The sequence below is a fragment of the Nonomuraea sp. NPDC049637 genome, from assembly GCF_040675235.1.
Taxonomy (GTDB): Bacteria; Actinomycetota; Actinomycetes; order Streptosporangiales; family Streptosporangiaceae; genus Nonomuraea.
Window position 1 is genome coordinate 1 of record NZ_JBFAOM010000028.1, and the last position, 55,642, is coordinate 55,642.

The 55,642-nt window shown below is 74.4% G+C and carries 51 protein-coding genes and 1 pseudogene (1 of these 52 cut by a window edge); 28 read left to right on the forward strand and 24 right to left on the reverse strand.

From position 1 onward, the window contains the following. Positions 1-1,861: phosphoketolase family protein (locus AB0J71_RS31890; RefSeq protein ID WP_364417454.1), on the forward strand; the 1,861-nt coding region annotated here is incomplete at its 5' end. Between the two features lie 134 nt (positions 1,862-1,995). After that, on the forward strand, positions 1,996-2,715 hold the full coding sequence (locus tag AB0J71_RS31895; RefSeq protein WP_352323733.1) for a universal stress protein: 720 nt from the start codon (positions 1,996-1,998) through the stop codon (positions 2,713-2,715). An 11-nt stretch (positions 2,716-2,726) separates the two neighbouring features. Here AB0J71_RS31895 and AB0J71_RS31900 read toward each other — a convergent pair whose 3' ends face one another. Continuing rightward, positions 2,727-3,638, reverse strand: coding sequence for a universal stress protein (locus AB0J71_RS31900; protein WP_364417456.1), 912 nt, complete (start codon positions 3,636-3,638; stop codon positions 2,727-2,729). Positions 3,639-3,860: 222 nt separating this feature from the next. Between AB0J71_RS31900 and AB0J71_RS31905 the strand changes: the two genes are divergently transcribed. From AB0J71_RS31905 to AB0J71_RS31915, 3 genes are read left to right on the forward strand one after another with little or no spacing between them, the layout of a single operon-like run. Beyond that, positions 3,861-4,700 (forward strand): universal stress protein, encoded by an 840-nt coding sequence (locus AB0J71_RS31905; RefSeq protein WP_352323731.1) that lies wholly within the window; start codon positions 3,861-3,863, stop codon positions 4,698-4,700. A 40-nt stretch (positions 4,701-4,740) separates the two neighbouring features. Continuing rightward, on the forward strand, positions 4,741-5,586 hold the full coding sequence (locus AB0J71_RS31910; RefSeq protein WP_364417458.1) for a universal stress protein: 846 nt from the start codon (positions 4,741-4,743) through the stop codon (positions 5,584-5,586). A gap of 46 nt (positions 5,587-5,632) precedes the next feature. Then, positions 5,633-6,757 (forward strand): M50 family metallopeptidase, encoded by a 1,125-nt coding sequence (locus AB0J71_RS31915; RefSeq protein WP_352323729.1) that lies wholly within the window; start codon positions 5,633-5,635, stop codon positions 6,755-6,757. A gap of 24 nt (positions 6,758-6,781) precedes the next feature. Here the strand turns inward: AB0J71_RS31915 and AB0J71_RS31920 are convergent, their stop codons facing one another. After that, positions 6,782-9,688 carry a pyridoxamine 5'-phosphate oxidase family protein gene (locus AB0J71_RS31920; RefSeq protein ID WP_364417460.1) on the reverse strand — a complete coding sequence of 969 codons (2,907 nt, stop codon included), beginning with the start codon at positions 9,686-9,688 and terminating at the stop codon, positions 6,782-6,784. Positions 9,689-9,815: 127 nt separating this feature from the next. On the opposite strand from AB0J71_RS31920, the gene pta reads away from it, so the two are divergent. Continuing rightward, the gene (gene pta / locus AB0J71_RS31925; RefSeq protein WP_364417462.1) at positions 9,816-11,876 is read left to right on the forward strand and encodes a phosphate acetyltransferase; all 2,061 of its coding nucleotides are present in this window, start codon (positions 9,816-9,818) and stop codon (positions 11,874-11,876) included. Here the strand turns inward: pta and AB0J71_RS31930 are convergent. The 3 genes from AB0J71_RS31930 to AB0J71_RS31940 form a co-directional block, all read right to left on the reverse strand. Beyond that, entirely contained in the window at positions 11,862-12,203 is a 342-nt protein-coding gene (locus AB0J71_RS31930; protein ID WP_364417464.1) for a TSUP family transporter, read from the reverse strand. The two genes, pta and AB0J71_RS31930, sit on opposite strands and share 15 nt — an antisense overlap. 135 nt (positions 12,204-12,338) lie before the next feature. Then, on the reverse strand, positions 12,339-12,911 hold the full coding sequence (locus AB0J71_RS31935; protein WP_364417466.1) for a rhodanese-like domain-containing protein: 573 nt from the start codon (positions 12,909-12,911) through the stop codon (positions 12,339-12,341). 74 nt (positions 12,912-12,985) lie between these two features. Next, the gene (locus AB0J71_RS31940) at positions 12,986-14,140 is read right to left on the reverse strand and encodes an MBL fold metallo-hydrolase (RefSeq protein WP_364417468.1); all 1,155 of its coding nucleotides are present in this window, start codon (positions 14,138-14,140) and stop codon (positions 12,986-12,988) included. 169 nt (positions 14,141-14,309) lie between these two features. On the opposite strand from AB0J71_RS31940, the gene AB0J71_RS31945 reads away from it, so the two are divergent. The 3 genes from AB0J71_RS31945 (at position 14,310) to AB0J71_RS31955 (ending at position 18,411) form a co-directional block, all read left to right on the forward strand. Further along, positions 14,310-15,572 carry an MFS transporter gene (locus tag AB0J71_RS31945; protein ID WP_364417470.1) on the forward strand — a complete coding sequence of 421 codons (1,263 nt, stop codon included), beginning with the start codon at positions 14,310-14,312 and terminating at the stop codon, positions 15,570-15,572. Between the two features lie 162 nt (positions 15,573-15,734). Then, a complete protein-coding gene (locus AB0J71_RS31950; RefSeq protein ID WP_364417471.1) occupies positions 15,735-17,606 on the forward strand; it encodes a vWA domain-containing protein in 1,872 nt (623 codons plus the stop codon). Positions 17,607-17,661: 55 nt separating this feature from the next. Next, a complete protein-coding gene (locus AB0J71_RS31955) occupies positions 17,662-18,411 on the forward strand; it encodes a hemerythrin domain-containing protein (protein WP_364417473.1) in 750 nt (249 codons plus the stop codon). Between the two features lie 26 nt (positions 18,412-18,437). On the opposite strand, the gene AB0J71_RS31960 is transcribed toward AB0J71_RS31955, so the two are convergent. Together AB0J71_RS31960 and AB0J71_RS31965 are read right to left on the reverse strand one after the other, a co-directional pair. Continuing rightward, positions 18,438-19,127 (reverse strand): ABC transporter ATP-binding protein, encoded by a 690-nt coding sequence (locus AB0J71_RS31960; protein ID WP_364417476.1) that lies wholly within the window; start codon positions 19,125-19,127, stop codon positions 18,438-18,440. Beyond that, entirely contained in the window at positions 19,124-20,212 is a 1,089-nt protein-coding gene (locus AB0J71_RS31965) for an ABC transporter permease (RefSeq protein WP_352323736.1), read from the reverse strand. The genes AB0J71_RS31960 and AB0J71_RS31965 overlap by 4 nt, the downstream gene beginning before the upstream one ends. A gap of 148 nt (positions 20,213-20,360) precedes the next feature. Here AB0J71_RS31965 and AB0J71_RS31970 point away from each other — a divergent pair, with 148 nt between their 5' ends. Both AB0J71_RS31970 and AB0J71_RS31975 read left to right on the forward strand, forming a co-directional pair. Continuing rightward, the gene (locus AB0J71_RS31970; RefSeq protein ID WP_352323719.1) at positions 20,361-21,545 is read left to right on the forward strand and encodes a sensor histidine kinase; all 1,185 of its coding nucleotides are present in this window, start codon (positions 20,361-20,363) and stop codon (positions 21,543-21,545) included. Then, positions 21,542-22,165 carry a response regulator transcription factor gene (locus AB0J71_RS31975; protein ID WP_352323735.1) on the forward strand — a complete coding sequence of 208 codons (624 nt, stop codon included), beginning with the start codon at positions 21,542-21,544 and terminating at the stop codon, positions 22,163-22,165. The genes AB0J71_RS31970 and AB0J71_RS31975 overlap by 4 nt, the downstream gene beginning before the upstream one ends. Before the next feature lie 24 nt (positions 22,166-22,189). Here the strand turns inward: AB0J71_RS31975 and AB0J71_RS31980 are convergent. Beyond that, positions 22,190-23,420, reverse strand: a pseudogene (locus tag AB0J71_RS31980) (alkyl sulfatase dimerization domain-containing protein); the annotation flags it as partial. 100 nt (positions 23,421-23,520) lie between these two features. On the opposite strand from AB0J71_RS31980, the gene AB0J71_RS31985 reads away from it, so the two are divergent. Beyond that, the gene (locus AB0J71_RS31985) at positions 23,521-24,018 is read left to right on the forward strand and encodes a potassium channel family protein (RefSeq protein WP_352323718.1); all 498 of its coding nucleotides are present in this window, start codon (positions 23,521-23,523) and stop codon (positions 24,016-24,018) included. On the opposite strand, the gene AB0J71_RS31990 is transcribed toward AB0J71_RS31985, so the two are convergent. Further along, complete coding sequence (locus tag AB0J71_RS31990; RefSeq protein ID WP_364417478.1) at positions 24,013-26,148, reverse strand: NACHT domain-containing protein; 2,136 nt, start codon at positions 26,146-26,148, stop codon at positions 24,013-24,015. The two genes, AB0J71_RS31985 and AB0J71_RS31990, sit on opposite strands and share 6 nt — an antisense overlap. Before the next feature lie 121 nt (positions 26,149-26,269). Here AB0J71_RS31990 and AB0J71_RS31995 point away from each other — a divergent pair, with 121 nt between their 5' ends. The 3 genes from AB0J71_RS31995 to AB0J71_RS32005 are packed head-to-tail and all read left to right on the forward strand — an operon-like array spanning position 26,270 to position 29,663. Continuing rightward, on the forward strand, positions 26,270-27,076 hold the full coding sequence (locus AB0J71_RS31995; RefSeq protein WP_364417481.1) for a carotenoid biosynthesis protein: 807 nt from the start codon (positions 26,270-26,272) through the stop codon (positions 27,074-27,076). Then, positions 27,064-28,503: a phytoene desaturase family protein gene (crtI, locus tag AB0J71_RS32000; RefSeq protein ID WP_352323714.1), complete on the forward strand. Its 1,440-nt coding sequence runs from the start codon at positions 27,064-27,066 to the stop codon at positions 28,501-28,503. The genes AB0J71_RS31995 and crtI (AB0J71_RS32000) overlap by 13 nt, the downstream gene beginning before the upstream one ends. Beyond that, positions 28,500-29,663 carry a glycosyltransferase family 2 protein gene (locus AB0J71_RS32005; RefSeq protein WP_364417484.1) on the forward strand — a complete coding sequence of 388 codons (1,164 nt, stop codon included), beginning with the start codon at positions 28,500-28,502 and terminating at the stop codon, positions 29,661-29,663. The genes crtI (AB0J71_RS32000) and AB0J71_RS32005 overlap by 4 nt, the downstream gene beginning before the upstream one ends. Here the strand turns inward: AB0J71_RS32005 and AB0J71_RS32010 are convergent. Further along, positions 29,602-30,210 carry a glycerol-3-phosphate acyltransferase gene (locus tag AB0J71_RS32010; protein ID WP_352323712.1) on the reverse strand — a complete coding sequence of 203 codons (609 nt, stop codon included), beginning with the start codon at positions 30,208-30,210 and terminating at the stop codon, positions 29,602-29,604. The two genes, AB0J71_RS32005 and AB0J71_RS32010, sit on opposite strands and share 62 nt — an antisense overlap. On the opposite strand from AB0J71_RS32010, the gene AB0J71_RS32015 reads away from it, so the two are divergent. Then, positions 30,182-30,889, forward strand: a complete 708-nt coding sequence (locus AB0J71_RS32015) for a spheroidene monooxygenase (protein ID WP_364417486.1) — start codon at positions 30,182-30,184, stop codon at positions 30,887-30,889. The genes AB0J71_RS32010 and AB0J71_RS32015 overlap by 29 nt on opposite strands. Positions 30,890-30,894: 5 nt before the next feature. On the opposite strand, the gene AB0J71_RS32020 is transcribed toward AB0J71_RS32015, so the two are convergent. Genes AB0J71_RS32020 through crtI (AB0J71_RS32030) form a run of 3 tightly spaced genes read right to left on the reverse strand, consistent with a single transcriptional unit; the run spans position 30,895 to position 34,216 of the window. Then, complete coding sequence (locus AB0J71_RS32020; protein ID WP_364417488.1) at positions 30,895-31,869, reverse strand: phosphate acyltransferase PlsX; 975 nt, start codon at positions 31,867-31,869, stop codon at positions 30,895-30,897. After that, positions 31,866-32,765 carry a phytoene/squalene synthase family protein gene (locus tag AB0J71_RS32025; protein ID WP_364417490.1) on the reverse strand — a complete coding sequence of 300 codons (900 nt, stop codon included), beginning with the start codon at positions 32,763-32,765 and terminating at the stop codon, positions 31,866-31,868. Before AB0J71_RS32025 ends, AB0J71_RS32020 begins: the two co-directional genes overlap by 4 nt. Continuing rightward, positions 32,762-34,216 carry a phytoene desaturase family protein gene (gene crtI / locus AB0J71_RS32030; RefSeq protein WP_364417491.1) on the reverse strand — a complete coding sequence of 485 codons (1,455 nt, stop codon included), beginning with the start codon at positions 34,214-34,216 and terminating at the stop codon, positions 32,762-32,764. The genes AB0J71_RS32025 and crtI (AB0J71_RS32030) overlap by 4 nt, the downstream gene beginning before the upstream one ends. Before the next feature lie 213 nt (positions 34,217-34,429). On the opposite strand from crtI (AB0J71_RS32030), the gene AB0J71_RS32035 reads away from it, so the two are divergent. Next, a complete protein-coding gene (locus AB0J71_RS32035; protein ID WP_364417493.1) occupies positions 34,430-35,392 on the forward strand; it encodes a MerR family transcriptional regulator in 963 nt (320 codons plus the stop codon). A 90-nt stretch (positions 35,393-35,482) separates the two neighbouring features. Beyond that, entirely contained in the window at positions 35,483-35,977 is a 495-nt protein-coding gene (locus AB0J71_RS32040; protein WP_364417495.1) for a sigma-70 family RNA polymerase sigma factor, read from the forward strand. A 274-nt stretch (positions 35,978-36,251) separates the two neighbouring features. On the opposite strand, the gene AB0J71_RS32045 is transcribed toward AB0J71_RS32040, so the two are convergent. The 3 genes from AB0J71_RS32045 to AB0J71_RS32055 all read right to left on the reverse strand — a co-directional run bounded on the left by AB0J71_RS32045 (position 36,252) and on the right by AB0J71_RS32055 (position 38,762). Beyond that, positions 36,252-37,235, reverse strand: coding sequence for a hypothetical protein (locus AB0J71_RS32045; RefSeq protein WP_364417497.1), 984 nt, complete (start codon positions 37,233-37,235; stop codon positions 36,252-36,254). A gap of 156 nt (positions 37,236-37,391) precedes the next feature. Then, the gene (locus AB0J71_RS32050) at positions 37,392-38,039 is read right to left on the reverse strand and encodes a hypothetical protein (RefSeq protein ID WP_364417499.1); all 648 of its coding nucleotides are present in this window, start codon (positions 38,037-38,039) and stop codon (positions 37,392-37,394) included. Positions 38,040-38,159: 120 nt separating this feature from the next. Then, a complete protein-coding gene (locus tag AB0J71_RS32055; protein ID WP_352326336.1) occupies positions 38,160-38,762 on the reverse strand; it encodes a cadmium resistance transporter in 603 nt (200 codons plus the stop codon). A 230-nt stretch (positions 38,763-38,992) separates the two neighbouring features. On the opposite strand from AB0J71_RS32055, the gene AB0J71_RS32060 reads away from it, so the two are divergent. Beyond that, the gene (locus AB0J71_RS32060; RefSeq protein WP_364417501.1) at positions 38,993-39,346 is read left to right on the forward strand and encodes a hypothetical protein; all 354 of its coding nucleotides are present in this window, start codon (positions 38,993-38,995) and stop codon (positions 39,344-39,346) included. Here the strand turns inward: AB0J71_RS32060 and AB0J71_RS32065 are convergent. After that, positions 39,321-40,301: a LysR family transcriptional regulator gene (locus tag AB0J71_RS32065; RefSeq protein ID WP_352326333.1), complete on the reverse strand. Its 981-nt coding sequence runs from the start codon at positions 40,299-40,301 to the stop codon at positions 39,321-39,323. The genes AB0J71_RS32060 and AB0J71_RS32065 overlap by 26 nt on opposite strands. Before the next feature lie 134 nt (positions 40,302-40,435). Here AB0J71_RS32065 and AB0J71_RS32070 point away from each other — a divergent pair, with 134 nt between their 5' ends. The 3 genes from AB0J71_RS32070 (at position 40,436) to AB0J71_RS32080 (ending at position 44,932) form a co-directional block, all read left to right on the forward strand. Beyond that, positions 40,436-41,677, forward strand: a complete 1,242-nt coding sequence (locus tag AB0J71_RS32070; protein WP_364417503.1) for an MFS transporter — start codon at positions 40,436-40,438, stop codon at positions 41,675-41,677. 27 nt (positions 41,678-41,704) lie between these two features. Next, on the forward strand, positions 41,705-42,310 hold the full coding sequence (locus AB0J71_RS32075; protein ID WP_364417504.1) for a cysteine hydrolase: 606 nt from the start codon (positions 41,705-41,707) through the stop codon (positions 42,308-42,310). A 69-nt stretch (positions 42,311-42,379) separates the two neighbouring features. Then, positions 42,380-44,932 (forward strand): hypothetical protein, encoded by a 2,553-nt coding sequence (locus tag AB0J71_RS32080; RefSeq protein ID WP_364417506.1) that lies wholly within the window; start codon positions 42,380-42,382, stop codon positions 44,930-44,932. A gap of 36 nt (positions 44,933-44,968) precedes the next feature. Here AB0J71_RS32080 and AB0J71_RS32085 read toward each other — a convergent pair whose 3' ends face one another. After that, on the reverse strand, positions 44,969-45,793 hold the full coding sequence (locus AB0J71_RS32085; protein WP_352326327.1) for a phytanoyl-CoA dioxygenase family protein: 825 nt from the start codon (positions 45,791-45,793) through the stop codon (positions 44,969-44,971). 101 nt (positions 45,794-45,894) lie between these two features. Between AB0J71_RS32085 and AB0J71_RS32090 the strand changes: the two genes are divergently transcribed. Beyond that, positions 45,895-46,716: a helix-turn-helix domain-containing protein gene (locus tag AB0J71_RS32090; RefSeq protein WP_352326326.1), complete on the forward strand. Its 822-nt coding sequence runs from the start codon at positions 45,895-45,897 to the stop codon at positions 46,714-46,716. On the opposite strand, the gene AB0J71_RS32095 is transcribed toward AB0J71_RS32090, so the two are convergent. Both AB0J71_RS32095 and AB0J71_RS32100 read right to left on the reverse strand, forming a co-directional pair. Further along, positions 46,676-47,791, reverse strand: a complete 1,116-nt coding sequence (locus AB0J71_RS32095) for a HAMP domain-containing sensor histidine kinase (RefSeq protein WP_364417508.1) — start codon at positions 47,789-47,791, stop codon at positions 46,676-46,678. The genes AB0J71_RS32090 and AB0J71_RS32095 overlap by 41 nt on opposite strands. Further along, the gene (locus AB0J71_RS32100; protein WP_364417511.1) at positions 47,784-48,479 is read right to left on the reverse strand and encodes a response regulator transcription factor; all 696 of its coding nucleotides are present in this window, start codon (positions 48,477-48,479) and stop codon (positions 47,784-47,786) included. Before AB0J71_RS32100 ends, AB0J71_RS32095 begins: the two co-directional genes overlap by 8 nt. A gap of 87 nt (positions 48,480-48,566) precedes the next feature. On the opposite strand from AB0J71_RS32100, the gene AB0J71_RS32105 reads away from it, so the two are divergent. Further along, entirely contained in the window at positions 48,567-49,157 is a 591-nt protein-coding gene (locus tag AB0J71_RS32105; protein WP_364417513.1) for a D-alanyl-D-alanine carboxypeptidase family protein, read from the forward strand. Between the two features lie 12 nt (positions 49,158-49,169). On the opposite strand, the gene AB0J71_RS32110 is transcribed toward AB0J71_RS32105, so the two are convergent. Further along, positions 49,170-49,835 (reverse strand): ABC transporter transmembrane domain-containing protein, encoded by a 666-nt coding sequence (locus tag AB0J71_RS32110; RefSeq protein WP_364417515.1) that lies wholly within the window; start codon positions 49,833-49,835, stop codon positions 49,170-49,172. Positions 49,836-49,901: 66 nt separating this feature from the next. On the opposite strand from AB0J71_RS32110, the gene AB0J71_RS32115 reads away from it, so the two are divergent. Continuing rightward, complete coding sequence (locus tag AB0J71_RS32115) at positions 49,902-50,489, forward strand: TetR/AcrR family transcriptional regulator (RefSeq protein WP_364417517.1); 588 nt, start codon at positions 49,902-49,904, stop codon at positions 50,487-50,489. Positions 50,490-50,598: 109 nt separating this feature from the next. Here the strand turns inward: AB0J71_RS32115 and AB0J71_RS32120 are convergent, their stop codons facing one another. Next, positions 50,599-50,832 carry a hypothetical protein gene (locus AB0J71_RS32120; protein WP_364417519.1) on the reverse strand — a complete coding sequence of 78 codons (234 nt, stop codon included), beginning with the start codon at positions 50,830-50,832 and terminating at the stop codon, positions 50,599-50,601. 109 nt (positions 50,833-50,941) lie between these two features. On the opposite strand from AB0J71_RS32120, the gene AB0J71_RS32125 reads away from it, so the two are divergent. Further along, positions 50,942-52,186, forward strand: coding sequence for an MFS transporter (locus tag AB0J71_RS32125; protein ID WP_364417521.1), 1,245 nt, complete (start codon positions 50,942-50,944; stop codon positions 52,184-52,186). A 102-nt stretch (positions 52,187-52,288) separates the two neighbouring features. Here AB0J71_RS32125 and AB0J71_RS32130 read toward each other — a convergent pair whose 3' ends face one another. Both AB0J71_RS32130 and AB0J71_RS32135 read right to left on the reverse strand, forming a co-directional pair. Beyond that, a complete protein-coding gene (locus tag AB0J71_RS32130; protein ID WP_352329045.1) occupies positions 52,289-53,347 on the reverse strand; it encodes a spore photoproduct lyase family protein in 1,059 nt (352 codons plus the stop codon). After that, positions 53,344-53,958 carry a DNA-formamidopyrimidine glycosylase family protein gene (locus AB0J71_RS32135; protein ID WP_364417523.1) on the reverse strand — a complete coding sequence of 205 codons (615 nt, stop codon included), beginning with the start codon at positions 53,956-53,958 and terminating at the stop codon, positions 53,344-53,346. Before AB0J71_RS32135 ends, AB0J71_RS32130 begins: the two co-directional genes overlap by 4 nt. Positions 53,959-54,136: 178 nt before the next feature. Between AB0J71_RS32135 and AB0J71_RS32140 the strand changes: the two genes are divergently transcribed. Together AB0J71_RS32140 and AB0J71_RS32145 are read left to right on the forward strand one after the other, a co-directional pair. After that, entirely contained in the window at positions 54,137-54,595 is a 459-nt protein-coding gene (locus AB0J71_RS32140) for a hypothetical protein (protein WP_352329041.1), read from the forward strand. Between the two features lie 20 nt (positions 54,596-54,615). Continuing rightward, positions 54,616-55,642 carry the 5' portion of a hypothetical protein gene (locus AB0J71_RS32145; RefSeq protein WP_364417525.1) on the forward strand. The gene runs 2,453 nt beyond the window's last position, so 1,027 of the gene's 3,480 nt are visible here — the first part of the coding sequence; the start codon lies at positions 54,616-54,618; its stop codon lies beyond the right edge, outside the window.

Consider the following 55,642-nt stretch of genomic DNA (forward strand, 5'->3'; position numbering starts at 1 on the left):
CGCGTTCGGCGCGGCCTTCGACAACCCGCGCCTGGTGGTGGCCTGCGTCATCGGCGACGGCGAGGCCGAGACCGGCCCGCTGGCCGCGAGCTGGCACTCCAACAAGCTGCTCGACCCCTACCGCGACGGCGTCGTCCTGCCGATCCTGCACCTGAACGGCTACAAGATCGCCAACCCGACCGTCCTGGCCCGCATCCCCGAGCAGGAGCTGCTCAAGCTCATGGAGGGGTACGGCTACCGCCCGCACCTGGTCGGCCCTTCACACGCGGAGATGGCCCGCACCCTCGACACCGTCTTCGACGAGATCGCCGCCTACAAGGAAGGCCGCCTGGAACGCCTCCCCATGATCATCCTGCGCACGCCGAAAGGCTGGACCGGCCCGCGCGAGGTGGACGGCAAACCGGTCGAGGGCACCTGGCGGGCCCACCAGGTGCCGCTGGCCGGGGTCCGGGAGAACCCCGAGCACCTCGCCATGCTGGAGGAGTGGATGCGCTCGTACCGGCCGGAGGAGCTGTTCGACGCCGACGGCCGCCCGGCGCCCGTCCTGCTGGGGACGGTTCCCGAGGGGCCGCTGCGGATGAGCGCGAGCCCGCACGCCAACGGCGGCGAGCTGCTGCGCCCGCTCGCGTTGCCCGACTTCCGCGACCACGCGGTGGAGGTCAAGTCGCCCGCGACCCAGTCCACCGAGCCCACGCGCGTGCTGGGCGCGTTCCTGCGCGACGTGATCAACGCCAACCCGCACACCTTCCGGCTGATGGGTCCCGACGAGACGGCGTCCAACCGGCTGCAGGCCGTCTTCGAGACGACCACGCGGGCCTGGAACGCCGAGGTCGAGCCCACCGACGAGCACCTGGCCCCGGGCGGCCGGGTCATGGAGGTGCTGAGCGAGCACCTGTGCCAGGGCTGGCTGGAGGGCTACCTGCTGACCGGCCGGCACGGCCTGTTCAACTGCTACGAGGCGTTCATCCACATCATCGACGCCATGTTCAACCAGCACGCCAAATGGCTGCAGTCGGCGAAGAGGATCCCGTGGCGGCGGCCCGTCGCCTCGCTCAACTACCTGCTGTCGTCCCACGTGTGGCGGCAGGACCACAACGGCTTCAGCCACCAGGACCCCGGCTTCCTCGACGTGGTCGTCAACAAGAAGGCCGAGGTCGTACGCGTCTACCTGCCGCCGGACGCCAACACCCTGCTGTCCGTCGGCGACCACTGCCTCCGCTCCCGCGACTACGTCAACGTGATCGTCGCGGGCAAGCAGCCGGTGCTGGACCTGTTCACCATGGACGAGGCGGTCGCCCACTGCACCCGCGGCCTCGGCGTCCTGCCCTGGGCGTCCTCGGACGAGGGGGCCGACCCGGACGTGGTGCTGGCCTGCGCGGGCGACGTGCCCACCCTGGAGACGCTGGCCGCCGCGGCCATCCTGCGCGAGCACCTGCCGGAGCTGAAGGTGCGGGTGGTCAACGTGGTGGACCTGATGCGGCTTCAGCCGCCCTCGGAGCACCCGCACGGCATGCCCGACGCCGAGTTCGACACCCTGTTCACCACCGGCAAGCCGATCATCTTCAACTTCCACGGCTACCCCTCGCTCATCCACCGCCTCACCTACCGCCGCACCGGCCATCCCAACATCCACGTGCGGGGCTACAAGGAGGAGGGCACCACGACCACGCCGTTCGACATGGCCATGCTCAACGACATCGACCGCTACCACCTGGTCATCGACGTCATCGACCGCGTCCCCGGGCTCGGCGCCACCCAGGCGCACCTGCGCCAGCGCATGGCCGACGCCCGGCTGGCGGCCCGCGCGCACACCCGCGAGCACGGCGAGGACGCCCCCGCCGTCCGCGACTGGACCTGGTGACGTGCGAAGGACCGCCGGCCCGCGCGGCCGGAAAAGGAGGGCCAAGGTCCCGTCAAGGAGGGCCGCTGCACCAGGGGCGGCCGGCCTCGCGGGACCGAGGCTGAATGCCAGCGACGTCTGAAGGGATCAGGGCCATGGATCGCATCGTGCTCGGCTACGACGGCTCGGACTTCTCCGTCCAGGCCCTGGACTGGGCGCTGGACGAGGCCGAGCTCAGGAACCTGCCGCTGACCGTCGTCCACGCCTGGCAATGGCCGTACGGGGACGCGGACGAGGAGGCCAAGGCCCACCTGCGCAAGGCGGCCGAGCACGTCCTGTGGCACGGCGCCGAGTGCGCCCGCTCCACCAGTTCGGGCGTCCGCGTGGAGACCGACCTGTACGAGGGCCCGGCCGCCCAGCGGCTGGTGGAGCTGTCCGCCGACGCCACGCTCGTGGTGGTCGGCTCGCGGGGGCTGAGCGCGCTGCCCAGGGTGGTGGTCGGTTCGGTGGCCGGGTACGCCGCCGCGCACGCCGAGTGCCCGGTGATCGTCGTACGCGGTCCGGGGCCGCTGCCCAAGGCCACCCGGCCCGGCCCGGTCGTCCTGGCCGAGCGGGAGCCGGACGCGGCGGCCGTCGAGTTCGCGTTCGCCGAGGCGGCCATGCGCGGGCTGCCGCTCGCGGCCTCCGCCGACCTGGGGGAGTGGGCGGCTCGCCGTCCGGAGGTCCAGGTGGAGCAGGGTGAGCCCCGCGAGCGGGCGACGCTGGTCGTGGTCGGCCGGACGCGGGCGGCGCATCTCGGCACCGCGAGCTCCCTTCCGCAGCACGCGCCCTGCCCTGTCGCGGTGGTACCGGCGACCGCCCCCGAGAGCTCCTGAGACCTCCCGGATCACCCGGACGCGGGCGGCAGCCGCGGGTTCGGCACGGCCGCGGGCGTCACCGCGACCGGGCACCCGGACTCCAGCAGGGCGGCCTGCGTCACCGCTCCGAGCAGCAGGCAGGGAGGGGCCTCGTTCCCCCGGTTGCCGAGCACGAGGAGCGTGGCGTCCTTGGAGGCCTCCAGCAGCACGCGCGCGGGGCGTTCGGTCAGGAACTCGGTGACCACCGTCACCTCGGGACGTCTGCGGGCCAGGTGGGAGACGACTTCGCGGAAGCGGTTCTCCGCGCCCTTGCGCAGCGCGTGCGAGTCCACGAAGGGCAGCGGCTCCTGCCAGGACGACGACCCGCAGTCGGTCCAGCAGCACAGGGCCGTCACGGTGCCCTCGCGCAGGGCGGCCTCGTCCAGGGCGAGGTCGAAGGCGGCCAGGCTGGCGGGTGAGCCGTCCAGCCCTGCCACGATCCTGACGTCCTGGCGGGCGGGCGGCCGGAGCGGCGGCCGGACGACCACGACCGGCGTGACGCTGTGCGCGGGCACCTGGACGGCGGCCGACCCCACCTGAAGGCCCTCGAACCCGCCCTGCCCGCGAGATCCGAGCACCGTCAGCTCCGCCTCGCGCGCGGCCTCCAGCAACACCGCCGAGGGGGTGCCCCGGCCCAGGAGCGGCTGCACGTCCAGCTCCGGCGCCAGCTCCCTGGCCCGCCGGACGCCCGCGTCCACGACGCCGAGCGCCACCGGTTCGACGTGCCGCATGATCTCCTGGGCGACGGGCCTGGGGGCGTAGGGCCAGTGCAGGGCATGGCAGACCAGGACGGGCAGCCCGCGCAGGCGCGCGTCGGCGACCGCCCAGTGCAGCGCGTGGCGGCTCTCGGTCGAGTCGTCGTACCCGACGAGCACGGGCCGGCCCGCGTGTGCGTCGATCACTGCCGCCTCCGGGAGCGAGATCTGTCCGGTCACCTGCCGGATGAGCCTGCCCGAGACCGGCGGGACGAGCCCCACAGGCGCGGAGATTCTTGGCCTAGCCTGCTTGCCCGTCACGCTCCGGCGTCCCGAAGTTGGAGGGGAAAGCGGCGACTTTTGGTGGGTTTACGCCCCTTATATCCGTTTTGGCGGGTATGGGGACGTCGAAGGCGCGAAGGAGGCAGGATGCGCGGACGGATCGTGGCCGCGGTGGACGGCTCCGCGTCATCGACCGCCGCGGTGGAATGGGCCGCCGGCGACGCGCAGCGAAGAGGGCTGCCGCTCCGGCTCGTGCACGTGTGCGAACAGTGGGTGCTCGGCGTGGACGGCGCCCGCCACTGCGCCGGCGCGCTGGAGGCCGCCGCCGGCCGGGCCCGCGCGATCGGCGGCGGCGTCGAGGTCACCACCGAGATGCTGGCGGGCAACGTGATCGACGCGCTGATCGTCGAATCGGCCGCGGCCGACAGCCTGGTGCTGGGCAGCAGGGGCATGGGCGGCTTCGCCGGCATGGTGCTGGGGTCGGTGGGCCGGGCGGTGGCCGGGCACGCCTCGGGGACCGTCGTGGTCGTCCGCGGGGTGGTCGCCGTCCGGCACGACCTGGTGGTGGCCGGCGACGACGGCTCGGCGGGGTCGCGGCAGGCCATGGCGTACGCCGTCGAGCAGGCCCGTGCGCGGCGCGCCCGTCTGCACGTGGTCTACGCCTGGCAGGCGCCGGCGGTCTCGCCGTACTGGGCGGCCTACAGCCACCTGCTGGCCGACTCCTTCCAGGAGGAGGCCAGGGCGGCCCGGGCGCGGGTGAACCCGTGCCGGAGCGAGAACCCCGACGTCGAGATCACCGACGAGCAGGTGCGCGGGCACCCGGTGGCTGCGCTCACCGAGGCGGCCGCCGCCGCGGACCTGGTCGTGGTCGGCTCGCGCGGGCGGGGCGGCTTCTCCTCCGCGGTGCTCGGCTCGGTGAGCCACGGCGTGCTGCACCACGCGGCCTGCCCGGTCGCGGTGGTACGGCCGCGTGCGGAGCAGGCATGACGGGACCGGGGGGGTTCGGAGTGCCGGAGGAGGGGGCGTCATGGCCGGTGTGATCGTGGTGGGAGCCGACGGCTCGGCCCCCGGCGCCGCGGCGGTCGGATGGGCCGCCGACGACGCCGCGCGGACCGGCGCGGAGCTGCGGATCGTGCACGCTCTGGACCGGCAGCCGTACGCCGTCACCAGGTTCCCCGACTACGGCCAGGGCAACTACTTGCTGATGGCGGCGGCCAAGGTGCTGGAGGCGGCCGAGGTCACCGCGCGCGCCCGGCAGCCGTCGCTGCGGCTGCACGCCCAGGTCGTCGAGGGGACGCCCGCCGCCGTCCTGCTGGATCAGGCGCGGCAGGCGGACGAGCTGGTCATCGGCAGCCGGGGGCTGGGCGGGTTCGCCGGCGCGCTGCTGGGATCGGTGACCATGCACGTGGCCGGGCACGCCGCCTGTCCCGTGGTGGTGGTGCGCGCCGAGGGCGGCGGACCGGTCGGCGAGATCGGCGTCGGGATCGGCGACTCCGACGTCTGCGAGCCGGCCATCGGCTACGCCTTCGAGCAGGCCAGGCTGCGCGGCGCCCGGCTGCGCCTGATCCGCGCCTGGCGGATCCCCGTGCACGCCTTCGCCCCGGAGATCGCCTACGACGTGGACGAGGTCCGGGCCGCCCAGCACGAGGCGGTCCGCGCCAGGACGGCCGGATGGCGGGAGAGCTGTCCCGAGGTGACGGTCGTGGAGGACGTGCAGAGCGCGCACCCGGTCGAGGCGCTCACCGGGGCGCCCTGCGACCTGATCGTGGTCGGCTCCCACGGGCGGGGCGCGTTCGGCTCGCTGGTGCTCGGCTCGGTCAGCAGGGGGGTGCTGCACCACGCCCGCTGCGCCGTCGCGGTGGTCCGTCCCTAGAGGTCGTCCCTGGTCAGGAGGGTCGAGAAGCATGCAAGCTGGAATTATGAGGCAAACCCTGCGCTTCGGACGGGTGGCGGGGATCCCCGTCGGCGCTCACTGGTCCGCGCTGGCCATCGTCGTGCTCGTGGCGGTGGGTCTGGGCTCCGGGGTCCTGGCGGTCGCCGCCCCGGGCGCGGGCAGGACGGCGTACTGGGTCGCCGGCGCGCTCACGGGGCTGTTGCTCATGGTGTCCCTGCTCGCGCACGAGCTGGCGCACGCGCTGGTGGCCAAGCGGTGCGGCATGGAGGTGGAGTCCGTCACGCTCTGGGCGCTGGGCGGCGTCACCCAGTTCCGCGACGAGGCGCGCACGCCACGGGCCGAAGTGGTGACGGCGGCCGCCGGCCCCGCCGCCAGCCTGCTGCTCGGCGGTCTCGCCCTCGCCGTCACGGCCGTGCTGCCGCCCGGGGTGCCCAGGGCCGCCGTGGCATGGCTGGCCATGATGAACCTGATCCTGGGCGTGTTCAACCTGCTGCCCGGCAGCCCGCTCGACGGCGGGCGGGTGCTGCACGGCCTGATGTGGAGCCGCCACGGCGACCGCGCCCGCGCCGACGCCGGCGCCGCGCGGGCCGGTTACGCGATCGGCATGATGCTGACCTTCATCGGGTTCGTCGTGATCTGGGTGTGGAACCCGCTGGGCGGGATGTGGGTGGTGATCACCGGCTGGTACATCGCGGGCGCGGCCCGCGGCGAGATCATGAGCAGGGCGGCCCGGCGCGGCCTCGGGGGAGTGCTGGTGCGGGACGTCATGACGGCCACACCGGACCTGGCTCCCGCGTGGCTGACCGTGCAGGGGCTGGTCGACGCGGTGGTGCTCGGCTCACACCAGTCCGTCTTCCCCGTCGTGGGGTTCGACGGGGCGCCGCTCGGCGTGGTCTCGCTGGAGACCCTGCTCGCCGTGCCCGCCGAGCGCAGGGGGGACACCCGGGTGGAGACGCTGGTCGCCGCCCAGAAGCCGCCGCGCGCGCTGTCGCCGGACGACGACGCGGCCGCCCTGCTGGAACGTCCGTCGCGGGTCGGCGGCCTGTCGGCGGTGGTCGTCGAGGGCGGCCAGGTCACCGGCATGATCACCGACGCGGACCTGGGCAGGGCGCTGCAACAGGCCCTGCTGCGGCCCGCCGCCCCCGTGTGACGCGGGCCCACGGCGGCGGACGGTTCACAGGCCGTGCACGCGGCGGCCCGTGACCTGGTGCGGCACGACGCGGATGTAGAGATGGCGCTCCCCGCCCGCCCAGGGCGTGACGCCCGCGTCGGCCAGCTTGGCGACCTCGTCCTCGGGCACGTGGTGGGCGGGCCCCTGGATCAGCACGCTCCAGCCCTCCTTGCGCACCTCGTCGATCCGGTCCACCTGGAAGCCGATCACGATGTCCACGCCCTCCAGGCCGGTGCGCAGGTCCTGGTCCATGGGGCCGCCGCGGGACGTGCGGAACAACACGGCGCCCTCGTGCAGCCGGTAGTTGACGGGCAGCACCGTGGGCCCGTGCGAGCCGTTGAACGCGATCCGCCCGATCCCGCCCGGCGCGACCAGGCGCAGGCACTCCTCGGGATCGAGGACCTCCAGGACCGGCTCGTCCGGGCCGGCGCCGGGGCCCGGCGGGCGGTCGCGGCCGCCGCCCAGCAGGTCCTGCGGGGTCGTCTCCAGGGCGGTGGCCAGGCGGGTCACCGTGTTCCTGTCGGGGATGCCGAGGTGGCCCTCCAGGTACGTGACGTACCCGGGGGACATGTCGGCGCGCTCGGCCAGCTGGTCGACGGTGAGGCCCAGCCGGTCGCGGTGGTGGGCCACCCGGCGTCCGAAGTCGCCGCTGTTCGTCATGATCATCTCTCTCTCCGTGAGGACGAGGCCCGCACCGCCCGGCACGGGGACGCCGTCGACCCGCGTGCCGTCGTGGCCGGCCTCGACGGTGATCCGGCGTCCGCGGAACAGGATCGGCGACGAGAGCGTGCCGAGCCGTCCGGGCAGCAGCGGGTCGAGGAACAGGCCGTCGGGCCTCGGCTCCAGGCCCAGGTAGCAGCGTTGCAGCATGTCCACGGTCCCGGCCATCGCGCCCAGGTGCACGCCCTCGGCGGTGGTGCCGCCCTGGACGTCGTACACGTCCCCGACCAGCGCCTCGGCGAAGAACTGCCAGGAGCGCGCCCGGTCGCAGCGCGACAACACCCAGGCGTGCACGACGGCGCTCAGCGTGGAGCCGTGGCTGGTGCGGTCGAGGTAGTAGGCGGTCGTGCGCGGGATCAGGCCGGGGTCGGCCGGGTAGCCGAGCCGGTCGAGGATCGCCAGCAGCTCGTCGGCGCCGAGCAGGTAGAACAGCATCAGCGTGTCGGCCTGCTTGGACGCCTTGTAACGGTTCACGTCGTCGCCGTCGGCCTCCAGGGCGCGGTCGAGGCGGCGGACGCCCGCGTACCGCTCCCAGTCGAGCTCGGCCAGCCCGGCGTACCCGGTGAACTGGCTGATGACGCCGTCGTGGAAGTCGACCCGCATGCGGCGGGTGATGTCCTCCCACCGCGCCGCCTCCCGCGCGCCGGCCACGCCGAGCCGGAGGGCGTGCCGCAGCAGCCACACGGTCATGACGTTGGTGTAGGCGTTGTTGGCCAGGCCCGGCTCGGCGGCGCCGGGGTAGGCGGTGTGGTACTCGTCCGGGCCCATGACGCCGCGGATCTCGTACCGGCCGGAGACGGGGTCGAGCACGGCCAGCGAGGCGAAGAACCGCGCGATGGCGATCAGCAGGTCGGCGCACCACGACGGCATGGAGCCGGTGGCCAGGCGGTACTGCCACACGTTGTAGGCGATGGCGAGGCCGACGTGGCGCTGCAGGTGGGAGACGTCCGGCAGCCAGCGTCCCGAGGCGGGGTTGAGGTGGTAGGTCTGGGTCTCCTCCTGGCCGTCGCTGCCGCTCTGCCAGGGGAACATCGCGCCCTCGTACCCGGCCGACCGGGCGGCCGCGCGGGCCTCGGGCAGGCGGCGCCACCGGTAGCGCAGCAGGCCGCGGGAGATCTCGGGGAAGCGCAGGTTGAGCCAGGGCAGGACGAACAGCTCGTCCCAGAACACGTGCCCCCGGTACGCCTCGCCGTGCAGGCCCCGCGCCGGCACCCCGGCGTCGAGGTCGGCGGTGTGCGGCGACAGGGTCTGGAGCAGGTGGAAGATGTGCAGGTGGACGATCTGCGACAGCTCCGGCCCGTCCACGTTCAGCTCAGCCCGCTCCCACAGCCGCTCCCAGGCCGCGGCGTGCGCCTCCAGCAGCTCGGCGAAGCCCGGGGCCGTGGCCGCCCGCCGCAGCGCGGCCGACAGCGGGTCGTGCACGGCGGGATCGCGCGAGGTCAGCAGCGCGACGACCTTGGTGAACGTCACCGGCGCGCCCTCGGCGAGCGCCAGCACGTGCTCGCTGCCGACGTGATCGGGCTCCAGGGCGGGCGAGCCGGGGGAGGGGGCGTCGGCGCGGGCGGCCAGCGCGACGGTGACGCGGGAGGAGCGGGTGATCGCGGTCAGCCAGGTCAGCCCGTCGCGGTGGCCCGTCGCGTGCTCCGTCAGGTGGTCGCCGCGCAGGTCGCGGTAGCGTGCGACGCCGCTGTTGGTGACGCGCCCGTCCAGCCCGGCGCGGACGCGCAGCGGGCCGGACCAGTTCTCCGCGGTGAAGGTCGTCTCCAGGGCGGCCAGGGCGGGATCGGCCATGGAGACCAGGCGGCGTTGCCGCACCCGGGTGACCCGGCCGAGCGCGTCGCGCCAGCGCAGCTCCCGCCGCAGCACCCCGTGGCGCAGGTCGAGCTCCTGGGTGTAGCCGAGCAGTTCGGCCAGCTCGGGGCTGAACCAGTCCTGGCCGGGCGTGGCGAAGCCGAGCGGCAGCCAGTCGGGCAGGTTGACCAGGTCCTCGTTGACGACCGTCCGGCCGCCCACCTGCGAGGCCAGGCGGTCGTAGCAGCCCGCGTGGTAGGTGCCGGGCGTGCGGATGCGGCCCTCGGGCGTGGCTCCGCGGGTGGCGAAGCGGCCGTTGCCGAGCGTGCACAGCGCCTCGCGCAGCCCGGCCGAGCTCGGCGCGAAGCCCTCGTACGTGAGCGTCCACGGGTTCCCCACGCCGAGGACGCTACCCACCTGCCCTTCCCCCAAGACAGGGACCTTGGTCACCTCCCCCGGGGGCGTACGACACTGATCCGGGCCCGATGGCGTTCCGGACCCGGCGGGGGCGTCGAGAATGAGTGTCATGACACGAGCTGTGTACGTCGCCGCCGGCGAAGCGGGAAGCAACAAGGGGACCGTCGCCCTGGGCCTGGTCGAGCTGCTGTCCCGGCAGGTGGGAAGCGTGGGCGTGTTCCGCCCGGTGGTACGGGCCGGACGCGAGGACGGCCTGGTCAACACCATCCGCAGCCGGTTCCAGCTCGCCCTGCCCTACGAGGCGTGCGCGGGCGTCACGTATGACGAGGTGCACGCCGACGTCGAGCGGGCGGCCGGCGACATCGTGGCCCGCTTCCGCGCGCTGGCCCGGCGCTGTGACGCGGTCGTGGTGGTCGGCACCGACTACACCGACGTGGGCGCGCCGACGGAGTTCGGGTTCAACGCCCGGCTGGCCGCCGACCTGGGCACTCCGGTGATCAACGTGGTGAGCGGCAGGGGCCGGACGGCCGCCCGCACCGCCGCGGCGGTCGAGGTGTCCGCCAGGGAGCTGGCCCACCATCACGCCCGGGAGCTCGCGGTCGTGGTCACCCGATCGACCGGCGGGCCGTTCACGTTCAGCCATGCGACGCCCGTGTTCGTGCTGCCGGAGACCCCTTCGCTGCGCGCGCCGACGGTCGCCGACCTGCTCGACGCCTGCGACGGCCGGTTCTTCCTGGGCGAGCGCGACGGGCTCGGCCGGGAGGCGAGCGCGCTGATGGTGGGCGCGATGTCGCTGCCCGGCATCCTGGAGCGGCTCACCGAGGGCGCGGCGGTGATCATCCCGTCCGACCGGGCCGCCGCGCTGCTGCCCGGCCTGATCGCCGCGCACACCTCGCCGGGCTTCCCGGCCCTGTCGGCGGTCGTGCTCACCGGCGGCACGGAGCTGCCCGGCTCGGTGGAACGGCTGCTGCGCGGCATGGAGATCCCGCTGCCGGTGATCGCCACCGGTCACGACACCTTCGACACCGCGACCCGGCTGTCGGCCGTGGAGGGGCGGTTCACGCCCGAGGCGGGCGGCAAGATCGACGCGGCGCTGCGCCTGTTCGCCGCGCACGTCGACGGCCCGCTGCTGCTGGAACGGCTGGACATCGCCAAGACCGACGTGGTCACGCCGCTGATGTTCGAGTACGAGCTGCTGGACCGGGCCCGCGCCCGGCGCAGGCACATCGTGCTGCCCGAGGGCGAGGAGCCGCGCATCCTGCGCGCGGCCGACATCCTGCTGCGCCGCGACGTGGCCGACCTCACCCTGCTCGGCGACGCCGAACGCATCAGGGTCCAGGCCGCCCAGCTCGGCCTCGACCTGGCCGCGGCCAGGGTGCTCAGCCCGTTCGACCCGGAGCTGCGCGAGCGGTTCGCGCACGCCTACGCCGAGGCGCGGGCGCACCGGGGGATGACCGTCGAGCTGGCCCGCGACACCGTCACCGACGTCTCCTACTTCGGCACGCTCATGGTCCACGCCGGCCTGGCCGACGGCATGGTCTCCGGCGCGACGCACACCACCGCGCACACGATCAGGCCGGCGTTCGAGATCCTGCGGCTGGGGCTGGTCTCCAGCGTGTTCTTCATGTGCCTGGCCGACCGGGTCCTGGTCTACGGCGACTGCGCGGTCAACCCCGACCCCACCGCCGAGCAGCTCGCCGACATCGCGATCGCCTCGGCCGGCACCGCGGCGATGTTCGGCGTCGAGCCCAGGATCGCGATGTTGTCGTACTCGACGGGCACCTCGGGCGCGGGCGCCGAGGTCGACAAGGTGCGCGCCGCCACCGAGCTGGTCCGCGAGCGGCGTCCCGACCTCCAGGTGGAAGGGCCGATCCAGTACGACGCCGCGGTGGACCCGGCCGTGGCGCGGGCCAAGATGCCCGGCAGCCAGGTGGCCGGGCACGCCACCGTCTTCGTGGTGCCCGACCTGAACACCGGCAACAACCTGTACAAGGCCGTCCAGCGCAGCGCGGGGGCGGTCGCGGTCGGGCCGGTGCTGCAGGGGCTGCGCAGGCCGGTCAACGACCTGTCGCGGGGCGCCACCGTGGCCGACATCGTCACCACCGTGGCGGTCACGGCCGCCCAGGTGCGCGACGAACCGGCGTCCTCCGGACCGTCAGCCGGCGCCTGAGGCGCGCCACCGCCGGGCGGCGAGCGCGGCGGCCAGTACGGCCACCAGCCCCGCCCACGTGACCGGATGGCTCCAGACGGCGGCGCCGGCCTGCTGGACGAGCACGAACACGCCCATGACGACGACGAACCAGCCGAACGCCGTGCGCAGCGCGTCCTGCGGGATGCGGCCCGCGAGCCGGCCGCAGGCCAGGCTGCCGACCACCGCGGACGCCGTCACGATCAGGGCGAGACGCCAGTCGATCGCGACGCCCGCCAGGTGCCCGGCGAGCCCGGCGAACGACTTCATCGCGATGACGAGCAGCGAGGTGCCGACCGCCACGCCCATCGGCAGTGGCGATCGCCTCCTTGGTGTCCTGGCCGGCCAGGTAGACCAGGATCGGCACGGTCAGGATCGAGCCGCCGCCGCCCAGCACGCCGAGGCTGACCCCGACGAGCAGCGACGCCGCGACGACCAGCACGGTCACCGGGTGCTCCGCAGGTCGGCGAGCACCGTGCGGAGGTCGGTGCGCGGCCCGCGGTTGTAGGGCAGCCTGGACAGCAGGACGCCCATGGCACAGGAGTTGCTGACGGCCGCGTACGTCAGGCCGGCGCCGATCGCGGTGCCGATGAGGTGCGCGCCGGGCAGGAAGATCCCGGCCAGACCGGTGACCAGCACGACGGACCCGGCCACGAGCCGCACCTGGCGCTCGATGTCCCACCGCTCGGGCCCCCGCTCCAGGGGGGCGCCGGCCGTCTCCCACGCGACGATGCCGCCCTCCAGGACGCGCAGGTTCGGCAGCCCGGCCTCGGCGAGGGCCTGCCCGGCCTGCGCGGCCCGCGCCCCGGAGCGGCAGACGAGCACGACGTCCTCGTCCAGGTGGGTCAGCAGCTCGGCCCGGTGCTCGCGCAGGGTGTTCAGCGGCACGTTGTACGAGCCGGGGATGTGCGCCGTGCGGAACTCGCCCGGGGTGCGCACGTCGAGCAGGCGCGGCGCCCGCCCTTCCTGGACGAGCCGCTGCAGCACGGTGGGGGTGAGGACGGAGGAGGTGTTCATGGATCTTCCTTCACCGATACCCCTGGGGGTATCGAGTCGACATAGGTGTGGGACGGGGAAAGGGGACAGCCCGGTCAGACGCCGGCCGGCTCGGCCGACAGGGCCCACGCGGCGTAGCCGCCGAGCACGTCGGAGACGTCCTGGAAGCCGCGGTGCCGCAGCAGGCTCGCCGCGACCGAGGAGCGGTGACCGCCCGCGCAGTGCAGGACGAGGGGCCGGTCGGCGGGCAGCTCGCCGCTGCGGGCGGGCAGCTCGCTCAGCGGGATGTGCAGCGCGGCGTCGATGAAGCCGTTCGCCTCGCGCTCGCCCGCGGTGCGCACGTCCACGACGACGGGCGGGGCGTCGCCGGCGAGCGCGGCGCGCAGCTGCGCGGCGGTCAGGCGGCTCGCCGGGGCGACCTCGGCGGCCAGCGCCACCAGCGCGTCATCGGGGTTGCGCAGGTAACCCGCGACGCGGTCGAAGCCGATCCGGGCCAGCCGGGTGACGACCTCCTCCTCGCGGTTCTGCGGCGCCATGACGACCAGCTCGGCGGCCGGGTCGAGCACGGTGCCCGCCTGCTCGGCGAAGCGCCCGTCGGCGGGCACGTTCACGCACGCGTAGTTGGTGGCCCGCTGCTCGCCGATGGTCGACCGCTTCTCGGCCGAGAGGTTCTTGCCGCAGGCCGAGCCGGCGCCGTGCGCGGGGAAGACCCGCACCTCGTCGGGCAGCCCCATGAGCTTGTTCTGCACGCTGTCGTACAACATCGCGCCCAGTTCCCCGGGGGTGACGCCGACGGAGGCGAGCAGGTCGGGGCGGCCGACGTCGCCGATGAACAGCGCGTCGCCGGTCAGCACCCCGTACGGGACCGGGTCCTCGGCGTGCTCGTAGACCAGGACGCTGATCGACTCCGGGGTGTGGCCGGGCGTCTCCATGATCTCCAGGGTGACGTCGCCGAGGGAGACGCGCTCGCCGTCGCCGAGCTTGCGGATGGGGTACTCGGTCTCGGCGCGCCGGCCGTAGCCGATCCAGGCGCCGGTGTCGTCGGCCAGCTCCAGGTGGCCGGCGACGAAGTCGGCGTGGAAGTGGGTGTTGACGACGCCGACGACGGTGAGGCCGTGCGCGCGGGCGTCGGCCAGGTACTCGGAGACGTCCCGCCGGGGGTCGACGACCACCGCGTGGCCGGTGCCCTCGTCGGCGATCATGTACGACGCCTGCGAGAGGCAGTCCAGGTAGTACTGGGTGAAGAACACGACGATCCCTTCCTGGGAATACCCCCTGGGGTATGACCTACCCGACAGTAGGTTCTTCTCGAAGGGGATGTCAAATACCCCCGGTGGTATTGCCAACCATACCTGGGGGGGTATGGTGACCAGGACATATCCACCCTCAAGTCGTCCCAGGCGCGAAGGGCCCTCCGCCGTGCAGAACATCCCCGCGCCCGCCCCGGCCGGCCGGCCGCCCGTACGCCTCGGGCTCCGGGCGAACGCCCTCCAGTTCTCCCTGCTGGTCGTCGTCAACGTCGCCGTCGGCGGCCTGGTGGGCCTCGAACGCACCACCGTGCCGCTCATCGGCACCCACGTCTTCGGCCTGACCAGCGACCTCGCCGTCTTCTCCTTCATCGTCGCCTTCGGGCTCACCAAGGCGGTCACCAACCTGGCCGCCGGAGCCCTGACGGACCGGTTCCGCCGCAAGCAGCTCCTGGTCGCCGGGTGGCTGATCGGGATCCCCGTCCCGTTCGTCCTGGCCTGGGCGCCCTCCTGGGGGTGGATCGTGGCCGCGAACGTCCTGCTCGGCCTCAACCAGGGGCTGACCTGGTCGATGACCGTCAACATGAAGATCGACCTGGTCGGGCCCGCCCGGCGGGGGCTGGCCACCGGCCTCAACGAGGCCGCCGGGTACACCGCCGTCGGCGCCACCGCCCTGCTCACCGGCTACCTCGCCACCCGGCACGGCCTGCGGCCCGTCCCCGAGCTCGTCGGCGTCGTCTTCGTCGCGGCCGGGCTGGCCCTGGCCCTGCTCGTCCGCGACACCGCGGCCCACGTGGCCCTCGAACTCGACGGGCACCCCCGGCCCGCCGCCGGGAACATCGGCCCGGCGGCCGCGTTCGCCCGCACGTCCTGGCGCGACCGCTCGCTGCGCGGCGTCAGCCAGGCCGGCCTGGTCAACAACCTCAACGACGGCCTCACCTGGGGCGTCTTCCCTCTCCTGTTCACCGACCACGGCCTGGGCCTGGCCGCCGTCGGCCTGATCAAGGGCCTGTACCCGCTGCTGTGGGGCGTCGGCCAGATCCCCGCCGGGCACCTCGCCGACCGCCTCGGCCGCAAACCCCTCATCGTCACCGGCATGCTCGTCCAGGCCGGCGGTCTCCTCCTGGCCGTCGCGCCGCTGGGCGACGCCCTGCTCGCCGGGGTCCTGTCCGCCGTCGTCCTCGGGCTCGGCACCGCCATGGTCTATCCCGCCCTCATCGCCTCGGTCTCCGACCACGCCCACCCCTCCTGGCGGGCCAACGCCCTGGGCGCCTACCGCTTCTGGCGCGACGTCGGCTACGCGGCGGGAGCCCTGGTCGCCGGGGTGCTCGCCGACGTGCTCGGCCTCGGCGCGACGGTCGTCGCGGGCGCCGTCCTCACCGCCGTCTCCGGCCTGCTCGCCGCCCGCTGGATCACCGGCCGTACGGAGGGCTGACGGCGGGCCCGTCCCAGGTCAAGCGCGTTCCAAGCTGTGGTCGGCATTGATCGCGCGGCCGGGGACGGCGGAAGCCCCCGTTGATCCACTGCTGGTTACAGTCCGTAGGGATCGGCTGGTTCAGGGGGGAAGATGAAGAGTGTTCGCATAGTCGCCGGCAGGATGGCGAAAGTGTTGTGCGCCGGGCTGCTCGCGGTCCCGTCGTCCCCGCTGGTCGTGCCCGATCCGTCGCCGGACACGTCGGTCGTGACGGTGCGGACCGGCGGCGACCGCACCGGCGACACCACCGTGGGGCCGCTGGCCGGGGTCGAGCTCGGCCTGTTCGCCGCGCCCGACGCCGCCCTCCCGGTCGACGCCGACTGGGGCGTGTGCGTGTCGGACGGCGACGGCGACTGCAGCTTCGTCGTGCCCGGCACCGAGCCGGGCGGCGACAACGCCGGCGCCCGCTTCTACGTCAAGCAGCTCTCCGCCCCGGCCGGCTGGTACACCAACCCCGAGCTGCGCACCGGCCGCGGCAGCGGGTCGAACTCCGTCGCCACGCCGTACGTCTTCCAGACCCCCGCGCTGGAGAGCGGCACCACGTACTCCTCGACCAGCGACTTCATGATCAACAACACCCGCGGGGACGCCACCGCCTCGACCGGGATCTGGCAGCAGTCACGGGTCAACCCCCTGCCCGACCTCACCTGCGGCCTCGACGTCGCGCTGCTGCTGGACCTGTCGGCCTCGGTGGGCAGCGCGCTGCCCGACCTGAAGGCGGCCGCCGACACCTTCACCGACGCGCTGACCGGCACCCCGTCGCGGATGGCGCTGTTCACCTTCGACCGCAACTCGCCCAGCGCCGGCACCACGAACAACCCCGAGCTCATGCCGGTGTCCACCGAGGCGGGCGCCGAGGCGTTCAAGAGCCAGTACGCCGACTGGCAGCTCGGCAGCGGCACCAACTGGGACCGCGGCCTGTGGGCGGTCGCCGAGGCCGCGCCGCGCTACGACCTGCTGGTGGTGCTCACCGACGGCAACCCCACCTACTACGACACGTTGCTCGGCGACGGCAGCAACACCCGCATCGCCGAGGTGGAGGCCGGAATCTTCTCCGCCAACGCGGTCAAGGCCGAGGGCACCCGCGTGCTGGCCGTCGGCGTCGGCAACGGCGTGACCGGCCTGACCGCGCTCAACCTGCGCGCCATCTCGGGCACCACCGCCTTCGACGGCTCCAACGCGGCCGCCGCCGACTACTTCCAGACCAGCGACTACGCCGCCGCCGGGCAGGCGCTGCGGGAGATCGTCCGCGCCCAGTGCGAAGGGTCGCTGTCGGTGATCAAGCAGCTCGTCCCGTCCGGCAACACCGGTGAGGACGTCACCGGCGCCACCCCGGCCGGCCCCGGCTGGGACTTCACCGCCGAGACCGGCACGCCGGGCATCGGCGGGCTGCCCGCCACCGAGTCGACGACCGGCGACGGCACGGGATCGGTCAACTTCGACCTCACCTTCAGCCAGACCGCGTCGGCCGACGTCACCGTCACCGAGGCCCAGCACCCCGGCCACACCCTGGTCACCCAGGACGGGCGCAACGCCGTCTGCCGCCTGATCGACACCGGCGTCGAGGTGCCGGTGAGCAACAGCGGCGGCCTCGGCTTCACGGTCGAGGTGCCCAGCGACGCGGCCGTCAGCTGCACCGTCTACAACCGCCCGCCCGCGCCGACCCCGACCCCGACGCCCACTCCGACGCCCACACCGACCCCGACGCCTACTCCGACACCTACTCCGACACCGACGGTGACCCCGACGGTCACCCCGACGCCCACGGTCCCGCCGACGGTCACCCCGACGCCCACGCCGACCCCGACGCCGAAGCCCACGCCCACGCCGAAGCCCACGCCGACCCCTCCGGGGCACTGCCACGAGGGACATCCGTACTGGGACCACTGCGAGGAGCACCCGGGCTGGCACGACGTCTGCCACAAATCGGCCTTCGCCTGCCCGCGCCCGCCGGAGTGGCCCCACCCCGACGAGGCATGGAACGAGGAGTGGTAGCCGGCCGCCCGGCGGGCGGCACGCGGGAGGGGCGACTCGGGAACGGGAACGGACGATGAAGGACGAAGCAGGCAGCGGGCCGGCGGGCGTGCGCCGTCGCCAGATGCTGGCCATGCCCGTCGCCCTGGCCTGCGGCTCGGCGCTGCTGACCGGCTGCGACACCGCGCAGCCCGCCCGCAGCGCCGCGACGGCCGGCCCCGCCCGCGGCCCGGAACAGGCCGGGGAGGCGCCGGTCACGCCGCCGGAGGACCTCATGCGCGAGCACGGCGTCCTCAAGCGCGTGCTGCTGGTCTACCGGGAGGGCGTCCGGCGGATCGGCGCCGGGGAGCGGGTGCCCGCAGGCCCCCTGCACGCCGGCGCCGGGATCATCCGCACGTTCGTCGAGGACTACCACGAGCGGCTCGAAGAGCGTTACGTCTTCCCGCGCCTGGTCGGGGCGGGCAGGCTCACCGACGTCGTGCCCGTGCTGATCCGGCAGCACCGGCGCGGACGCGTCCTGACCGGCCGCATCCTGGACGCCACCGCGCGGCCCGTCCCTCAGAGCGCCCGCCGTGGGCTGGCCGCCGACCTGGCCGCCTTCGTCCGCATGTACGAGCCGCACGAGGCCCGCGAGGACACCGTGGTCTTTCCCGCCATGCGGGCCGTCATCCCGCCCAAGGAGTTCGCCGACCTGGCCGAGACGTTCGAGGACGAGGAGCACCGCCGGTTCGGCGCGGCCGGCTTCACCGGCGTGGTCGCGCAGGTGGCCGACGTCGAGAAGGCGCTCGGCATCTACGACCTCGACCAGTTCACCCCCCGCGGCTGACTCCGGCCCGTGGTCGCGGCGCGCGGTCAGGCGACCCGGGTGGCGGCGCGGTCGGTGAGCCTGCCGTCGTCCATGGTCAGGACGGTGTCCACCTGGTCCAGGGTGGCCAGGTCGTGCGTGACCATGACGGTGGCCAGGTCGTTCTTCCTGGTGAGGTCGGCCAGCAGGGCGACGATCCGCTCGCCCCGGCGGTGGTCGAGCGCGCTGGTGGGCTCGTCCACCAGCAGCACCTCGGGGGAGTTCATCAGGGCGCGGGCGATGTTGACGCGCTGGCGCTCGCCGCCGGACAGCTGGTGCGGGCGTTTGTGCTCCTTGCCGCCCAGATCGACGGCCAGCAGCAGTTCCCGCGCCCGCGGGCCGGCCGCGCGCGGGGACTCGCCGGCCAGGTGCGCCATCACCAGCAGCTGGTCCAGCGCGGTGAGCGAGGGCAGCAGGTTGGCCTGCTGGAACACGATGCCGACGTGGTCGCGGCGGACCCTGGTGCGGGCCGCCTGGCCGGCTCCGGAGACGTCCTGCCCGGCGATGATCACGCTGCCCGCGGCGGGCGTGATCAGGGTGGCGGCGACGGCGAGCAGGCTCGACTTGCCCGAGCCGGACGGGCCGACCACCGCGGCGAACTCGCCCGCCGCGACGGCCAGGCTGACGTGGTCGAGCGCGGTCAGCGTGCGGTCGCCGTCGGGATAGGTCAGGACGATGTCGGTCAGCTCGAGTGTCATCGGGAGGCTCCCAGGGCGGTCAGCGGGTCGACAGAGGTGATCTTGCGGATGGCCAGCGCGGCCCCGGCGGCTCCGAGGACGATGAGCACGGCCACCGGCGCCACGGTGGTGGCCGCCGACAACACGAACGGCACCGTGCCCTCGGCCAGCGCGCCGAGGCCCGCGCCGAGCAGACCGCCCGCGCCCGCGCCGCCCAGCAGCACGATGACCGCCTGGGCGAGCGCGTCCCGCAGCAGGTAGCCCGAGCTCGCGCCCAGGGCCTTCAGCACGGCGACGTCGCCGCGCCGCTGGATCGTCCAGACGGTGAAGAAGGCCCCGATGACCAGGGCCGAGATCGCGAACAGGAACCCGCGCATGAGCTGCAGCGATCCGTTCTCGGAGGAGAACGAGCCGATCGCGGCGGGCGCCTGCGACAGCGGGACCGTCGTGGTGCCGAGCCGCGCGTCGGCCGCGGCCAGGCCGGCCGTGCCGCCGGAGGGCAGCCCGGCGCCGCCGGCGGGCAGCGCCAGGACGGTCGCCACGCTGTCGGCGCCGGCCTGGCGGCCCATCTGCTCCCAGTCGCCGATGCCGAGCCAGACGACGGGCGTGTGGCTGTAGGACGCCTGGCCGCCGACCCCGGAGACGGTGAAGTCCCGGCCCGCGATCCGCACCGTGTCCCCGGCGCCCACCCCGGTGTCGGCGGCGAGCGCCGCGGAGAGGACGACCTTCCCGTCGTCCACCGGCCGCCCCTGGGCGAGGACGCCGCCCGGCTGGACGCCGAAGAGCGCCACCCCCGCGCTCCCGTCGTCGCCGTAGCCGAGCCTCGACATGGACACGCCCAGCCGCTCGGCGGCGTCGCCGGTCGCCCGCCGCCACTCCTGCCAGGTCCGGTCGCTGACGCGGCTGTCGGCGAAGGACGGTTTCCCGCCGCCGGCGAAGACGAGGTGCCCGGCGGGCAGGCCCTCCACGGCCGAGATGTTCTCCCGCGCCAGCCCGGCGGTCAGGCCGGACAACATGGTCACCAGGAGGGTGATGAGGAAGACGACGGCGCCCATGAGAGCGAACCGTCCCTTCGCGAAGCGCAGGTCTCTGAGCGCCACGAACACGGCGCGTCCCCCGTTGCGGTTGAAGGTCACGTTGACGTCCTCCAGCGTGCGCGCCGCCGGACCGGCCGGGCATCGTGCATGCGGTCCGCCCGTAATACTTCTTTCGGACGATTTGTGGCGCAGGGCCGTCGCATACGCTTGGTGAGAGATGTCTGACTATCCGTTCCCGCCTGCCCTCCGCCTGCTGCGCTGGACCGTGCACGGCACGTTCGCGACCCTCCTGGCGATCGCGCTGGCCGGCGTCGCCGGGACCGGACGGCTCGCGCCGACGCTGGGCGGAGCGCTCCTCGGCGCCCTCTACGCGGCGGGCATCACGATCGAGGCGCGGCTGCCGCACTTCGGCGGGCCGACGCACCTGCTGCTGGGCCGGATCTGGCTGGTGCTGACCACGGCCGGGTGGGCGCTGCTCGCCCTGGCCGCGCCGCAGTTCGTCTGGCTGGCCTTCCCGCTCTTCTTCGCCTACCTGCACCTGCTGCCCCTGGCGGTCGCGCTGCCGGGCGTGGCGGCGCTGACCGTCGCGGCCGTGCTGGCCGCCGCCTGGCACGAGGGCCGGCTGACCGCCGCCCTGGTCATCGGCCCGACGATCGGGGCGGCGGTGGCCACCCTGATGGCGATGGTCTACAAAGCGCTGCACGCCGAGAGCGAGCAGCGCCGCCTGCTGATCGACGACCTGGTCCGCACGCGGGGGAGACTGCTCCAGGCGGAGGGCGACGCCGTCCGGCTGGCCGAGCGGGAACGCCTGGCCAGAGAGATCCACGACACCCTGGCACAGGGCATGTCCAGCATCATCCTGCTCCTGCGGGCGGCCCGGCGGGACCTGGCCGACGACCTCCCGGCCGCCGAGCGCCGCATCGCCGAGGCGGCGGACGCGGCCAAGGAGAACCTGGAGGAGGCCAGGAACTTCGTCCGCGGCCTGGCCCCCGCGGCGCTGCGGCACTCGTCGCTGGCCGCCGCGCTGCGCAGGGCCGGCGACTCCGCCGTGGCGGGCACGCCCATCCAGGCGCGCTTCGAGGTGTCCGGCACCCCGGCGCCGCTGCCCGCCGACTACGACGCGACGCTGCTCCGCGTCGCCCAGGGCGCCCTGGGCAACGTCAGCCGCCACTCCGGCGCCGCCCACGCCGGGGTGACCCTCACCTACCTGGACGACGTGGTCATGCTGGACGTCTACGACGACGGCCGGGGGTTCGACCCCGGACGTTCGGCCGGCTTCGGCCTGCGCGCGATGCGCGAACGGGTGAGCGCCCTGGGCGGCAGCCTCACCGTGGAGTCGGCCCCCGGCGAAGGCACGGCCGTCGTCGCGACCCTGCCGCTGCCGCCGCTGGAGGGGCCGTGATCCGGATCGTCCTGGTGGACGACCATCCCGTGGTCCGCTCCGGCCTGCGCGCCATGCTCGCCGGGCAGCCCGACTTCGACCTGGTCGGCGAGGCCGCCACCGGGCAGGAGGGCGTGCGGCTGGCCGCCGCGCTCGCCCCCGACGTCGTGCTGATGGACCTGCAACTGGGGACGGGCATGCACGGCAGCGAGGCGACCCGCCGGATCGTGGCCCTGGACGGTCCCCGCGTCCTGGTGCTCACGACGTTCGACACCGACGCCGACATCGTGGCCGCCATCGAGTCCGGCGCGACCGGCTACCTGCTCAAGGACGCCCCGTCGGAGGACTTGCACGCCGCCGTCCGGTCGGCCGCCGCGGGAGCCAGCGCCCTGGCACCGAGCGTGGCCGCCCGCCTGCTGGGCCGGGTCAGGGCCCCCGACGCCACGCTCAGCCCGCGCGAGCTGGAGGTGCTCGGGCACGTCGCCGCCGGTCTGTCGAACCGGCAGATCAGCAAGGCGATGTTCCTCAGCGAGACCACGGTCAAGACCCACCTGGCGCACATCTACACCAAGCTGGACGTGGACTCCCGCACGGCGGCCGTCGCGGCGGCCTCGAAGCGGGGCCTCATCCGTTCGCCGTGAGCTCAGGCGGTGACGATGGCGAAGTCCGTTGGACATCGTGGTCCGGTGGCGTTCGTCCAGGTCGGTGAGGTGCCAGTCGATGGCGAAGCGCTCGTTCCAGGCGCCCGGGCCGTTCACCCGGATGGCCAGGGAGTCGAAGATCTGCTCGCTGGACAGCGCGGCGAGCACGTCCGGCGAGGTGGTGTCGGTGGCGCCGGGGGAGGGGCCGTCCTTCAGCTCGGCCGCGCCGGTGAGGTAGAAGTTGCGCCAGGTCGCCCTCCTCGACGTAGCGGCCGGCCAGGGCCACCACGGCCGAGGTGCCGCCGAACGACTCGACGTAGCGGCGGGCCAGCTCGACGGGCGGGTGTTCCCACAGGTGGGCGGGGTTGCCGTCGAACCAGCCGAGGTAGCGCTGGTAGACGGCCTTGACGTTGTGGCTGACCGAGCCGTAGTAGCCGTGGGTGTGCCAGACCTGCTCCAGCGCGGGCGGCACCTGCATGACCTCGGCGATCTCGGGGCCGGTCAGGCCCTGGTTGAGCAGGCGGAGGGTCTGGTCGTGCAGGTAGGCGTACAGGTCGCGCTGCTGGGACAGGAAGGTGACGATGTCGTCCCGGCCCCAGGTGGGCCAGTGGTGGGAGGCGAAGGCGACGTCGGCCCGGTCGGCGAAGAGCTCGACGGCCTCGGTCAGGTAGCGGGCCCACACCCGGGCGTCGCGGACCACCGCGCCGCGCAGGGTGAGCACGTTGTGCAGGTTGTGCGTGGCGTTCTCGGCCAGGCACAGGGCGCGGTGGTCGGGGAAGAGGAAGTTCATCTCGGCGGGGGTCTCGGCGCCCGGCGTGAGCTGGAAGACGACGCGCACGCCGCCGAAGTGGTCGACGTGGCTGTGGGTGTAGACGACCCCGGTGACCGGCCGGTCGCCGCGATGGCCGCGGTAGAGCCCGAGCGCGGCGGCGGCGCACTCGGCGGAGACCAGCGGGTCGATGACGACGACGCCGGTGTCGCCCTCGACCAGGGTCATGTTCGACAGGTCCAGGCCGCGCACCTGGTAGATGCCGTCGGTCACCTCGTACAGGCCCTGCCGGGCGCACAGTTGCGCCTGCCGCCACAGGCTCGGATGGGCGGTCGGCGGGCAGTCGCCGGCCAGGAAGTCGTAGACGTCGTTGTCCCAGACGACCTCGCCCCCGGACGTCCTGACCACGCCGGGGGTCAGCCTGGCGACGAAGCCGCGATCGGCCTGCTCGAAGTCCGCCCGGTCCTGGAAGGGAAGGTCTGCCATGTGAGCGTCCTGCCCTCGGCAGTCTGCGAAGAGGGCAAGGAGAGCCTCAAGAAAGAGCATCTCCGGCGGTGCGGCCGCCGGTCCGAGGAACGTTCCTCTCATGTGTGCTTCTCCGGCCGGCGTGCTGGCATGGGTGCGGAGCGCGGCCGCGGCCGCCGTGATCACCGGCGTCTACTTCGTCGTGCCGCTGCCGACCGAGAAACTCCAGGACGGCTCGCCCGAGCTGCGCGCCCTGGCCTGCCTGGCCGGGGTGATCACGCTGGCCTGGCTGCTGGGGCGGCAGGTGGCGCGCGCGCTGCGGCCCGGACGGTCCCTGGCCGAACAACTGGCGATGCTGCTGACCGTCGTCACCGTCGTGGTGGTCTTCTTCGCGGCGCTGTACTTCCTGATGGCCGCGCAGTTCCACGGCCTGCGCACCCGGGTGGACGCGCTCTACTTCTCGGTGATCACCCTGGGCACGGTCGGCTACGGCGACGTCGTCCCCCTCGGCCAGGGGGCGAAGGCCGTGGTCATCGTGCAGGTGATCTTCGATCTGATCGTCGTGACGTCGGCGCTCGCGCTCATCGTGGGCGTGTGGCGCTCGCACAGGTCGTCATGAGGGCTCCCCCTCCAGGCAGGGGACCGGGGACGCCGTGGCGGCACGGGGGTGCGTGGCCAGGTAGTCCTGGAGCTCGCGGTGCCGGAACTGGTAGGCGATCCCGGAGATCCGCAGCAGCCCGGCGTCGTAGCAGCCGTGCAGGAACCGTCCCAGCCGCCACGGCAGCCGGCCCCGCGTGGCCAGCAGGAGCCCCAGGTAGCGGCGGGCCAGCAGCGGCGACCAGGACGCCACCAGGGACATGCCGAACACCGCGCCCACCGCGGCCGCCGCGACGACCGGGATCCCCGCCAGCAGCTTCACGAACCAGATGCCCAGCATGAACCCGAATCCGGGGCCGAAGGTGAGCGCGGCCACGAGCGTCGAGACGACGTCGTTGCGGATGACCGTCCTGGGGTCGATGCCGTCCCAGGAGCCGGCGTATCCGCGCTGGACGTCTCTGCCGCTCGCCATCCCCACGCCGACCAGGAGGCCGAAGACGATCGGCGCCCACAGCGGCAGGGCGGCGCCGAACTCCATGATGACCGCCGCGCTCGTCAGGCAGCCGTACAGGGCGGCCAGCACGCCGTCCACGACGCTCCGCCTGCGGCTCTGCCCGCCGCGGGACCGGAGCAGGCCGTCCTCGTCCGCCGCGGACCACGCCTGCCGATAGGCCGTGACCGGTTCGGTCAGCAGGCGCACCGCCACCGTGCCGGGCAGCAGGAGCAGGGCGACGGCCATCACCGTCGCGCCCGAGATCCGGCCGTCCACGATCTTCACCCGCGAGAACACCGCGACGGCGGCGACGACGACGGCGGCGACCCCGGGAAGGCAGGTCGCCAGCGCCACCAGCGCGCCGAAGAACCGCGCCCGGTCGCCCGCCAGCGGCCACAACCGGTGCAGCACGAGGTCCGTGCCGGACAACACGCGCCCGTGGAGCGGCGGCCGGCCGGTGTTCGCACGCAGATGAGCGGCCAGGACGGCCAGGTAGGCGTGCGTGCGCCCGGCGTCCGGCCCCTTGCCCGCCGGGTCCGCCGCGGCCAGGCGGGCGGGGATGAACAGGCCGAGGAGATGCTCCCGTGCGGACCGCTGGTCGGCGAAGCGCGTGAGGGCCTCGGGCGAGCGCACGTAGCGCCCGGTGACCGGGTCGCGTTGCTCGTAGACGCTGACCGCCAGGGTCAGCCGCCACGGCGTGCTCAGCGCCTCGGCCAGGACATGGCCGTCGCGGGTCAGCGCGTCGAGGACCGGCCGCCAGCGGTCGGGGTCCTCCTGGTCGGTGACGGCCTGGATGAAACGCCACGCCTGGTCGCCGGCCACCTTCCCCACGTCGACCCGGACGATCCCGCGGGGGACGGCCCGGTCGGCGGCCAGGGCGTCGTACTGGTCGGTGCGGCAGGTCAGGACCATGCTGCAGCGGTCAAGCCCGTGCTCGTAGTCCTCCAGGGCGCGCAGCGCCCGCGCGGCCCGCGACCCGTAGCCCGGCTCGTCGGTCTCGTCCATCTCGTCGAGCCCGTCCACGACGGGCAGGATGCGCTCCGCCGCCACGAGCGTGCGCGCGGTCACCGGCTTCAGGCCGTACGCGGCGGTCAGGTGCCGGGCGAGCATGTCCCGCACCGGCACGTCGGGATCCAGGCTCGCCGCGGAGATCCGCACCGGGACGCGGTCCTCGGGCCGCCGGCCGTCGAGCAGCCGGAGGATCAGCTCGATGGCGAGGACGGTCTTGCCCGAGCCCGCCACCCCGGTGATCACCAGCCGCCCCGGCCCGCCCAGCTCGCGGAAGTAGGCGGCCACCTGCTTCAGGTTGCCGGCCGGCGGCGCGGAGACGGCGCCGCCGGTGGGGTGGAAGGAGAAGCCGACGTCGATGACGGCGTCGCTGCCCTTGCCGCCCAGCAGCTGTGCCCGCTGGGCCCGCTCCTCGGCCAGCACCCGCCCGGCCAGCAGCGTGGCGGCCGCCTGCACGTCGGTGTCGGCCAGCCGCTGCGCCTGCCACCAGGAGATCGCGGCGATGCCCGTCCCGGCCAGCCCCAGCCCGGCGCCGACCGGGTCGACGTCGCCGGGATAGAGCGTCCACAGCCGCAGCGCGGCGGCCGCCAGCATGACCATCCCGGCCGCCACGCCCGCCCAGAACCACCATGTCTTCGTCCGCCGGCTCACGATCCCAGCATTTCAAAGCGGGCGCCCGTCGCGTGCGGGGAACGCGACAAAGATCCTCTTCATCCCGTACCGGCTCGCGGCCCGTGCAACCCCGCGGGCGGCACGTGCGAAACACAGGTATGTGGAACGCACACCGGACCGGCAGGCGACGGGCGCGGCCCTGAGATCGGCCCTGAGATCGGCCCTGAGATCGGCGCTGCGGCCGGGCCGCGCGCTCGGCGTACTGTCGGTGCTGGCGATGATGGGCTGCCAGGTGGCGTCCGGGCTGGCCGCGCGGCCCGAGCGGCTCACCGGGGTGATCGTCGTGCTGCTGGCGGCGTGCGCCGCGGCCTTCGCCGCGGACGCCTGGGGCGCGGCCAGGGCGGCGGCCGCCTTCGCCGGGGCGGCGCTGACCGGGTACGCGGCCGAGCTGGCGGGGCTGCTCACCGGGTTCCCGTTCGGCTCCTACGGCTACAGCGACGCGCTGTGGCCGCAGGTGGCCGGGGTCCCCGTGGTGGTGGTGCTGGCGTGGGGCGGCATGGGGCTGGCGGCCCACGCGGTGGCGGTCGCTCTCGTGCCGTCCGGCGGGGTGGCCCGGGTGTGCGCGGGCGCGGGCGCGCTGACGGCGTGGGACCTGTTCCTCGACCCCCAGATGGTCCGGCTCGGCCTGTGGACCTGGGCGCGGGAGGGCTTCTACCGCGGTGTGCCGCTGAGCAACTTCGCCGGCTGGCTGCTGGTGTCGGCGCTGGTCATGGTGGTGGTCGGGCGGATCGTCCGCCCCGGCGCCCCGGCGCGCGGGCTGCTGGCGCTCTACACGGTCATGGCGGTGATGGAGACGGTGGGCTTCGCGGCGGTGTTCCAGCCGCCGGACCTGCTGGTCGCCGCCGCCGGAGGGATCACGATGGGCGCGTTCGCCGCGCCGGCATGGAGGCGGTCATGGCCGAGGTGACGGTGATCGGCGGCGGCATGGGCGGCATGGCGTGCGCGCTGCTGCTGGCCCGCCAGGGTCACGAGGTGCGGCTGTACGAGCAGTTGCCGCGGCTGGGCGGCAAGCTGGCCGAGCATCGCCGTGACGGTTTCACCTTCTCCCTCGGCCCGTCGCTGCTCACCATGCCGCGCGTGCTGCGCGAGCTCGGGCTGGACCGCGAGCTGGTCGAGCCCGCGCTGCTGTGCCGGTACCGCTTCGCCGACGGCACCGTCCTGGACGCCCACCGCGACCCGGCGCGCATGGCCGCCGAGGTCGAGCGGCTGGCGCCGGGCGAGGGCCGGGCCTGGACGGCCTTCCACCACTGGGCGCAGGGCTGCCTGCGGGCGGCGGAGCGGACCGTGTTCGCCGGGCCGCCGATCCGGCGCCAGGGAAGGCCGCGGCTGTCGGACCTGACCGCGGTGGCCCCCGCTCGCACCCTGGCCGGGCTGGCCCGGCGCCACTTCCGTGACCCCCGCCTCCGCCAGTACGTCGGCCGCTACGCCACGTACGCCGGATCGAGCCCGTACCGGGCGCCGGCGGCGCTGGGCTGCGTCCCGGCGCTGGAGCACGGGCAGGGCGTCTGGTACGCGCCCGGCGGTCTGGCCCGCCTGGCCGACGACCTGACGCTGCTGCTGAAGGCCGCCGGGGTGGAGATCTTCCTGTCCGAGCCCGTCGCCGCCGTCGAGGCCGACGCGTCCCAGGTCACCGGGGTGCGGCTGGCGAGCGGGCGCAGGGTGCGGGCCGACGTCGTGGTGGCCGGCACCGACGCCGCCGCCCTGTACGGCCGCCTGTCGCCGGACCGGCGGCGGCTGCGCCGGATCGCCCGGCTCGGCACCTCCTCCTCGGCCTTCCTGCTGCTGGCCGGGGTGGAGGGCCGCACGCCGGGGCTGCCGCACCATTCGGTGCTGTTCTCGGCCGACTACGAGCGCGAGTTCGCCGACATCTTCGACCGGGGCCGTCCGCCGCTCGACCCGACGGTCTACGTCGGCTGCTCGGCGGTGGACGACGCCTCCCAGGCCCCTGCCGGGGCGGAGAACTGGACGATGCTGGTCAACGTGCCGGCCCGGGATCCGGCCCGGTGGGGGATCGGCGTCGAGGCGTACCGGGACCTGGTGCTGGAGCGGCTGGCCGGGCGCGGCTGCGACCTGGCCGGCCGGTTGCGCTTCGTCGACGTCCTCACCCCCGCGGACCTGCGGGACCGGTACGGCTCCTGGGGCGGCGCGATCTACGGCAGCGCCTACCGGGGCAGGCTGGCGTCCTTCGCCCGCCCGGGCAACCGGGGGCCGAGACGCGGGCTGTACCTGGTGGGCGGCTCGGCCCATCCCGGCGGGGGCCTGCCGATGGTGACGCTGGGCGCCCGCATCGTCGCCGGCCTGGTGTCCCAGGACCTCGCGGGCGGTCCGCGATGAGGGCGCTGAGCGTCGCGCAGGGCGTGGCGGCGGCCGTCGTCGTGGCCCGGCTGGCGCGGGGGCGGCGGCGGCTGCCCGCGCTGCGGGCCCGTCCGGTCGCGGGCGAGGCGGTCTCCGTGGTGATCCCCGCCCGTGACGAGGAGGCCAGGATCGGCCCGTGCCTGCGCGCCGCGCTGGCCGCCCCGGGCGTCCGCGAGGTGATCGTCGTGGACGACGGCTCCCGGGACGGCACGGCGAGGCTGGCGGCGTCGCTGGGCGCCACCGTCGTCACCGCCGATCCGCTGCCGCCCGGCTGGGTCGGCAAGCAGTGGGCGCTGCGGCAGGGGGTGGCCGCCGCTCGCGCCGGGGTGGTGGTCACGCTGGACGCCGACGTCCGGCCCGCGCCCGGCCTGTTCGGGGCGCTGGCCGCGGCCCTGGACAGCTACGACCTGGTCAGCGCGGGCCCCCGGTTCGTCTGCGACGGCCCGCTGGAGCAGGCCCTGCACGCCTCCATGCTGGCGACGCTGGTCTACCGCTTCGGCCCCGTCGGCCCGCCGAGCCCGCCGCCGCCGCACCGGGTGATCGCCAACGGCCAGTGCATGGCCTTCCGGCGCTCCCGGATGGCCGAGGCGGACGGCTTCGGGCTCGTCCGCGACCGGATGACCGACGACGTGGCGCTGGCCCGCCGCCTGGCCGCACAGGGCTGGTCGGTGGGCTTCCTGGACGCCGGCGGCCTGCTGGAGGTCGACATGCACGACTCGGCGGGCGAGTTGTGGCGGGAGTGGGGCCGTTCGCTGCCGCTGGCCGACGTGACCGGCCCCGGCCGGCAGGCGGCCGACCTGGCGGTCATCTGGCTGACGATGGCGCTGCCCGTGCTGCGGCTGGCCGCGGGCCGCCCGACCGGCCTGGACCTGGCGCTGCTGGGGCTGCGGCTGTCCCTGACGGCGGCGTTGCGGGGCAGCTACCGGCGGCCCGGGGCGAGCCTGCCGCTGTCGCCGCTGCTGGACCCGGCCGCCGCGGTCCGCCTGACGCAGGCCACCGTACGGCCGGTGCGCAGCTGGCGTGGCCGCACCTACGGCGACGCCGGGCTCGCCATCGACGGCGAGGCCGGCGGCGGCGTCAGCGGGGGGACGAGCGGCGGCGGCCGGCCAGCGCGGCCTGCCCGAAACGCAGCCCGATGAGGCACATCAGCCCCCCGGTGGCCGCCACCAGCTCGGCCGGCATGAACAGCAGCTGCAGCAGCGGCACCCCGAACACCGCCAGGCGCGCGCCCGCCGCGAACGACCGCGTCGCCAGCGCCGCCAGCGTCAGCGCCGCCACGGCCAGCCCGAACGCCGGCGGGCAGATGACCGCGACCCCGCCGGCGAAGGTGAGCACGCACCGGCCGCCCCGGAAGCCGGCGAACAGCGGCCACGCGTGCCCCGCCATGGCCGCCGCCACCGCCAGGTACACCGGCGCCACGCTCGCCCCCGACACCACGCCGAAGGCGGCGGTGTGGCCGCCGCCGATCGCCAGCGCGACCAGGGCGGCCAGAGCGCCCTTCAGCGTGTCTCCGGCGAACACCGGCACGCCCGCCCACCGCCCGAGCTGCTCCTTGACGTTCCAGTACCCCGGGTTGCGGTCCCCGACGTCGCGCGGATCGACGCCGTGCGCCCGCGCTGTCAGGACCGCGACCGGCACCGACCCCAGCAGGTAGCCGATGACGACCGACCCGAGCACCTCAACCATCGCGTCGTTCCACCTCGTCCGGTACGGCGGCAGGGGGGCGATGAAGCACATGGCCTTCGACCGGCCGCTGCTGCGCCGCCCCGGCGGCCCGCTCTTCTGGCGGCTGCTCGGCACCGGCCGGGGACGCTCGATGTCGCTGGGCGCCGACCTGCGGCGCTGGGCCCTGTTCGCCGTCTGGCGGCGGGAGAGCGACCTGGCGGAGTTCCTGCGCGACTCGCCGATCGCCGCCCGCTGGCGGACGGAGGCCGCGGAGTACTGGCAGACCCGGCTGGCCCCGGTCGCCTCGCGCGGCGCGTGGGGCGGGCGTGACCCGTTCGGCGGCGTGCCGGCCCGCGACGACGGCGGGCCCGGCCCGGTGGCGGTGCTCACCAGGGCCTCCGTCCGGCCCGGCCGGCTGGTCGCCTTCTACCGGTCGGTCCCGCCGGTCGAGGAGCTGCTGGGGCGGCAGGACGGCTGCCTGGCCTCGGTCGGCATGGGGGAGTGGCCACTCGCCCGGCAGGCCACCTTCTCGCTGTGGCGGGACCGGCGGGCCGTACGGGACTTCGCCTACCGGGGCCAGGCCCACCGGCGGGTCATCGAGCAGGTACGGGCCCGCGACTGGTACGCCGAAGAGCTGTTCGCCCGCTTCGTCCCCTATGCCAGCGAGGGCCGCTGGGACGGGCGCGACCCGCTGAGCTGACCCCCTCATCCCGCCGCCGTGACGGCTGCCGCCGCGATCCCGGCCGCCGGATCCCGCTCCGCCAGCGTGTGGGCCACCAGGCAGGCGCGGGCGATCGTGGCCGCCCGCGAGGAGCCGTGCGCGACCACGACGGTGCCGCGCAGGCCGAGCAGGACGGCGCCGCCGTGCGTCTGCGGGTCGTAGCGGCGCGCCACCTCGGCGAGCCGGTCGGGGGCGGCGATGCCGGCGTCGGCCACCATGGTCAGCGCCGTGCGCACGCAGCCCTCGACGTTCTTGAGCACGACGTTGCCGGTGAAGCCGTCGGTGACGATCACGTCCACCGTGCCGGCCAGGACGTCGTGCCCCTCGACGGGGCCGTGGAAGCGCACCGGCAGCGCGCTCAGCAGCTCTTCGGCCTCCCGGGCCAGCCGGTTGCCCTTGCCCGGCTCCGCCGCGATCGACAGCAGCCCCACCACCGGGTCGGCCACGCCGAGCACGGCCCGCGCGTACCCCACGCCGAGCAGCGCGAACTGGGCCAGCATGGCGGGGCGGGGATCGGTGATCGCGCCGGCGTCCACCAGCACGCTCGCCCCGCCCGGCAGCGACGGGAGCGCCACGGCCAGGGCGGGCCGCAGCACGCCGGTAGCCCGGCCGATGCCGCGCACCGCGCAGGCGACCACCGCGCCGGTGGCCCCGGCCGACACCAGCGCCCCGCCCTCGCCCCGTCCGACCAGGTCGCAGCCGATCGCCAGGCTGGAGGCGGCCAGCGCGGTCGCGCCCGCTCCCCGCTCGGTCATGGGCACGGCGTCCTCGGCGTGGGCCACCGCGATCTCGTCCGCGGCGCCGTGCCGCCGCAGCTCCTCGGCCAGCCGCGGCGCCGGGCCGGCCAGGACGACGGGCACGCCGTGCTCGCGGCAGGCCAGCACCGCGCCCGCGACCACCTCGGCGGGCCCGTGGTCGCCGCCCATCGCGTCCAGCACCACGGGGGCCGCGCCGGTCACGGCAGCTCCACGCGGACGCGCCGCTCGGCCCGGCCCGACTCCGCGGAGGCCAGCAGGTGCCGGGCGAAGACGGCGGCCTTGCGGCGGCGCGGTACCCGAACCCGACCGGCCAGGACGTCGAAGCCGCGCCGCTCGATCTCGGCCAGGATGCCGCCGTACAGCTCGAAGGCGGCGCGCACGCACGGCCGCGAGGAGGCGACGAGCAGGCCGATGCCCTCGCCGGCGGCCCGGTAGTGCTCGCGGGCCCGCCCGGCCTCGAAGGCCAGCAGGTCGCGCACCGCCCGCCGGGTCCGCCGCTCGCCCAGCATGCCGGGCACGACGCCGAACTTGTCCAGGTCCTCCATCGGCAGGTAGACGCGGCCGCGGGCGAAGTCCTCGGCGACGTCGCGCAGGAAGTTGGTGAGCTGGAAGGCCAGCCCGAGCTGGCGGGCCGGCTCGCGGGCCGCCTCCTCGTGGCCGGGCGCCGGCTCCAGCACCGGCAGCATCATCGTGCCGATCGCGGCGGCCGATCCCGACATGTACCCCAGCAGGTCGTCGTAGGTCGTGTACCGGCGCACGGACAGGTCGGCGCGCATCGAGGCGAGGAAGGCGCGGACGTCGCCGTGCTCGATGCCGAAGGAGTGCACGGTGTGCAGGAACGCGGGCAGCATCGGATCGCCGGTCGCCGCCCCGGCCAGCCCGGCCTCGACCTTGGCGGCCAGGTCGTCGAGCGCGCGGGCGCGGTCGCCGGTCATGGTGAAGGAGTCGACGATCTCGTCGGCGTAGCGGGCGAAGCCGTACAGGGCGTGCACGTGCCGGCGTTTCCACTGCGGCAGCAGGCGGGTGGCCAGGTAGTAGGAGCGGCCGTAGCGGGCGTGGAGTTGTCGGCAGCGTTCGTAGCTGGCGGTGAGCGTCAACGGGCCTCCTTCAAGATGCGCTCGGCGGCGAGCCGGCCGGAGATCAGCACCGGGGGGATCCCGACGCCGGGCGCGGTGTACATGCCGGCGAAGTGCAGTCCCGGCACCCGCCGGGCGACGGCCGAGGGCCGCAGCCACGCCGTCTGGGTGAAGCGGTGGTCCAGCGCGAACGGGGTGCCCGCGCTGTGCCCGCGCGCCGCCCAGGCGGGCGGGTCGAGCACCAGCCGGGGCGCGCCGGAAAGGTCGCCGTGGCCGAGCGCGGCCAGGCGGCCGAGCAGCCGCTCCTCCAGCTCCGGCCGCAACCGGTCCCAGTCGGCGGTCCGCAGGTTGGGCGCGGGTTCCAGGACGCTGAGCGTGGCCTGCCCGAGGGGCGCCGCCTCGCCGTCCGGTTCGGGATGGGTGATCAGCAGGCTGGGATCGGGTTGCGGACGGCCGGCCGCCAGCGCCGTGAAGGTCTCCTCCCAGACGCGCCCGAAGTGCAGGGTGTGGTGGGCCTGGCCGTCGAGGGGACGGTCCAGGCCGACGTGCAGCACCAGGCAGGAGGGGGAATGGTGGGGGCGGCGCAGCCGCCAGTCGGCCGCCGGGCCGGGCAGCAGCCGCCGGGCGGCCAGGCGGTCGCAGGCCACGACCACCTGCCGCGCCGTGAGCCGCTCGCCGCCCGCCAGCAGCACCCCGGTGACGCCGTCGGAGTCCGTCTCGACCTGGTCGGCGCGGACGCCGTAGCGGACGTCGCCGCCCAGCTTCGCCAGCAGGGCCGCCATGGCCGAGGGGATGGCGTGCATGCCGCCGCGCCGCGGGAAGTACACGCCGCCGACGGTGTCCATGTGGGCGATGACGGCGTAGATGCCGAGCGCGCGCTGCGGCGCGAGCCCCACGTAGAGGGACTGGAAGGTGTGGGCCTTGATCAGCCGGGGGTCGCGCAGGTGGCGGGCGGCCAGGCGGTCCAGCCGGCGGAAGCCGCCCAGCCGGGCCAGCCGGAGCAGCGCGGCCGGCCGGGCCAGGGCGCGCAGCCGGCTCACGTCCGCGTCGATGAACGCCGGCCATTCCACCCGGAACAGCTCGTCGAGCAGCGCCCGGTAGCGGTCGTAGCGCGCCGCCTCGGCGGGCCCGCACACCGTCCGCACCTGCTCGGCCATCGCCTCGCGCTCGGGCAGGACGTCCAGCCGCGACCCGTCGTCGAAGACCATCCGGTACGACGGGTCCAGGCGGCGCAACGGCAGCCAGTGCCGCAGCTCCTGCCCGGCCGCGCCGAACACCTCCGCGAGCACGCCCGGCATGGTCAGCACCGAGGGTCCGGTGTCGAAGCGGAACGGCCCGAGGCGGGCGGTGCCGCAGCAGCCCCCGGGCTCGTCGAGGGCCTCGACCACGGTGACCTGACGCCCGGCGGCCGCCAGGTGGACGGCCGCGGCCAGCCCGCCCAGCCCGGCCCCGACGACGACAACCGGGCTCATCGGGCGGCCGTCCCACGCACGTGCCCGGCCTGCGAGGTCACCGTGTCCATGCACGCAGCTCCTTCTGTCGCTATGAACTGCTTTCGTGCCGGGAGCGCGCCCGGTTGCACGTCACCGGACAACGGGATCAAGCCGGACGCGCCCAGCCATGCGCCCAAGCACCCCGCAAGCGCGAAAAGATAGTCGGACACGTCGAGCGGCAGCGGGAACACCATGGACGAGGACACACCGGTCAGCGAGGACGCGGGATTCGGCATCGGAGCCGTCTCCCGGCGTCTCGGCATCCCCGCGCCGACCCTGCGCACCTGGAACCTGCGCTACGGCCTGGGCCCCAGCCGCCGCAGCCCCGGCGGCCACCGCCGCTACGGCGCCGCCGACGTGCGGCGGCTGGCCGAGATGAAACGCCTGATCGCCACCGGTCTGGTGCCGGCCGAGGCGGCCCGGCTCGCCCTCGCCCTGCCCGACACCCCTGCCGCGCCGCCGTCCGGCGCCCGGACGACGCCCGTCCCCTCCGGCGGCCTGCGGACGCCGCAGCCTCCCGGCGGGCGGCCCGCGCGGCTGCAGGTCGTCGCCGCGCTGGCCCGCGCCGCGATCATGCTCGACGGCCGCGCCGTCGCCGCCCTGGTCGAGGAGACGCTGGCCGCGCAGGGCGTGGTGTGGACGTGGGAGCACCTCTTCCTGCCCGCGCTCGACGCCGTCTGCCGGGGCCAGGACGCGACCGGGTCCGGCATCGACGCCGAGCACCTGCTGTCCGGCCACCTCCAGGCGGCGCTGCACCGGCTCGCCGGCGACGTGCCGCCGCAGTCCGACCGGCCGGACCGGCCGGACCGGCCGGTGGTCCTGGCGTGTGCCGAGGAGGAGCAGCACAGCCTTCCGGTGCACGCGCTGGCCGCCGCGCTCGCCGAACGCGGCGTGCAGACCCGCGTGCTCGGCGCCCGCACCCCCTACGCGGCGCTGGCGCACGCGATGCGGCGGCTCGGTCCCGCGGCCGTGTTCGTCTGGTCGCAGCGGGCGGAGACCGGCGACACCGCTCCGCTCGCCGCCCTGCCCGAGGTGCGTCCGGCCTGCCGGATCGTCATCGGCGGGCGCGGCTGGCAGGGCCGGGCCCCGGCGGGCGTCGTCAGGGTGTCGACGCTGCCCGACGCCGTCGCATGCGTCATGTCGACCTTGATTTGAGCCGCCCTTTCCCCCGATGAGCTTGTGACCGCCCGCCGCGCCTCGGTATGAATAAGTTTTGAATAGGTTTTTGCGGTGAGGGGCAGGCGCATGGACACCAGTGACGAGGAAGCGCTCGGCGAGTGCTACCGCACGCACGCTGCCTCCGTGCGCGCCTACCTGCGCCGGTTCGTACCCGCCCAGGAGGTGGAGGACCTGCTGCAGGTCGTCTTCGCCGACGTCTGGCGCTCGCGCGGACGGTACGACCCCGGGCGCAGCCAGGCCGCGTGGGTCTTCGCCATCGCCCACCGCCGCGCCGTCGACCATCTGCGGGTGCGGCGGTTGCTGACCGTGCCGCTGCAGGAGGCGGGCGATCTGCCCGGACGCGCCCGGCCGGCGTCCGACGCGCTCGGCGACCGCGACCAGATCGACCGCGCGCTCGCCGAACTGTCGGACGCCCAGCGGCAGGCCATCGAGCTGGCCTACTTCGCCGACCTGACCCAGCGGGAGATCGCCGACCACCTGCGCGTGCCCATCGGCACCGTCAAGGCCCGCATCTCCCGCGGGCTGCACCGGCTCTCGGACCTCCTGGCCGGAACGGCCTGAGCCGAGGATGTATACGGCGTAAACGGCCATAGTTTACTCTGTATACATGCGAGCACCGGGGAAGGCGTGGAACGTCGACCGCGCCCGTTACGACCGTCTCGTCCGCGACTTCCTCTCCCCGGACGCCTCCCGGACCTGAGCCCGTGTGACGGGAGGATCGGCCGTGGTCAGCGGCCCGTCGTCAGCGTGACCTTGCCGCGGACGAGACCGCGCTCGGCCTCCCGGTGCACGTCGGCCAGCGCCTCCAGCGGTCGGACGGCCGCCGCGTACCGGGTCAGCCGTTGGCCTCCAGCAGGCGGGCGCCGAGTGAGGTCAGGTGGTGGTGGACGGCCCGGCCGTTGCGGCGGGTGGCGATCAGCCCGGCGTTGCGCAGCACGGTGACGTGCTCGGAGGCGGTGGACGCGCTGATCCTGAGCCGCCCGGCCAGCTCGTCCGTACGGCAGCCGTGCCCGCCGACGGCCCGCATCACCCGCGCCCGCGCCCGCCCGACCAGCGCGGCGAGCGTGTCGAAGGCCGGTGACGGCAGCACCTGCCGGCCGCCGTCGGGCATCGGGACCGTGAGCACCGAGCTGCGCCGGTCCCGGGTGGTCGCGATGCCCAGGTAGCGGGGCGAGGCGCCGGAGATCGGATGCAGCAGCAGGCCGCGTCCGCCGAGATCGACGGTGATCGGCGGCCCGCCCGCGACGACCATGCCGCCGCCGTCCCAGGACAGCCGCGGGCTGAGGGTGCTGAGCGCGGAGCCGAGCCCGATCCGCGCCACCGTCTCCTGGTAGGCGGCCAGGCGCGCTTCGAGCCGGCGGCGCATGCCGGGCCATTCCGGGGCGAGGAAACGGTGGAAGAGCACGTACATGCTGTCGGCCAGGGCCCGGCGGAACCGCGCCGGATCCATGTCCAGGTCGGGCCGTCCCGGCACCCCGCTGAAGCGCCACAGGTCGCCGCCGAACTCGCGCTCCTCGGGCGGGGTGTCCAGGGCGGCGAGCGCGTCGAGCTCGTCGGAGAGCGCCGCGGTCTCGATCGGCGGGGCCACCTCGGAGGTGACCAGCCCCTCGTGCAGGGTGACGCGGGAGGCGCCGCGGTTGAGGATGTCGAGCAGCGGCAACGTCCGGCGCGGCACGGTCCTGGCGATGTCCCGCCAGACCGAGCCCTTCTCGGTCAGGTCGGGATGGTGGACGCTGAAGGCCGCGAAGATCGCGTGGGTCAGGGGCGAGACCACGAACCGGGTGGCCGCGAGGTCGCCCACCTGGAAGTTCAGACGCATGCGCCAATCGTCGCCCGATGATCCATTTCAAGCAATCGTCCGGTTGACGGGGAGCTCTTCGGCGGCGACGGCAGGCCCAAGCGCCACGAGCTCGGGCGACGTCGCCACCGTCGACACCGCCACCGTGTTCGGCCCGCCGTCGCAGGGGCCGCCGAACTAGGCCGGCTCGTCCTGGTCGCGATCCTCCGCCGGGGCGATCTGCAGGGGCGCCGTGGCCTCGCCGGTGAGCTCGCGCCCCGGGCCCAGGACGTGGCCGAGCTGCCTGGCCAGCAGCGGGACGGTCGCCGGCGGCAGGTACGCGTCCGCGCCGGCGTCGAGCAGCCGCCGGACCGGGCCGTGGTACCGGACGCCGAGCTCCGGGTCCTCGATCTCGGTGACGACCACGCGGGCCTTGGGGAACATCGACCGGAGCCCGGAGATCAGCTGCGGGCTGCCGGCGGGCACCAGCAGCACGTCGGCCGTCGCCGGGGCGGCGTGCATGTCGAGCACCACGTAGTCGGCCCCGAGCCGGTCGGACAGGGCGACCCGGGCGGCGTTCGACAACTCCATCGCGGTGGCCACGACCGTCACGCCGTCGTGGCCGACCGGCGGCGGATCGGCGGGCTCGTCCGGCGCCGCGCGGCCGACGACGGCGCCCTGGACCACGTCGACGGTGCTGGAGATCGTCGCGATCGACGCGCCGTCACGCGTGAGGACCAGGCTCTCGCCGGGTTCCAGGGCGTCAATGAGCGCCACGACGTCCTCGGGCAGGCGGGCCACGTCGATCCGCGGCGCCGGACGGGCGGCGCGTGCGCGCCTCACCATGCCCGCGCCCCCGAGGCGCCGCCCGAGCGGATCACCATCCGGGCCCCCTTCCGATGCCGTGATCTTGTTGGACGCCCCCGCCCGGCCCTTGGTTCGGGCCGCGTCGAAGTTTCCCCGGATCTAGAGCCCGAAGGCGCCGCCCTCGACGAGGATGAGCAGGCCCAGCCCGATCAGGACCACGGGCAGCAGGACGTGCCCCCACCGGCTCAGGGCGCGCGCGACCAGGGGACGGGCGGCGAAGAACCGTCCGGCCGCGCACCACACGCCGACCAGGACGAGGAACACGACGACGTACCCGGCGGTGGCGCCGGGACCGGAGGTGGCGAAGACCGGCACGTACACGCCGATGTTGTCGCCGCCGTTGGCGAAGGTGACCGCGGCGACCTCCAGCGTCCTCGGGCCGCCGGGCGGGTCGGCGTCCGGTTCGCCGTCGTCGCCGTCGCGGCGGCTCCGCCACGCCTGCCAGGCGGCCTTGACGCCCAGGGCGAGGGGCAGCAGCCCGAGGTACGGGATCAACGACCCGGGCAGGAAGGTCGCCCCGAAGCCCGCCGCCACGGCCACCGCCACGAGGGCGAGGAACCCCAGGTACTGGCCCGCCACGACCCGGACGGCGACGCCCCGCCTGCCCGCGCCCTGGGCGAAGAACAACGCCAGGATCAGGATGTCGTCGATGTTGGTGACGGCGAACAGCCCCGCGGCCTGCCCGACGATGCCCAGATTCACCAGAGAGGGTCCTTCTGTCCGGAGATGCCCGGATGACCCTATCGGGGCGCAGACGGGCCTGAGAGCCGTCGAGGCCGGCGTCCCACACCGGGCGGGTTCGGCCGAGATGCTGTTGGACACCGTGCCGGCGCGGCTTCGCTGTCGTCCACCGGACGCGGCCGGGCGGGCACGCCCGATGCGCCCCGGAGCGCGTCGGCCGCTTCCGCCGACCCCGATCGAAGGAGACCACCATGCGCGCACGCAGCGCACTCACCACCGCCGCGCTCGCCGCCGCCCTGACGCTGCCCGGCGGGCCGGCGCTCGCCGGGCCGGACGCCCACCCGCGGGCGGCGGCGGACGGCCCCTGCCGGGCGGAGCAGACCCACCGCGTCGGCGGCACGGTCATCAGGTACGAGCAGTTCGGGGCGCGGTCCGTCTGCCCGCCCGGCACCTACCAGCACTGGCACCAGGTGCACATCCGCTGCGGGATCGAGCCGGAGCGCCCCGGGCCCATGGTGGGAGGAACGTCCGTCTCGGAGGAGTGGTGCCCCAAGAACACCCTGCTCCAGGACTACTGGGTCACCCAAGGCCCGCAGGAGGGCTGACCGGCGAGGGCGCGGGCAGGCCGTGCCTCCGCCGCGCCCAGGCCGGGGCCCACGTCCCGGCCTGGGGCTCGGCCGCCGCGGCGGCGAGGTGGGCGCGCAGGGTGGCCAGCGCCGGGTGCGGGTTGTCGCGGCGCCACAGGAGCGAGTGGGGGTAGACGGGCGTGGGGCCGGTCACCGGGATGCGGCGCAGCCCGTGACCGGCGGGCCAGACGAGCCGGGTCCGGTCACCCATGAACGTGGCCAGGGCCGGGGTGTCGGCGATGGTGTCGAGGAGCACGTCGGAGCCGAAGTTGGGGCCGGTCGCCTCGATGGTGAGGCCGAACTCGGCGGCCAGGTCGTCGTAGAAGGCGGTCCACTCCGTGCCGGGGGCGAGGCCGGGCATCCAGATCCGGTGTCCGGCGAGCCGGCCGAGGGTCACCGAGCGGGCGTCGGCCAGCGCGTGGCCGGGGCCGGTGAGGAGCTGGAGGGCCTCGTCGACCACCCAGGCGGACTCGACGTCGTCAGGAAGGGGCCGGCCGGGCATGGCGACGGCGCGGAAGGAGGCGTCGATCGTGCCGGACCGGATGGCGGAGACGGCCGCGTCGATGTCGAACAACATCACCACGTCGAGGTCGATGCCGGGGTGGGCGTGATGGAAGCCGCGCATCAGGCTCGACCCCACGCCGCGCGAGGCCAGCACGTCGACCCGCAGCGGACGGCTGCCCGCCCGTACGGACGCGACCGCCCGCTCGGCGACCCGCAGCAGCTCGCGGGCGTGCGGCAGGAACGCCTGCCCGTCGATGGTCAGCTTCGTGCCGCGCGGGGTGCGGGTGAACAGCCGCACCCCGAGGTCGCGTTCCAGGGCGGCGATGCGCTTGGAGACGGCCTGCTGGGTGACCGCCAGGTCGGCGGCGGCCTCCTGGAACTGTCCCGCCTCGGCGGCGGCGACGAAGGTCCGGACGATGTCGAGGTCCATACGCACACCTTACGGACACAACCACTGGTTGTGCGGATCGGGGCATCCGGTTGTTTGATCTCCTGGCCACCGGCACGATTGCATGCTCCCGATCGCATATCGGTTGTACGGGCGAAGGACGAGGAGCGTCGGACATGAGGGACGGGCACCGGCTGGGCCGCCGGTTCGGATGGTTGTGGGCGGCGTACGGCACCAGCGCGCTCGGCACGTGGCTCGCCTTCGGCGCGTTCCCGCTGATCGCCGTCCAGGTGCTGCACGCCGGGCCGGCGGAGGTCGCGGCGTTGTCGGCGGTGGGCGCGGCGGTGGGCGCGGCCGTGGCGGTGCCGCTCGGCCCGTGGGTGGAGTTCCGCCGCAAGCGGCCCGTGCTGATCGCGGCGGACCTCGTGCGGTGCGCGGCGCTGCTGACGATCCCCGCCGCGTTCGCGCTCGGCGTGCTCACCTTCGTCCAGCTGCTGCTGCTCTCGGTCGTGGTGGCGGCGGCCGACATCACCTTCCGCGCCGCCTCCGGGGCGTACCTCAAGACGTTGCTGCCGGGCGAGCACCTGCTCGTCGCGAACGCCCGCCTGGAGTCCACGACCTGGACGACCACGATCGTCGGGCCGCCGCTGGGCGGCGCCGCGATCGCGCTGCTCGGCCCGGTCGCGACGGTGGTGGCCGACGCGGTCAGCTACCTGCTGTCGGCCCTGGGCGTCCGCGCGGCGGGCGGCGCCGAGCCGCGCCCCGGACGACGGGATCCCGCCCGCATGCGCGCCGGCGACCTGCTCGACGGCTGGCGCTACATCCTGGCCGACGCCGCGCTGCGCCCGCTGTTCCTCAACACCGCCCTGTTCAACGGGCTGCTGATGGCCGCCGACGCGCTGCTGGCCGTCCTGATGCTCGGCCGGCTGGGGTTCGCCTCGTGGCAGTACGGTCTCGCCTTCGCCGTGCCCGCGATCGGCGGGCTGCTCGGGGCGCGGCTGGCCCGTCCGCTGGTCGCCCGGTTCGGGCAGCACCGCGTCCTGGTCGTGACCGGGACGCTGCGCGCGGTGTGGCCGGTCGGGCTGGCCTTCGTGGGGCCGGGCACCGGCGGGCTGCTGCTGGTGATGGGCGTCGAACTCGGGCTCATCCTCTGCTGCGGCGTCTTCAACCCCGTCTCGGCCACCTACCGCCTCGAACGCACCGCGAACGACCGGATCACCCGCACGCTGTCGGCCTGGTCGGTGACGACCAAGGCGTCGACCGCGCTGCTGACGGCCGCATGGGGGGTGCTGGGCGCGCTGCTCGGCCCCCGCACGGCCATCGGCCTGGCCGGCGTGCTCCTGCTGGCGACCCCGCTGCTGCTTCCCCGGCGCGCCGCCGCGGCCCGTCCCGAGCCGGTGCCGGCGTCCCACGCCTGAATCCCCCTCATCACCAAGGAGACAACGATGACCGTCACGTCCCCCGAGCTCGACCCCCGCACGACCGCGCTGCTCGTTCTGGACCTCCAGCAGGGCGTGCTCGCCTCGCTGCCCGGTCCGGAGGAGCAGGAGGCGCTGCTGTCCCGGGTGGCCGGCGCCGCCGCCGGCCTGCGCGCGCACGGCGCCGCCGTCGTCCACGTGCGGCTCGGCTTCACCGAGGCCGACTGGGCGGCGATCCCGGCCGCCAACCCGACGTTCTCGCTCATCGGGCGCGGACGCCTGCTGCACCACGAGGATCCCGGCACGGACTTCCACCCGAGGGTCGCGCCCGAGCCCGGGGACCTGGTCGTCCGCAAGACCCGGGTCGGCGCGCTGTCCACGACGGACCTCGACCGGCGGTTGCGGGAGCGCGGGATCACCACGCTGGTCGTCGCCGGGCTCACCACCGGCGGGGCCGTCCTGTCCACCGTCGCCGACGCCGCCGACCGCGACTACCGGCTGCACGTGCTGTCGGACGGGGTCGCCGACCCGGACCCGCACCTCCACCGGACGCTGATGGGCGGCGTGTTCCCGAGAACGGCCCACGTCGTCGACACCGCCGGGCTGCTGTCGCTCCTGCGCGCAAGCCGATAGCCGCGAACGTTCGATTTCACTTTCGTATCGCGGGCGGGCCGAATTACCCGCGCCCCCAATACTGGGTGCATGGCTCCCTCGAACGGCGACTTCGACGCGTTCGCCTCGATGATCGACGAAAGAGTCACGGCACGCAGGGCCGCTCCGGCGCTCGTCGTGAAGATCTATAAGGGCACCCGGGCGGCCGCCCCCGGCGTCGTGGTCAAGGCGCTCGCCCGCCGCCTGCGCACGGCCGACGACCGGCCGCTCGTCCCGTACGCCGAGGTCGACGCGGCCACCGGCCTGGACGGGATCGTCGTCCAGCTGGGGAACACGACGCCACGCGGCTGGGGCACAGTGCGTTTTCCCCGTTATCGGGTGTTGAAGGCGATAAAGGAAGGTGAGCAGGCAACCGGTGCACTAGAGCTGGCTTTTCACGACCTCCACCCAAATCTCGCCTATTTCGTCCGGAGCGCCAACCAAGTAGGCGGATTGTCATTGTTTTTCCAGGTTCTGCTGTTCATCGTGGCGGGCTGGGCTATCCGGGGAGTCTTCCGCTGGTCGTGGCGCCGCCGGACCCGCGGCTGGTTCCCCGGCCACATCGGGCATGACAAGGCCGACTTCTTCCCCGAAGCCGGCCGGCTCATGTGGGGCCCCGACCGGGAGAAGCAGGAGGGGGCCCTGCTCCGGGCGCTCCTGCGCGACCTGGAGGCGGCCTTCACCCCCAGGCTGTCACCGTGGCGGCGGCGTCGCCGCAGCAGGTTCGTGCTCTTCGTCACCGGCGACGCCGCGCTCACCGACCGCGTCGCCGAAGCCGTACGGGACACCCGCGTACGCCGCACGATCGTGATCGCCGCCCCGGCGTCCGACGCCGAGGCCCCGGGCCCGGACCTCAGGTGGACGGCGAGCGCTCTCGACGGCAGGACGGCCCTCGCCACGACGGCCCTTGCCACGACGGCCCTTGCCACGACGGCCCTTGCCACGACGGCCCTTGCCACGACGGAGGGCGTCATCCAGGGGACCGACGGCCTCGACGCCGCCGCCCTGGCGGGCCGCACCAGGATCCCCGTACGGCTCGGCAGCCCCGCGCTCGCCACGACGGAGGCCGTGGCGCAGGGCCTGGCCGTGGCCGGGCTGGCGGTCGTGCTCGCGATTCCCTGGCTGCCCCCGATCCGGCCGCCGGACACCTCCTGCCTCGCGCGGCCCGCGCCCGGCTCCGCGGGCCCGCCCTCCCCGGTCCCGGACGCCGCCGGGGCGCAGCGCCTCTACGCCGCGGACAAGCAGCGGATCGAGGCCGAGAACGCCAGAGTCGCGGCCAAGGAGAAGCAGGGGTACACCGTCAAGACCGTGGTGTACCTCGGCTCCGGCGTCGTGACCTTCGAGCACCCCGAGTACAACGGCGTGCTCCCCGAACTGCGCGGGATCCGGCTGGCCCAGCAGAAGATGAACGACATGGCCGAGGCCACCCCGCACAGCCGGCGCAACTACGACGGCAACGTCTTCGTGCGGGTGAACGTCCAGGAGGCCGGCGCCGGGTACGCGAAGGCGCCCGAGATGGCGCGCCGGATCGCGGCCCAGCCGGACCGCAAGGTGCTCGGCGTCATCGGGCTGGGCGAGAGCAGGAAGGAGACGATCGAGGCCCAGCGGATCCTCGGCGACGGCGGCCTGCCCATGCTGGGCATCGGCGCCACCTCGGAGACCTTCCAGTCGCACCCGCTCTATCACCAGGTCTCCTACGACAACCCGGAGCAGGCCCGGCTCATCGCGGCCTTCGCCAGGAACGCCGGCGTCATCCCCGCCAAGGACGGCACCTGCGCCCCCGCCGCGTCGGCCGTCATCCTCGGCGACCCCGACGACGACTACAGCAAGACCCTCAGCGACGACCTCGCCGCCGAGTTCCGGCCGAGCACCCAGCTGTGGTTCTCGCCGTCGAACAAGAGCCCCCAGCCCGGCGGCAAGACGGTCTACAGCCTGTCGGCGCTGGCCGACGAGACGTGCGCGATCGTCGCCAAGGACCCGCGGCGCACCCTGGTCGTCTGGCCGGGACGGGCCCAGCGGCTGCGCGACTTCCTGCAGACCGTCAAGGGCAAGAACGCCTGCCCGAGCGCGCTCACCGTGCTGGCCGGGGCCGACGTCACCACCACGGTGGCGCGCGCGCAGCAACTGTCCTTCGACGGCGTCACGCTCTACTACTCGGCGCACGCGCTGCCCAGCCGGCCGCCGAACGAGATGGGCAAGGAGTACCTCGACCGCTACTCCGCCGCCTACGGCCACGACGCCTGGTACGACCACTGGCGCGGGCCGCTCGCCTACGACGCCCTCATGACCATGGCCACGGCCGTCAACACCGTCTGCCAGCTCAACAAGGCGGCGGGGTGCGGGCGGGGCTCGGTGCAGGTGCTGTCCTCCTTCGGCGTCGGCGGCGACGCCGGCCTGCGCGGCGCCACGGGGACGATCGTCTACCCGAGCGATCCCCGCAACGCGTCGGGCGCGGTGACCGTCGTGCCGTCCGACAAGAGGTTCCTCATCCTCCGCGACACCTCCCAAGGGCCGGTGGTGGCCATGGAGTGCGGCCGCCGCGACGGCGGCGACGTGAAGACCACCTGGGGCCCGCACGACGAGTTCGCCTGCCCCCGCCGCTGAGCCCGGTCACGCCCGCGCGCGGGGCGTGGCCGGGGCTCACCTGTCGCCGGGCTCCGCGGGGCAGGGGTCGCCGACGCGGACGGGCGGGACCGGGCAGAGCACCTTGCGACGCTGCTCGGTCAGGCCGCCGAGCCAGGACTCGTCGTGGACGTAGCCGTACCTGCTGCCCGCCCATACCGGGCCGTAGCGGTAGATGACCACGCGGCGCTCGCCGGGGTTGGTCCGGGTGGAGCCGCCGTGCATGAGCCCGTCCACGAAGAGCAGCGCGTCGCCCTTGTCCAGGTGGACGGGGATCGCGCCCGGCAGGGTGTCCATGCGGTCGCCCCTGGCGTAGTCGCCGGCCAGCGGGTGCCGGAAGTTCGACTTGTGCGAGCCCGGCACCACCATCGTCGCGCCGTCGCCCGCGCCGATGTCGGTCAGCGCGAGGATGATGTTGACCTGGCCGCACCGGAAGACGCCGTGGTCGTAGCGGTAGCCGCAGCGCAGCGCGGTGCGGTAGCCGCCGGAGTGCACGGGGTGGTGCCCGCCCGACTCGCGGATGGAGGCGATCGTCTCGTCGACGAAGACGCCCGGGATGTAGCTGTCCTCCTCGCCCGCGTAGTGCCTGACCAGGCCGAACCAGCTCGGGTGGTCGACCAGCTCCTCGAACGGCCGGCCCGCCGCCACCGCCTGGTGCAGCTCGAAGCCGGTCTCGGGGGTGTAGTCGCGGCGCTGGGCGCCCCGGTACCACTCGCCCCTGGCCAGGTGGCGGGGGAAGGCGTCGAACTCCTCGTTGAGCCGCCGCAGCAGATCCGCGTCCACGGCGTTCCTGAGGATGAGGTAGCCGTTGAGGTCGAACAGGAAGTCGTCCAGCTCGGACATGGTGGAACCTCCGGGGTGTGGTGAGATGCCGCCACTCTGCCGTGATGGGGTCGTTCCGGTCATCCACCCGGAAGATCGCAGATGTCGCATATCCTCAAGGTGTGCGATCTCTCGCCCAGGTCATCGGCCTGCAGGCGTTCCACGTGACGTCGGGCCCCATGCCCCGCTCCCACCTCCACCCCGAGGTCGAGTTCAACCTCGTCCTGTCGGGCACCGCCAGGTACGCGACCGTCGGCGGCGAGGTGGACCTGCCGCCCGGCCGGCTCGCCGTCTTCTGGGGCGGCTACCCGCACCGGCTGCTCACGGCCGAAGGCGTGGACTTCCTGTGGGCCACCGTCCCGCTGAGCGCCGTCATCGGCCACGACCCGCTGCGCGGCGCGGTCGAGCGGGCGCTGTCGGGAGAGTTCCTGTACGGCACCGCCGCCGAGGGCGAGCACGACCGCTTCCTCATGAGCCGCTGGGACCGGGAGCTGCGCCACGAGCCGGCCCCCGCCGTGGCCGAGGTCTGCCTGCTGGAGATGCACGCCCGGCTGGCCCGCCTGACCGGCGGGCCGCGCGGGACGGCGCCCGCCGAAGCGGCGGCGGCCGGATCGGCCGAGCGGATGCTGGCCGTCGTCGCCCGCCGCTACACCGACCGGCTGACGGTCGAGGAGATCGCCGAAGCCGCCGGGGTGCACCCCACCTACGCGGCCCTGGCCTTCAAACGCGCCCTCGGCATGCCCCTCTGGCAGTACGTCACCCGGCTGCGGGTCGCCCACGCCTGCCGGTTGCTGCTGGTCACCGGCTGGGGCGTGGACAGGGTCGCGCACGCCAGCGGCTTCCGGACGAGGTCGAGCTTCTACCGGGCCTTCGGCGAATCGACCGGCCTGACGCCCACGGAGTTCAGGCGGCGGGCGAGCGCCGACGGGGGGTGCCCTCCGTGACGCCCGCCGGGAGGCGCACGGTGACGCGCAGGCCCCCGGACGGGCGCGGGACGAGGTCGAGCGCCCCGTCGTGCGCCCGGACGATGCTGCCGACGATCGCCAGGCCCAGCCCGACCCCCGCGTGATCGGCGCGGACGCGGTCGGTGCCCCGCCGGAACGGCTCCACCAGCGTGGGGACCACGTCCGGGTGCAGCTCGTCGCCGGTGTTCTCGACGGTGAGAGTCACCGTCCCGGCGTGCACGGCGGTCGTGACCCACACCATGCCCTGCCCGGCGAGGTTGTGCACGATCGCGTTGTGCACGAGGTTCGTCGTCATCTGCAGCAGCAGCGCGGGCGAGCCGGTGGCGGGGGCCAGGTCGCCGGCGGTCTCGACGGCGAGGCCGCGCCGCTCGGCGAGGGGCAGCAGCGTCTCGACGGCCTCCTCGGCGATCAGCGACAGGTCGACGCGCTCGCGCGGGAAGGACCGCTGGTCGGCACGGCTGAGCAGGAGCAACGCCTCGGTGAGGTCGATCGCCCGGGTGTTGACCAGATGGAGGCGGTCGACGAGCTCGGCGGGGTCGCGGGTGGGGTCGGTGCGGGCGACGTCGAGCAGCGTCCGGGCGACGGCGAGCGGGGTGCGCAGCTCGTGGGAGGCGTTGGCGGCGAATCTGCGCTGCTCGGCGACGTGCGCCTCGAGCCGTACGAGCATGGTGTCGAAGGCGTCGGCGAGCTCGCGCAGCTCGTCCGCGCGGCCCGGCAGCCGGATGCGGTGGGAGAGCGAGCCGCCGGTGACTGCGCGGGCGGCGTCGGTGATGCGGGTCAGGGGCGCGAGCATCCGGCCGGCCAGCAGCCACCCGCCCACGAGGCCGAACACCATCAGGAACACCAGCACGAGAGCCGCGACCGGGGCGAACGACCGCAGGATGGCCGAGCGGTTGACCATGAAGTCGCCGGTGGAGTAGATGGCGTCGTCGGGCAGACCGCGCATGTAGTACACCCCGACGGCGCCGAGCGGCACGAGGCCCGCGACCACGAGGAACCCGGCGTAGCTCAGGGTGAGCTTGAGCCGCACGCTCAGCCCGGGGGCCCTACCCACGATCGTCCCCCTCGCTCCCGGCCGCCGGCGCCGTGTCGATGCGGTAGCCGACCCCCGGCACGGTGGCGATCACCCAGGGCTCGCCCAGGCGCTTGCGCAGGGACGAGACCGTGATGCGGACGGCGTTGGTGAAGGGGTCGGCGTTCTCGTCCCACGCCCGCTCCAGGAGCTCTTCGGCGCTGACGACCCCGCCCTCGGCCGCGACGAGGACTTCGAGCACGGCGAACTGCTTGCGGGTGAGCGCGACGTAGCGGCCGTCGCGGAAGACCTCGCGGCGGAACGGGTCCAGGCGCAGGCCCGCGATCTCGTGCACCGGCGGCCTGCTGTGGGCCCGCCTGCGGTCGAGCGCTCTGAGGCGGAGCACGAGTTCGCGCAGCTCGAAGGGCTTGGTGAGGTAGTCGTCGGCGCCGAGTTCGAAGCCGCTGGCCTTGTCGTCGAGCCGGTCGGCGGCGGTGAGCATGAGGATGGGCATGCCGCTCCCGGAGGCGACGATGTGCCCGGCGATCTCGTCGCCCGAAGGGCCCGGGATGTCGCGGTCGAGGACGGCGATGTCGTAGGCGTTGACGCTCAGCAGCTCCAGGGCGGTGTTCCCGTCGCCGGCGATGTCGGCGGCGATCGCCTCCAGGCGCAGGCCGTCGCGGACGGCTTCCGCCAGATAGGGCTCGTCCTCCACGATCAGTACCCGCATACCCCTGACCGTACGGCCCGGGGCCTATCGCCGGCATATGAAAAATCCCATACGGGCCGGCAACGGCCCGCTGCCTTGACTGGCGGCATGATACCCAGCGGACCAGCACGAACGGCAGCCCGCCTGGCCCGACCGGCCCTGGTGGCCGCGCTCGTCGTCCTCGGTGTGACGCTCGCCTCCGGCGTCGTCGTGCATCAGGCGGCGACGTCCCCGGCCGTCTCGGCGTACGAGGAGGCCGAGGGGGCCGTGCCCGACGGCGCGACGGTCTTCGACGACGGGGTCCCGGCCGTCGCCGGCCTCGACGCCGACCTGCTCCGGGCCCTGCGCCGGGCGGCGGCCGCGGCGGCGGGCGACGGCGTCGAGTTCGTCGTCAACAGCGGCCGGCGTTCCCCGGCCTACCAGGAGCGGCTGCGCCTCGAGGCGGTCGCCCGGTACGGCTCGGCGCGGGAGGCCGCCCGATGGGTCGCCTCCCCGGACAGGTCGTTGCACGTGTCCGGGGACGCGGTCGACCTGGGGGCGGCCGCCGCCGGATGGTTGTCGGCGCACGGCGCCGCGTACGGGCTGTGCCAGATCTACCGCAACGAGCCCTGGCACTACGAACTGCGTCCGAAAGCCGTCGGCCGCGGCTGCCCGCGCATGTACGCCGACCCCACCCGCGACCCGAGGCTGCGGCGCTGACCCGCGTCCCGCTCAGGACAGGGGCACGCCGCGGTAGGCGCGCCAGAGCGCCAGGTCGTAGCCCAGGCCCAGGGCCAGCGCCACCGGGATCAGCGTGATCAGGGTGAGCCGCCAGTCGACGGTCAGCAGGTAGGCCAGCGACACCGCCGGCACCACGAACGCCGCGGCCAGGTCGCCGGGGGCGTGGGCGATGAACGGATGCACCGCGCTGACGTCCTCGCCCACCACCTTGGCCAGCTCGCCGGTGCGGCGGGTGGACAACCAGCCGAGCGGCACGCGCCCGAGCCGGTCCGCCAGCCGCCGACGTAACGACAGCTGCACCCGGCCGTCGAGCACGTGCCCGAGCCCCGACGACGCGCCCGTCAGCAGCAGCCGCACGAACAGCCCGGCCACGCCCGCGAGCACCGCGATCCGGACACGATCGGCGTCCACCGGGCCCGGCGACAGCAGGACGCGGCCCACCTCGACGACCGCCAGCAGCGGCGCCAGGCCCGCGACCGCGCCGATCACCTGCGACACGACGACGGCGACGAACGCCGGCACGTGCGGCCGCAGCAGCCCGCCCGTGCCCGGTTCCGGCGGCGGGACGGCCGCGGGCGGCACGGGGACGGCCGCGCGTGACCCGGGCGGCTCGGGGGTGGGCCGGTGTTCCCGGCTCGGATCGCGGCTGCCGGTCATGGGTCCTCCAATTCCGCTACCTAAAGTATCGATACTTATGGTAGCGCAATAAGTTATCGTTCAGGCATGACCCGAGCGAGCCCTTCCGCCAGACCGCCCGGTCGCCCGCGCTCCGGCGTCAACGCCGAGGTGTTCGCCGCCACGTTGCGCACCGTCCACGAGCTCGGCTACGCGCGGGCCACCGTCGAGCGCATCGCCGCCGCGGCCGGCGTGGCCAAGACGACGGTCTACCGGCGCTGGCCGACGAAGGGCGAGCTGATCGTCGACTGCCTGCTCGACGCGTTCGGCCCGGCGCCGCTGGAGGGCGCCGGCCGGGCCGAGATCATGTCCTCGACCATCCGCTGGATCGCGGGGAAGATCAGCGAGCCGGGCACGGGCGACGCGTTCGCGGGCGTGTTCAGCGACGCCGTCAGCGATCCGGCCCTGCGCGAGGTCCTGTCCACCCGGTTCCAGGATCCGTACCGGCTCGCGCTCCAGGAGGCGCTCGGCGAGCCGGAGCAGCGCGTCCTGCTCTACATCGACATCGTCGTCGGCACCTTGCTGCACCGGATGGGCATGACCGGCGAGCCGATGGTCGAGGCCGACGTCGACGCGCTGACCGAGATGGTTCTGCGGCACTTCGCCGGCGAGCCCGGGGAAGCGCCCGGCGCCTGATCCGCGTGCCGCGTCGGCTCCGCGGGTGGTCAGGCGGAGGGTTCCCGGCGGAGTGGACGGGCCGGGCGTCGCCGTAGGCCGACGCCCGGCGCCTGCGCCGGTGCGGGGGTCACGACACCCCGGAGGCGATCTTGTTCAGCAGGCCCTGGCCGCCGCGGGCGGCCTGGTCGTTGACGTGGGCCGGGCCCGCCGGGGCCGGCCAGGCGGGGCCGAAGCCGGGGTAGGGGTGGGGCAGCGGTACGGGAGCGGCCGCGCGGGCCGGCCCGGCCAGCGCGGCGGAGGCCAGCACGCCGGCCACGGCGGCGATCGCGAGGCCGGCTGATCCGCGTCTTCTCTTGAACATTTCGAGGTCCCCTCGACGTGGTCTGGAAGGACCGCCGACAGTAGCAGATTGTTATAGCTCAAGTACAGAGAGTCACATGGCGTGGTGTGAAGCAGTAGCGTGACCGCACGTGAGCGATTACACAGGGTCACCGTCGGTCGAGCTCCGGTCCCCGCGGCGGTGGGTCGTGCTGCTGCTCTGCTGGGCCTCGCTCACCATGACCTCCGTCGACCGTTCCACCTGGGGGCCCGCGTCGCTGCAGGCGGGCGAGGCGCTGGGGGTGTCGCTGGCCGGGCTGGGGGCGTTCGCGACGGCGTACTACGTCGGCTACGTGCTGTCCAACATCGGCGGCGGGCTGCTCGGCGACCGGATCGGCAGCCGGGTCGTGTTGTCGGGGTCGTTGTTCACGGCGGGCGGCTTCATGATCGTGTTCGGGTCCGTGCCGTCCGCCGGGGCGGGGATCGCGGTGCAGGCGCTGATCGGGCTCTGCGCGGGGGCCGACTTCGCGGCGGGCGTCAAGCTCATCGCGTCCTGGTTCGGCGAGCGGGAGCGCGGGCTGGCGATGGGCGTGTTCACCATGGCGTCCTCGCTCGGCACGGTGATCGCCAACGTGCTCGTGCCCCGGCTGATCCAGTGGTACGACTGGCGGGCCTCGTACCAGCTGTTCGGGATCGTGTCGATGGGGCTCGCGCTGGTGTGCCTGACCCTGCTGCGCGACCGGCGCGAGCCGGCGGCCGCGCCGGCCGCGCGCCCGCCGCTGCGCGGCCTGGCCCGCGACCGGGACCTGCTGCTGATCGGCCTGGCCGGCTTCGGCGGGCTGTGGGGCACGTACGGCTTCGTGACCTGGTCCAACACCCTCATGGTGAAGGGGCACGGGCTCGACCCGGTGGCGGCGGGCACGGTCGTCGTGGTGTTCGCGGCGGCGGGCGCGGTGGGCAAACCGGTCATCGGCCTGGCCACCGACCTGGCCGGACGCGGACGCAAACGCCCGGCGGTCGCCGTGCTGGTCGCCTTCGCCGGCTGCCTGCTGCTGTTCGGCCGCATGGAGACGGAGACGGCGTTCCTGGTGACGGCCGGGTTCGCGGGGCTGGGCGCGTACCTGTACTCGCCGTTGCTGATCGCCATGGTGCCCGGCCTGTCCGGGACGGCGCTGGCCGGCTCGGCGGCGGGCGCGACGAACGCGGTGGCGCAGCTGGGCAGCGTGACCGTGCCGGTCGTCGTGGGGGCGGTCTACCAGGCCAGCGGCTCCTTCTCCGCCGCGTTCGCCACCCTGGCCGCCGGGCCCGTGGCGGGCGCGGTGGCGCTGACCTTCGTCCGCGAGGCGCGCGGCCGGCCGAGCACCGGCCGCGCCCCGCAGGTCGGCTCGTCGGCCTGACGGCGCCGCCGGGACGGGAGCCGGTCGGCGTCCCGGCCTGACGGTGGCGGGCCGGGAGGCGGTCGGCGCCTGGTTCCCCGGACCGGGGGCCGGGGCGGGCCGTCAGAAGGCGTAGCGGACGCGGCAGTAGGGGAGCCTGGCGGCGATCAGCCCGGTCAGGGCGGCGACGTAGCGGCCCTTGTGGCCGTTGCGGTAGCGGACGTTCCAGCCGCCCGTCTCCGACCGTTTGGCCTGCTGCAGCTCAGGCCGCCACAACACCTCCTCGGCCTTCGGGTGCCAGCCCAGGTTGACCTGGTGGAGCCGGTCGTTGTGGGTCAGGAAGATCACCTCGGCGGCGAGCTGGGCGCGGGCCTGGGGCGACAGCGCGTCGTCGAGCCGCTCCAGCAGCTCGGCCCAGTCCTCCAGCCAGCCGTCCCGGACCACCACCGGGCTCAGGTTGACGTGGACCTCGTAACCGGCCGCGACGAAGTCGTTGATCGCGTCGATGCGCTCGGCGACCGGCGAGGTGCGGATGTCCAGGAGCTTGGAGTCGGCGGCGGGCATGAGGCTGAACCGCACCCGCGTACGCCCCCGCGGGTCCCAGCCGAGCAGGTCGCGGTTGACGTACTTGGTGGCGAAGCTGGCCTTGGCGTTGGGCAGGTCGCGGAAGAGCTCGACCAGGTCCCGGACGTTGTCGCAGATCGTGGCGTCGAGCGAGCAGTCGGAGTTCTCGCCGATGTCGTACACCCACAGGCGGGGATCGACCTGGTCGGGCCGGGGCTTGACGCCCTGGCGGCCGGCGTGCCGCCGCAGGTAGCCGGTGATCTGGTCGATGTTGGCGAACACCGTGATCGGGTTGCTGTACCCCTTGCGGCGGGGCACGTAGCAGTAGGCGCACGCCATCGCGCAGCCGTTGGCCGTGGAGGGCGCGATGAAGTCGGCCGAGCGGCCGTTGGGCCGGGCCGTCAGCGACTTCTTGACGCCGAGCACGAGCGCCTCGGTCTTGATGCGCACCCAGCGGGCCACGTTCGCCTCGTCGCCGTACAGCTCGGGGATGCGGTGGTGGCTCTCGACCTCGACGATCTCGGCGCCGGGGAACCTGGCGAGGATCTCCCGACCGCGCGGCAGCGCGGCGGCCGCGGGCTCGGCGTAGATGCGCCGGACGTCGAGGAGGCCGGTCACGGCCGCTCCGGCTGTTCCATGGGGCAAGAATATGCGGTCCGGGACGCGAGTTGCCAGGTCAGCACGGGTGCGCCGCAGCTTCGGCAGTGCTCGCGCCGGTACACCCAGCGCTCGGAGGGGGCCTCCGGGTCACTCACCACCTGCCCGGCGTCCCGGCCGAGGGCGAGATACCTGACCGCCGCGTCCCACAGCCGCCCGGCGGTCTCGGCGCGGACGCCGCGGGCGTTCGGATGCAGGCCGACGAGGAACAGCAGCTCGGCCCGCCACGCGTTGCCGATGCCCGACCACACCTTCTGGTCCAGCACGGCCGCGATCAGGTCGTAGGCCACCTCGCCGGTCGCCAGCCGCAACCGGGTGCCGGGCCGCGGCGACGTCCCGGGGTCGTCGTGCCGCAGGAAGATCCCCCGCATGCCCAGGTGGACGTGCACCGTCGGCGCGTCCGCGAAGTGGTACAGCAGGTGCTTGCCGAGCGCCTCCACCTCCGTCAGCACGCGTCCGTCCCACGGCCGCGCGTCGAACCGCCCCTGCGGTCCAGCGGCGAGCACCGTCCGGCCGGCCAGGTCCGCGTGCTGCCCGGCGGCGTGCCGGTGGATGAGATGTCCTTCGGGCATGCCCAGGGCCCTACCCCGTGAGCTGCGCCGACGCGCCGCGGGCGGCCGGTCCGCTGAGTGGACCGAACGTTGCCCGCCGCCCTTCCGGCCCAACAGCATGGACGCGACGTAAGTGACCGCTCACGCAGGGCGACGAAACGCTCGGGCGGTCATACCGTCCCACGGAAGGACGAGCACGATGAACGACAGAACGGCGAGGGCCCTGTCCCGGGCCCTCATCGCGACGGCGGTGGCGGGGGCGGCGGTGACGGCGCCCGGTGCGGCCGACGCGAGCAGCGTCCGGGCCGCGGCCGACCCGACCTGCGGGAGCTGGGTCTCCAGCGCGGTCTTCCCCGGCCTGTCGGCCCGGGCCTGCATCTGGGGCACCGGCGCCTCCTGGAAGCAGGCCCAGACCGAGGTCTTCAACGGCACGGGTTCCGCGGTCGAGGTCGAGACCCTGACCGCCACGCTCGACCCGCTCCCCGGCAACGCCCGGTGCACCGCCATCCACCTCCAGAACGGGCAGACCGCGTTCTGCGGCACGCGGAGCGTCCCCGACGACAACCCCTTCCAGTTCGACCGCGGCGTGGGCTCCGTCCAGGTCACCGACCTGGTCCACCGGGAACAGTTCGCCTTCGCGTCCCCCTTCGTCGGCTGAGCGGAAAGGGTGGTGAAGCCTTGACCGGTCCTGCGGAGGAGCCGGAGCAGGTCCGCCTGGTCCGCACCGCCGACCTGGCGGATCTGCGCTTCGGTTTTCCCGGCCTGTCGTTCAAGCGCCCGGCGGCCGGCCGGATCCTGGTCAGGACCGTGCCGGAGCGCGAGGGGCTGATCGTCGTCACGTTCGCCGCCCAGCACATCGTGGAGCAGGCGTTCTTCGAATCGGCCGGGGCCGGGCTGCCCGACCCCGTCCCGGTGCGGCCCCATCCGGCGCCTCCCGTCGTCTCCCGGATCAGCGGGCGCAGCACGCTCGTCTTCGTCGTGGGGCCCGAGGACGAGGTGCCGTACACCGCCGCGGGCCTGCTGGCGGCCATGAGACGGCTGCCGCTGCGCACGGTGGGCGACCAGGGCCCGGCCGACCCGCTGCGCGACCCGGAGGGGGATCCGCGGACCGCGATCGAGCTGCCGTACCGGCTGCTGCTGTCACCGCCCCCCGACGTGCGCTGGACGCACCGCACGGCCCCCGCCGACGAGGCGGACCGGGTGGAGCTGTGGCACACGCGGCTGCGCGACACACGGGCCAGGGCCGTGTGGACCAGGGACTTCCCCGGCGACACGCCGGTCGATCCGCCGCCCGACCCGCTTCCCACGTCATTGACGCCCGCCGACCGGGCCGCGCTCGTCCACCTCACCAGCGACCGCGGGCTGTTCACCGAGCCGGGGCACCAGCCGTACGTGCCGGTGCCCGTCGAGGTCGGCCACCTGATCCTGTCCGCCCTCGGCGGCTGGCTCGACGCCCTCGGCAGCTGGGACCCCCGCCCGGCGATCACGAACGTCAGCCAGTGGCGGCACCGCGCGGCCATGGGCCGCGACCACTACGTACGGGTGCTCTACTCGGGCTACCTGTGCCCCTTCGGGCACCGCGCGGACCTGGTGAAGGTGACCGAGCGGAAGTTCGACCCCGACCGCCCGGAACATCCCGCCTACCTGGCCCAGCGCATCTTCATCACCTGCCGCGAACCGGTCAGGGACTTCCCGCCCGGCGCGG

Coding starts and splice junctions, on each gene's coding strand:
- AB0J71_RS31895 (WP_352323733.1), top strand. CDS start 1,996: ATGGATCGCATCGTGCTCGGCTACGACGGCTCGGACTTCTCCGTCCAG.
- AB0J71_RS31905 (WP_352323731.1), top strand. CDS start 3,861: ATGCGCGGACGGATCGTGGCCGCGGTGGACGGCTCCGCGTCATCGACC.
- AB0J71_RS31910 (WP_364417458.1), top strand. CDS start 4,741: ATGGCCGGTGTGATCGTGGTGGGAGCCGACGGCTCGGCCCCCGGCGCC.
- AB0J71_RS31915 (WP_352323729.1), top strand. CDS start 5,633: ATGAGGCAAACCCTGCGCTTCGGACGGGTGGCGGGGATCCCCGTCGGC.
- pta (WP_364417462.1), top strand. CDS start 9,816: ATGACACGAGCTGTGTACGTCGCCGCCGGCGAAGCGGGAAGCAACAAG.
- AB0J71_RS31930 (WP_364417464.1), bottom strand. CDS start 12,203: ATGGGCGTGGCGGTCGGCACCTCGCTGCTCGTCATCGCGATGAAGTCG.
- AB0J71_RS31935 (WP_364417466.1), bottom strand. CDS start 12,911: ATGAACACCTCCTCCGTCCTCACCCCCACCGTGCTGCAGCGGCTCGTC.
- AB0J71_RS31950 (WP_364417471.1), top strand. CDS start 15,735: ATGGCGAAAGTGTTGTGCGCCGGGCTGCTCGCGGTCCCGTCGTCCCCG.
- AB0J71_RS31955 (WP_364417473.1), top strand. CDS start 17,662: ATGAAGGACGAAGCAGGCAGCGGGCCGGCGGGCGTGCGCCGTCGCCAG.
- AB0J71_RS31960 (WP_364417476.1), bottom strand. CDS start 19,127: ATGACACTCGAGCTGACCGACATCGTCCTGACCTATCCCGACGGCGAC.
- AB0J71_RS31970 (WP_352323719.1), top strand. CDS start 20,361: ATGTCTGACTATCCGTTCCCGCCTGCCCTCCGCCTGCTGCGCTGGACC.
- AB0J71_RS31985 (WP_352323718.1), top strand. CDS start 23,521: ATGTGTGCTTCTCCGGCCGGCGTGCTGGCATGGGTGCGGAGCGCGGCC.
- crtI (WP_352323714.1), top strand. CDS start 27,064: ATGGCCGAGGTGACGGTGATCGGCGGCGGCATGGGCGGCATGGCGTGC.
- AB0J71_RS32005 (WP_364417484.1), top strand. CDS start 28,500: ATGAGGGCGCTGAGCGTCGCGCAGGGCGTGGCGGCGGCCGTCGTCGTG.
- AB0J71_RS32015 (WP_364417486.1), top strand. CDS start 30,182: ATGACGACCGACCCGAGCACCTCAACCATCGCGTCGTTCCACCTCGTC.
- AB0J71_RS32010 (WP_352323712.1), bottom strand. CDS start 30,210: ATGGTTGAGGTGCTCGGGTCGGTCGTCATCGGCTACCTGCTGGGGTCG.
- crtI (WP_364417491.1), bottom strand. CDS start 34,216: ATGAGCCCGGTTGTCGTCGTCGGGGCCGGGCTGGGCGGGCTGGCCGCG.
- AB0J71_RS32035 (WP_364417493.1), top strand. CDS start 34,430: ATGGACGAGGACACACCGGTCAGCGAGGACGCGGGATTCGGCATCGGA.
- AB0J71_RS32040 (WP_364417495.1), top strand. CDS start 35,483: ATGGACACCAGTGACGAGGAAGCGCTCGGCGAGTGCTACCGCACGCAC.
- AB0J71_RS32045 (WP_364417497.1), bottom strand. CDS start 37,235: ATGCGTCTGAACTTCCAGGTGGGCGACCTCGCGGCCACCCGGTTCGTG.
- AB0J71_RS32050 (WP_364417499.1), bottom strand. CDS start 38,039: ATGGTGAGGCGCGCACGCGCCGCCCGTCCGGCGCCGCGGATCGACGTG.
- AB0J71_RS32060 (WP_364417501.1), top strand. CDS start 38,993: ATGCGCGCACGCAGCGCACTCACCACCGCCGCGCTCGCCGCCGCCCTG.
- AB0J71_RS32065 (WP_352326333.1), bottom strand. CDS start 40,301: ATGGACCTCGACATCGTCCGGACCTTCGTCGCCGCCGCCGAGGCGGGA.
- AB0J71_RS32070 (WP_364417503.1), top strand. CDS start 40,436: ATGAGGGACGGGCACCGGCTGGGCCGCCGGTTCGGATGGTTGTGGGCG.
- AB0J71_RS32075 (WP_364417504.1), top strand. CDS start 41,705: ATGACCGTCACGTCCCCCGAGCTCGACCCCCGCACGACCGCGCTGCTC.
- AB0J71_RS32080 (WP_364417506.1), top strand. CDS start 42,380: ATGGCTCCCTCGAACGGCGACTTCGACGCGTTCGCCTCGATGATCGAC.
- AB0J71_RS32085 (WP_352326327.1), bottom strand. CDS start 45,793: ATGTCCGAGCTGGACGACTTCCTGTTCGACCTCAACGGCTACCTCATC.
- AB0J71_RS32100 (WP_364417511.1), bottom strand. CDS start 48,479: ATGCGGGTACTGATCGTGGAGGACGAGCCCTATCTGGCGGAAGCCGTC.
- AB0J71_RS32105 (WP_364417513.1), top strand. CDS start 48,567: ATGATACCCAGCGGACCAGCACGAACGGCAGCCCGCCTGGCCCGACCG.
- AB0J71_RS32110 (WP_364417515.1), bottom strand. CDS start 49,835: ATGACCGGCAGCCGCGATCCGAGCCGGGAACACCGGCCCACCCCCGAG.
- AB0J71_RS32115 (WP_364417517.1), top strand. CDS start 49,902: ATGACCCGAGCGAGCCCTTCCGCCAGACCGCCCGGTCGCCCGCGCTCC.
- AB0J71_RS32120 (WP_364417519.1), bottom strand. CDS start 50,832: ATGTTCAAGAGAAGACGCGGATCAGCCGGCCTCGCGATCGCCGCCGTG.
- AB0J71_RS32135 (WP_364417523.1), bottom strand. CDS start 53,958: ATGCCCGAAGGACATCTCATCCACCGGCACGCCGCCGGGCAGCACGCG.
- AB0J71_RS32140 (WP_352329041.1), top strand. CDS start 54,137: ATGAACGACAGAACGGCGAGGGCCCTGTCCCGGGCCCTCATCGCGACG.